The following is a 57,486-nucleotide window of genomic DNA, read 5'->3' as shown; positions in this document are numbered from 1 at the left end:
GACCGCGAACCAGAAGAACACACCGCCCAGCAAGGTCCCCTGGTCGACGCCGACGTCACCGAAGTTGCCGAGCCGGCCGCTCCCGCCGTAGGCGAGCAGCGACATCGCCAGCGCGCCGACCGCGGCGGCGACCAGCAGTTTGGCCGTCGCCGGCAGCAGCGGCAGCGCGCGCCGGGCGCATTGCTGCCCCACCGCGACACCAGACGAGGCGCCGACGATGAGCAGCGCGACCCACACCGGTCCCAGCGGCGGCGTGGGCAGCGCGGCCAGGATCGGCAGTGCGGGGATGTCGCCGCCGAAAACGGTGAACGGACTGAACGTCGCGAACCCGAGGTGGGCGCTGGATCCGACGGCCACCGCCGACGTGCCGACGATGACGTTGGGCGCGTACAACACGGACAGCACGGTGAGGCTGAACTGGCCGAAGATCGAATCGGTGATGCCGTAGAGCTCCTGCATCGTCGCCCAGTGCACGACAAGAGACCCCGCGGTCACCAGCCCGGAGAGCCCGACCAGCGCCAGCACACCGGCCACCGCGGCGCGCAGCGAATCACCGAGCCAATCGGGCAGCGCCGACGCCGCCAGCGCCCGCCTGCCCACCCGCGACCACACACCGATCCCGGCGCCGAGGGCGTGCACCACCAGGACGCTCGCGAACGCGCGCAGCGCGCTGGGCGTCTGCAGCTCGGTGATCACCGACGACGCGTCGTGGATGACCGCCAGCGCGATCGCCGCCATCAGCAGGGGGCCGCCCAGCGCCGATGCGACCACCCAGCGGACCACCAGCCACGACGACCGCGGCGAGGTGGCCCGCGCGCTGCTACGCGCGGTGCCCCAGACCATCAACAGGACCGGCAGCAGCGGCAGCACGCCCAGTTCGCGGCCACCGATCGAGATGGGCACCTGGTGCACCGCCAGCCACATGCTGGCGATGGCCCCCAACGCGCCGGTCATGTCGCTGTTGGCGATCAGCAACTGCAGCAAGGTGACCGCGGCGATGACGCCCAATGCCACCACGGACGGGCCGAATGCCACCCGGACGAGGTCGCGCGCCTGGCGAGCGCCAGCGCTGTCCTCGCGTTCTGACACCCTGTTCACTCTTGGCGCACGTGCCCGACTACGCGCGAGAGCGCACGGTTAGGCGGGCGCCGGCCCAGACGGTGACGACGGCGACTGCTGCTGCTCCTGGCCGTGGGACGACTGGCCCCCGGTGTTGACGGACTGGTCGGCCGAACCCGAACCGGCCTGCGACTCCGCGCCACTGGCGGCCGAGGAGGGCGGCGGGCTGAAACTGGGAAAGCCGGTGGGCGGCGTCGACGGCCCGTTCTGGTGTGCGCCCGGCTGCGGCTGAGCGCCGAATCCACCGGTGGACGTCGGGATCGCGGCCTGCGTCGGAGCCTGGCTCTGGCTGGACGGGTAACCGCCGTACTGAGAGCCGTACGACGACGGCTGCGGCGTCTCCTGCGGGTTGTGGGACTGATGTCCCGCGTGCGGCTGGGCACTCGGCTGACCGTAGTACGAGGGCTGCTGCCCGTACTGCCCGTACTGGCCGTATTGCCCATACTGGCCGTACTGCGCGTACGGGTCGTACTTGGGCCGCGGGGTGGGGGCGGTGATCACGCCCGAGTCGAGCAGCAACGCGCCGATGGCGGCGAGGGCCTGGAAAATGCTGCAGCCCACCAACGGCCACATCGCCCAGCCGATGCCGAATCCGGCGGGTGTGTTGACGGTTTCGGTGATGGCCAGCAGCGCGCCCAGCACCGCGACCACGGCGACGATTGCCACATAGCTTTTGGCCTTGGGCAGCAGGCTGACCGCGGCCAGCAGGGCGGCCAGCAGCGCGACGATGACCGCGGTGCCGGCGTCACCGGCGCGTCCACCGCCGGGACCGAGGTCGGCGCTGATGACGAACGTCGGCCCGAAATTCAGCAGATAGACCGCGAGGCCGAGGATCACCACGGCGACGTTCAAGGCCAGCGGAAGCTTGCTCTCGCCGTCGTCGGTCTTGGCGAACGACGGTGTGGCGCCTGCGTAGGAGCCGCCGGGTTGCGCGGGTTGATATCCGGGGCTACCGGGCGAGTAGGTCATGACTCCTCCTGTGGCTCGTGGGCGGCGCCACATTGCAGTGCGACGCTGTGCTTCCAGGCGCACCACTTCGACGAACACCTTCCCCATGTTGCGTTGCGGCGCGATCGATCAACCACGCTAGCGCACCTTCGGGTCGCCGTGCCGGAGCCACCGGCCGGTCGGCCCAGCGGCGCCGCTTGCCGAGCGCAGGTAGAACACGTTCTAATTCTGTGCATGGATTACGGCCTTGTGCTTTTCACCAGCGATCGCGGCATCACCCCGGCGGCGGCGGCGAAGCTCGCCGACGACCACGGCTTCCAGACGTTCTACGTGCCAGAGCACACCCACATCCCGGTCAAGCGCGAGGCGGCCCACCCCACCACCGGCGACGCGTCGTTGCCGGACGACCGCTACATGCGCACGCTGGACCCGTGGGTGAGCCTGGGCGCCGCATGCGCGGTCACCTCGCGGGTGCGCCTCTCGACCGCGGTGGCGCTGCCCGTCGAGCACGACCCGATCACGTTGGCGAAAAGCATTGCCACGCTTGACCACCTGTCCGGGGGCCGGGTGAGCCTGGGCGTCGGCTTCGGATGGAACACCGACGAGCTCGCCGACCACGGGGTGCCGGCGGGGCGGCGACGCACAATGTTGCGCGAGTACATCGAGGCGATGCGCGCGCTGTGGACCGAAGAGGAAGCCGCCTACGACGGCGAGTTCGTCAAGTTCGGGCCCAGCTGGGCCTGGCCGAAGCCGGTGCAGTCACACATCCCGGTGCTGGTCGGCGCCGCCGGCAACGAGAAGAACTTCAAGTGGATCGCCCGCAGCGCCGACGGCTGGATCACCACCCCGCGCGACTTCGACATCGACGAGCCGGTCAAGTTGCTGCAGGACACCTGGGCGGCCGCCGGCCGCGACGGGGCCCCGCAGATCGTCGCGCTGGACTTCAAGCCGATCCCCGAGAAGCTGGCGCGCTGGGCCGAACTCGGCGTGACAGAAGTGCTGTTCGGCCTGCCCGACCGCCCCGACGACGAGGTCGCCGCCTACGTTGAGCGGCTGGCCGGCAAGCTGGCCGCCGCCGTCTGAGCGCGAGCAGACACAAACGCCCCTCGACACGCCCTGCGGCGGGAGCTTTTGCGTCTGTTCGGCCTAGAGAGAGCAGCGATTGCCGTAGTCGAAGGAGCGCACCCGGACCGCGTGCCCGAGGGGATCGCCCTCGATCAGCAGCGCGATCAGTTCGTCGTCTTCGGTGGTCGACAGGAACCGACTGCCGTCGTCGAGCCGGCCGATGACGATGCCGGTCGGGCGACCGTCGTCGCGCCGCACCGTATAGGTCTCGACGCTGCCGCACCCGTCGGCGGCTTCGACCACCGCCTGGGTGGGCAGGCCCGCGACCTGCGACTGCAGCCGCGCGTTGCGATCCGGCGTCCATTCCACCGGGGTCGTGGAGTACACCCCGACGGAGTACTTGCTCAGGATGCCGCCGTTGGCGCCCACAAGCCCGAATTGACCTGGCATGCTTCGCATTTGAACGATCGTCTCGGCGACCGCGTGCATGGAGTAGTTGTTGCCGGCGCCGCCGAAGAACGGTAGCCCCCCGGTCAGCGTGAGCCCGCGCGGGTCGTCGGGCGCGATCCCCATGCCGTCGCAGATGTTGAACACGGGGACGGGAAAGCAGCTGTAGAGGTCGAAGGTGGCGACGTCGTCGACGCCGATGCCGGCCATGCCCAGCGCCTCGCGCACCGCCATGACGGCCGACGGCGCGTGCCCGAGATCCGGGCGCTCAAGCAGCGGCTGCTCTTCGAGGTCGGCGTGCCCGTGCAGGTACACCCAGTTCTCTTCGGGCACCCCGAGGCGCCGCGCGGCCTCGACCGACATCAGTAGCGCGGCCGCGCCCTGGTTGACCTGGTCGCGCGCGACCATCAGCCGCGGGTAGGGCTCCGCGATCATCCGGTTGGCCTCGGTCACGGTGATCAGTTCCTCGACGGTGCGCTCGACCGGCGCGGCGGCGAACGGGTTGCTGGCGGCGATCTTGGTGAAGGGCGCGAACAGCTCGCCCATCCGGCGTCGATACTCGGCGGGCCCCAGCCCGGTGCCGGCCCGCCGGGCGTTCTCCAGCAGCCCGTATTGGATCGGCGCGCTGGTCAGGCCGTGGATGACGGTGTAGCGCGAGATGAGTTTCTCGATGCCGGTGCCGCGGTCCTCCAGGTCACCGTCGACGGTCTCGGTGAAGTCCGGCTTGTCGTCCGCCTTCGCGAAGCGCCGGAGCGTCGAGGTCGCGTCCGACCCGAAGATCAGGGCCACCCGCGACCCGCCGGCGGCGATCTCCGCTGCCAGCTCGCTGATCAGATGCTGCGGCCCCTGGCCGCCCACGATCTCGAGGATCGCGCGCGCCGGCTCGGCCCCGACCCGCTTGGCCACCGAGCGCGGATAGTTGTTCGACCGCCCGAGCACGGCTGAAGCGACCGGCCCGGAGATCTCGAACTGCCTCACGCCGGCCACGGTGTCGACAGCCGCGGCCACCGACCCGGCGTCGGCTCCGCAGTCGGCCAGGGCCGCCGATGCGGCGGCGGCGGCCAACTCCACGGGCGACATCGCCCGGTAACCGGGGTCGTCGATGCGCTCGGCGGCCTGCCCGACGCCGACGACGACGGGCGTGCGCGGATCAAGATTCATAGCTCAACTATCTACCGCAGCGGAACTGCGGCCCCGCCACCGGGTCCCGGTCGAAGGCCGGCGGCCGCTACAGCGCCTTGAGAATCTCCCGCGCCAGCGCCGCCGTCTCCGACGGGGTCTTGCCCACCTTGACGCCGGCCGCCTCCAGGGCCTCCTTCTTGGCGGCGGCGGTGCCCGACGAGCCGGACACGATCGCGCCCGCGTGGCCCATCGTCTTGCCCTCGGGCGCGGTGAATCCCGCGACGTAGCCGACGACCGGCTTGGAGACGTGCGCCTTGATGTAGTCGGCGGCGCGCTCCTCGGCGTCGCCGCCGATCTCGCCGATCATCACGATGACCTTGGTGTCGGGGTCCTTCTCGAAGGCCTCGATGGCGTCGATGTGGGTGGTCCCGATCACCGGGTCGCCGCCGATGCCGATGGACGTCGAGAACCCGAAATCACGCAGCTCGTACATCATCTGGTAGGTCAGCGTGCCCGACTTGGACACCAGCCCGACGGGTCCCGAACCGGTGATGTTGGCGGGGGTGATGCCCACCAGCGCCTCGCCCGGGGTGATGATGCCGGGGCAGTTCGGGCCGATGATGCGGGTCTTGGCGCCCTTCTCCAGGTTGTAGGCCCACGCAAAGGCGGTGTCCTGCACCGGGATTCCCTCGGTGATGACCACCAGCAGCGGGATCTCGGCGTCGACGGCCTCGATGATGGCGTCCTTGGCGAACTTCGGCGGCACGAAGATGATCGACACGTCGGCGCCGGTCTCTTTCATCGCCTCGGCGACACCGCCGAACACCGGCAGCTTGACGATCCGGCCGCCCTTGTCCTCGTGCGTGACGGTGGTGCCCGCCTTGCGCGCGTTCACGCCGCCGACAATCTGGGTGCCCGCCTTGAGCATTCGCGCGGTGTGGACGGTGGCCTCGCTGCCGGTGATGCCCTGGACGATGACCTTGTTGTCCTTGTTCAGGAAGATCGACATGGTTCCAAGTCCTTTCTAGGCGCTCGCCAACTCGGCGGCCTTGTCAGCGGCCTCGTCCATCGTGGGCACCAGCGTCACCAGCGGATGGTTGGCCTCGGTCAGGATGCGACGGCCCTCCTCGACGTTGTTGCCGTCCAGGCGCACCACCAGCGGCTTATTCGCCTCGCCGCCAAGGATTTCCAGCGCCTTGACGATGCCCGTGGCCACCGCGTCGCAGGAGGTGATGCCGCCGAAGACGTTGACGAAGACGCTCTTGACCTGCTGGTCGCCCAGGACCACGTCCAGCCCGGCGGCCATCACCTCGGCCGAGGCGCCGCCGCCGATGTCCAGGAAGTTGGCCGGCTTGACTCCCCCGTGCTTCTCCCCGGCGTAGGCGACGACGTCGAGGGTCGACATCACCAGGCCCGCGCCGTTGCCGATGATGCCGACCTGGCCGTCCAGCTTGACGTAGTTGAGGTGGTGTTCCTTGGCCTTGAGCTCCAGCGGGTCGGTGGCCTCGCGGTCCTCGAACTCCGTGTGATCGGGGTGGCGGAAGTCGGCGTTGGCGTCGAGCGTGACCTTGCCGTCCAGTGCCAGGATCCGGTCGTCCGGGGTGCGCACCAGTGGGTTGACCTCCACCAGCGTCGCGTCCTCGGCGACGAACAGCTCCCACAGCTTGGAGATGGTGACCGCGGCGGCGTCGAGCACCTCGGCCGGCAGGTGGCCCTGCTCGGCGATGGAACGGGCGGTCGCGACGTCCACCCCCTTGACGGCGCTCACCGGCACCTTGGCGAGCCGCTCGGGCTTGGTGGCGGCGACCTCCTCGATCTCCATGCCGCCCTCGACCGAGCACATCGCCAGGTAGGTGCGGTTGGCGCGGTCGAGCAGGAAGGATATGTAGTACTCCTCGGCGATGTCGCTGGCCTCGGCGACCAGCAGCTTCTTCACGATGTGGCCCTTGATGTCCAGGCCGAGGATGTTCTTGGCGTGCTCGTAGGCGTCCTCGGGCGTCGCGGCGAATTTGACGCCGCCGGCCTTGCCCCGGCCCCCGACCTTGACCTGGGCTTTGACCATCACCGGGCGGCCGATCTCGTCGGCGATGGCCCGAGCACCCTCGGCGGTGTCGGTCACCCGCCCGGGCGTGCTCGGTACGTTGTGCTTGGCGAACAATTCTTTTGCTTGATACTCGAAAAGGTCCATGGGCTCACTGTCTTCGCTCGACTTGCTGCTAGGCCTGTACGTGGGTCCCTCAACGGGGACAGCCGGAATCGGCGACTCGCACGGTGGCACTGTATCCACCCGCCGAACGCGTGCTAGCGTCGCGTCCGCCGTTGTGGCGCAGCTCACGGCATATCGATACTTCGCCGAAGTGATGCGAATCACAATATCCGCCGGGTTCTCGGCCCGAGGTTGCAAGCCCCGTCGGTTAGCGGATACCTTCCTAGGGTCCAGATAACGTTATGGTCACGATACGAGGACATTTCAGCTTGTCCCAGCACCGTTTGACTCGTCCTTCTGCCGAAACAACAGGCGTGGTGAGGGTAGGTCGCGCAGCAGGCGGCCGGTGGACCGAGGCTCACCGCAACGAAGTCACCGAGATACTCCCGCTCGACGGATTCGACTTCGACGACCTGGATTTCGCCGACGAGTCCGGCGACCTCGAGGGCCTGGACTTCAGCAACGACTCCGCCTTCGACAACGGGGCCCGCGTCCTGCTCGCTCCCGAGCTCGACGACCTGCACGACGCGAGCGATCCGAGTCCGCTGCTGCTGGCGGCCCCCGCCGCCGTGCCGGTACCGGCACGGTTCGAGTCGTCCACCACCGAGCCGCACCGGCCCAACCACGCCGACATCACCGACGTCATCCCGGCGATACGCCGCGGTGGGCAGCACCGTAAGCAGCCGACCAGCGCCGCCCGTGGGCGTCTGCTCATCTCGGCGATGGCCGCGGGTGCCGCGGCCGCCGCGGCCCACACCGCGACCAGCCACGCCGACACACCCAAGACGGAGGCCGTGCTGACCGCCAACGCGTCTGCGCTTTCCGGCGGGGCGGGCGGCAACACGATCCGCGGCGCCCAGGTGGTCGCGGTCCAGCCCGCGGCGAATGCCGCGGTCCACAATGAGGAACTCGCCAAAGGCGTGGCCTTCGCCAACGACCGCGCCCAGCGCGAGGCTCGGCTACAGCAGCCGCTTTACGTCATGCCGACGAAGGGGATCTTCACCTCCAACTTCGGCTACCGCTGGGGCGTGCTGCACGCCGGCATCGACCTCGCCAACTCGATCGGCACGCCGATCTACGCGGTGTCCGACGGCGTCGTCATCGACGCCGGCCCGGCCGCCGGCTATGGCGCGCTGGTCAAGCTGCGCCACGCCGACGGCACGGTCACGCTCTACGGCCACGTCAACACGACGCTGGTCAGCGTCGGCCAGCGCGTGATGGCCGGTGACCAGATCGCCACCATGGGCAACCGCGGCAATTCCACCGGGCCCCACCTGCACTTTGAGGTGCTGCTGGGCGGCACCGAAAGGATTGACCCAGTCCCATGGCTTGCAAAGCGGGGTCTTAACGTCGGCGGCTACGCTGGCTGAGGTGACCGCGCCGAACGACCCCGCTGCACCAGCGCCGACACCCGAGGCCGGCGCACCGCCCTCCGAATCACAGACGCGGATCATCCGGCGGGCACCGACCGGGCCGATGCCCGTGGTGCCGGAGTCCCCGACCACCCAGATTCCGCGGGCTTCCGCCTCGGATCAGGGTGCCCCTTCAGCGGTACGACGAGGTTTTCCGGGCCACGAGCCGAGCGGCCGGACCGCCGTCGCCGCCGCCGCCGTCACCATCGTCAGCGGATGGGCGACGTCGGTGGTGGCCACCGACCTGATCGGGGGGTGGTGGCGGACCGACCGCCTGTTCTGCATCGCGGTCGCCTTCCTCGCGCTGGTGTTCGCGATCACCACGGTTTCCGGGGTCATTCTGCTGCTGCGGCGCCGGCCGCTCGGGCGTTACCTGATCGCGGCCGGCGCGGTGGTCGCGGTGCTGACCTACGGCGGCGTGTTCATCGCGGGCGCGCGGGTGGCGTGGATCGTCTACTTCCTGTGGCTGCTGCCGGTGGCCAGCGTGGCGCTGACGTTTCATCCCCAAACCAGACGCTGGCTGCAGGGGTACTGACTTTCTCCGCGCCGTTGTCCGCCGAACGTGTTGTGGTGGCGGGGAATCGGCGAAAATCTCGCCCTGACGTCACGTTCGGTGCGTCAGAGCTTGCTGACCGGGGCGTGGTTGTGCATCAGCTTCACCCGTCCCGCGCTGCCGAAGTCGATGAGCGACATGGCCGATTCGCCGACGCCTGACACCTCCTCGACCCGACCGAGGCCGTATTTGTCGTGGGTCACCCGGTCGCCGGGTTGCAGCACCAGCAGCGGCCGTTTGCTCGCCCCGGAGCGGGTCGGCGACGGACGCGGCGCGCCGAACCGCCCGGCGCCGCTGACCGGGGCGCTGAACGACGGGGTGGGCGCGCTGCGGCGCCAGTCGATGAGCTCCTGCGGGATCTCGCGCAGGAAGCGCGATTCGGGGTTCAGCATCGGCTGCCCCCAGGACGACCGCACGATGGCCCGGCTCACATACAGCCGCTGGCGGGCCCGCGTGATGCCGACGTAGGCCAGCCGCCGCTCTTCGGACAGCTCCGTCGGGTCGTCCAGGGACCGCATGTGGGGGAACATCCCGTCCTCCCAGCCGGTGACGAACACCACCGGAAACTCCAACCCCTTCGCCGTGTGCAGCGTCATCAGCGTGACCAGACCGGCGCCCTGCTCGGGGATCTCGTCGGCGTCCGCGACCAGGGACACCCGCTCCAAAAAGGCCGCCAGCGCGCCGGTGTCCGGCACGTCCTCGTCCTCGGGGGCGTCCAGCGACTCGTCCAGCGCGGCGGCGTTCGCCTGATCGGTGCTGAATTCGTGTGCGACGCTGACCAATTCGTTCAGGTTGTCGAGCCGGGCCAGCTCCTGCGGATCGGTGGAGGACTCCAGCTCGGCGCGGTATCCGGTGCGTTCGAGCACCAACTCGACCAGGTCGCCGAGGTCGTCGTCGAGGTGACCCCGCAGGTCGTCCAGCAGCTCGACGAACCCCGCGATCGCCTTCTCCGCGCGGGTGTTCAGCATCGGCACCTTGCCCTCGGCGGCGGCCACCAGCGCGTCGGCGAAGCTGGCGCCGGTGTTCTCGGCGTACACCGCCACACATGCCTCGGCGCGATCCCCGATGCCCCGACGCGGCGTGTTGAGGATGCGCCGCATGCTGACCGCGTCACCGGGATTGTCCAGCACCCGCAGGTAGGCGACGATGTCGCGGATCTCCTTGCGCTCGTAGAAGCGAACTCCCCCAACGACTTTGTATGGGATGCCGGCGCGGATGAACACCTCTTCCAACGACCGCGACGAGTTGTTGGTGCGGTAGAACACGGCCACGTCGTTGTAGGTGATCTCGCCGCGCTCGGCGAGCGCGTCGATCTCCTCGGCCACGAACCTGGCCTCGTCGTGCTCGTTGTCGGCGACGTAGCCGACGATCAGCTCACCGGCGCCGGCGTCGGTCCACAGCCGTTTCTCCCGGCGTCCGGTGTTCCGGGCGATCACCGAGTTGGCGGCCGACAGGATGTTCTGCGTCGAGCGGTAATTCTGTTCCAGCAGAATGGTTCTCGCGTCGGGATAGTCGCGCTCGAAGTCCTCGATGTTGCGGATGGTGGCGCCGCGGAACGCATAGATTGACTGATCGGCGTCGCCGACCACGCACAGTTCCGCCGGCGGTACGTCGTCCTCGGTCTCGGTGCCCACCAACTCCCGCACCAATACGTACTGGGCGTGGTTGGTGTCCTGGTACTCGTCGACCAGCACGTGCCGGAATCGCCGCCGGTAGTACTGCGCGATCTGCGGGAACGTCTGCAGCACTGCAACGGTCTCCCCGATCAGGTCGTCGAAGTCCAGCGCGTTGGCCGCCCGCAGCCTCCGCTGGTATTCGCCGTAGACCGACGCCACCGTGCGGCTCAACTCGTCGGACCCGTCGGACAGGCTGGCCAGGGCCTCGTCGGGGTCGATCAGCTCGTTCTTCAGGTTGGAGATGGCGTTGGCCAGCAGGCGCGGCGAGTAGCGCTTGATGTCCAGCCCCATGTCGCGCCCGATCATCTGCAGGAGCCGCCGCGAATCGTCGGCGTCGTAGATCGAGAAGTTGGAGTTGAGCCCCTCGATCAGCGACGCCTGGTTGCGCAGGATGCGCACACACGTCGAGTGGAACGTGGACACCCACATCGCGCGGGCGCGGTTACCCACCAGCCGCACCACGCGTTCGCGCATCTCCGCGGCGGCCTTGTTGGTGAAGGTGATGGCCAGGATCTGACCGACCCCGACCCCGCGCGCCGCGATCAGGTAGGCGATCCGCCGCGTCAGGACCGCCGTCTTACCCGAACCCGCCCCCGCGACGATCAGCAGCGGCGAGCCCTCGTGCACCACCGCTTGGCGCTGCTGGGGGTTGAGCCCATCGAGCAGCTCGTCGGCTTCGGTGGCGGAGTTGGCTTCGGTATTGCTGGTCACGTGCACGCTCATGTCGGTCCAAATCTACCGCCGCCGACCGACTACCTCGCTGGCCAGGCCGTCCGGCGCGCCGGAGACCGGGACGCAGCCCCGTGGGGCCGATCCGGTCGATATTTTTGCGCCGCCGCAGTCGTTAGTGGCACACTCAGTTGGTGCTCAACGTGCAGCTTCGGCTCCCTGCCCGCGTGTCGCAGCGCCGATTTTTCTATGGGTACCGGCCAGCGGTGCCCGTGGTCTAGCTGCTTTCGCAGAGCCCCGTGGTCCGCTTCCGGATTCGGGGCTCGTCTCTTTTGTGAGGCTCGATAACGGATGAGACCAGAACCCCCACATCAAGAGAACGCGGAGTTGGTTGAGATGAACACAGAGACGGCAGAGACCACCGACATCGAACAGTTGCGCCAGGAGATCGACCGGTTGGACGCCGAGATCCTCGCCGCGGTGAAGCGGCGCGCCGAGGTGTCCCAGGCGATCGGCAAGGTGCGCATGGCGTCCGGCGGCACCCGGCTGGTGCACAGCCGCGAAATGAAGGTCATCGAACGCTACAGCGAGCTCGGTCCCGAGGGTAAGGATCTGGCGATGCTGCTGCTGCGGCTGGGCCGCGGCCGCCTCGGCCACTGACGGCGCCCGCGCTGGCCTGGCGCGGCGCTGTCGGACCGCTGGCCCGACGGTGACGCCCGCAGCGCCCGGCTACGCCGCGCTTGCGACCGTCACTAGGTCGATGGTGACGGCCCGCAGCGCCCGGCTACGCCGCGCTTGCGACCGTCACTAGGCCAGATCGTGACGGCCCGCAGCGCCCGGCTACGCCGCGCTTGCGACCGTCACTAGGCCAGATCGTGACGGCCCGCAGCGCCCGGCTACGCCGCGCTTGCGACCGTCACTAGGGTCGAACTCATGACATCCGTGCACACCATCCCCGACATCACCGCCACCCCGGCGTGGGACGCCCTGCGCAGTCATCACGAACAAATCGGCCAGACCCATCTGCGCCAGTTCTTCGACGACGACCCCGATCGCGGCCGCGAGCTGACCGTCACCGTCGGCGACCTCTACATCGACTACAGCAAACACCGCGTCACCCGAGAGACGCTGCGGCTGCTGATCGACTTGGCCCGCACGGCTAACCTCGAAGAGCGCCGCGACCAGATGTTCTCCGGGGCGCACATCAACACCTCCGAGGACCGCGCCGTGTTGCACACCGCGCTGCGGCTGCCCCGCGACGCCGAGCTCGTGGTCGACGGCCAGAACGTCGTCGCGGACGTGCACGAGGTGCTGGACAGGATGGGCGACTTCACCGACCGGTTACGCAGCGGTGAATGGACCGGGGCCACCGGGAAAAGAATCAGCACGGTCGTCAACATCGGCATCGGTGGGTCGGATCTCGGGCCGGTGATGGTGTACCAGGCACTGCGCCACTACGCCGACGCGGGGATTTCGGCGCGGTTCGTCTCCAACGTCGACCCCACCGACCTGACCGCAAAGCTGGCCGACTTGGACCCGGCCACAACGCTTTTCATCGTCGCGTCGAAGACCTTCTCCACGCTGGAGACGCTGACCAACGCGACCGCCGCGCGCCGCTGGCTGACCGACGCGCTCGGCGACGCCGCGGTGGCCAAGCACTTCGTCGCGGTGTCCACCAACAAACGGCTGGTCGACGACTTCGGCATCAACACCGACAACATGTTCGGGTTCTGGGACTGGGTCGGCGGCCGTTATTCGGTTGATTCCGCGATCGGCCTGTCGGTGATGGCCGCCATCGGCAAGGAGGCCTTCGCCGACTTTCTGTCCGGATTCCACATCGTCGACCGGCATTTCAAGACGGCCCCACTGGAGTCCAACGCGCCCGTCCTGCTCGGCCTGATCGGGCTGTGGTACTCCAACTTCATGGGCGCGCAGTCGCGCGCCGTGCTGCCCTACTCCAACGACCTGTCGCGCTTCGCGGCATACCTGCAGCAGCTCACGATGGAATCCAACGGCAAGTCCACCCGGGCCGACGGCACACCCGTCACCACCGACACCGGCGAAATCTTCTGGGGCGAACCGGGAACCAACGGCCAGCACGCCTTCTACCAATTGCTGCACCAGGGCACCCGGCTGGTGCCGGCCGATTTCATCGGCTTCAGCCAACCCGTCGACGACCTCGCCACCGCCGACGGCACCGGCAGCATGCACGACCTGTTGATGAGCAACTTCTTCGCCCAGACCCAGGTGCTGGCGTTCGGCAAGACCGCCGAGGAGATCGCCGCGGAGGGCACGCCGGCCGACGTGGTGCCGCACAAGGTGATGCCCGGCAACCGGCCGTCCACCTCGATCCTGGCCGACCGGCTCACGCCGTCGGTGCTCGGCCAGCTGATCGCCCTCTACGAGCACCAGGTCTTCACCGAGGGCGTGATCTGGGGCATCGACTCCTTCGACCAGTGGGGCGTGGAGCTGGGCAAGACGCAGGCCAAGGCGCTGCTTCCGGTGATCACCGGCGACGCCTCGCCCGCGCCGCAGTCGGACAGCTCGACCGACGCGCTGGTGCGTCGCTACCGGGCCGAAAGGGGCCGCGCCGGCTGACATTTCGCGGACCCGGCGCACTCATCGGGTCGCGACGACCAGCTCGGAACCGAACCGTCGCACGAATGTACGCAGCCGTTCCACGGTCGCGGTCTGCGGATCGCTGAGGTGCAGCTGCAGCAGTTCGCGACCGGCGGCATGCAAGACCCGCGCGGTGTATTCGGGATCGTGCAGGCGGGGATTGAGGCGCAGCAGTTCACGGACGAAGAAGTCGAGCACGACGGCCTGAGATTGAGCCAGGCGCGCATACAACTCCGGCGGAGCGCCCTGCGGCGGGAACAGGAACAGCCGCCAGGTGGCCGGGCGGGCATCGACGGCGGCCAGCACCCCGTCGAACGCGAGCACAAGAGCGTCCGCGGCGGCATCCAGCCCCGAAATCGCTTCGGCGAACTGGGCTCCCGCCCGCGCCGCCTCGCGGTCGATCAGCTCGACGAACAGCCCCGCCAGGTCGCCGAACTTCTGATAGATCAACGACCGATTGATGCCGGCCTGCTGTGCGATGCGGTTCGGCGTCGCCGCGTGAAAGCCCTCCGCATCGACGATCGCGTGTGTGACGTCGAGGATCTGCTCGCGCCGCCCCTCGGCGGTCATGCGCCGCCTGGGATGGGACGGCATCGACGGCAATGACACACCCACGCTTGACAGCATAACTAACAGCTTGTGAGTATTACTCACCAACTGTTAGTTAGCGGAAGGCGGCTTGTGACCTCCAAGGCCACGTACTATCCCGAACTCGCGCGACGCGTCCGCAGCCAGCGCGATCTGCAGCCCGACCTCTACGGCGACTTCGACTTCGACCGGCCGCCGGATCGCCTGGCCACCGAGCCGGGCGTCGATTCCGCCCTGCCGCCCTGGGTCGCCGACCGCGCCACGATCCTGGACGACGACCGCGTCCTCGAATTGATCAGCACGGCAACGCTGCTCGGCGACGTCGTCGCCGATCCCTATGCGGCACTGATGAACACCCACAGCGTCACGCACCTGATCGACATGCTCAAAAGGGCCTGCCGCGACGGGGTCGAGGCCGTCCCCGACGCGCCACCCGAACTCGTCGCGTTCATCGCCGCCATGGAGGCCACGCCGGAGTGGATCGACTTCGACCTGGTACGCGAGGGCGCTCGCCAGGAGCGGATTCCCGCGGCGCTGCTGGCCCCCTTCATCACTCGCGGCGCCTTCATCGCGACCTTCACCAACACCTACGCCGCGCTGCCGATGGCGCTGACCGGCGCCCTTTCGGGCAAGCGGGCCGCCCGGCGGGTCAACGAGACGGCCAGCTTCTTCGCCGTCACCACGCTGCCCGGGGCGCTGGACCGGTACGGCCCCGGCTTCGAGGCCGCCGCCATGGTCCGGCTGATGCACTCGATGGTCCGCTACAACGCGCTGAAGAAGTCCGACAAGTGGGACACCGCCGTCTACGGCATGCCGGTGCCGCAGGTCGACCAGATGCCCGCGGGAATGATCGGTCAGTATCTGTTGGCACGCAAGGCGCGCCGGCAAGGCCGGTCGAAGTTCACCAAGCAAGAACGCGCCGTCATCGAATTCGCCCGGTACCGCTGCTTTCTGCTCGGCCTGCCCGAGGAACTGCTACCCGCGGAACCCGCCGACATCATGCACGTCATGCACGCGCGCTCCGCACTGCTGCGCCACGGATTCGACAGCATCTGCCAAAAACTCGTCCGCGGCACCATGGCGGCCTACCTGCGCCCCGACACCACCCTGTTCGACCGGTGCGCCGAAGCCGTCGAAAAGAGTTTCAGCAAGCTCACTTTCGTGCGAACCTTCTGCAACGGTGACCGCGCGATCGCCGAGGCCATGGGCGTGTCGCTCGCGCCGACGGACCTGTTATGCGTCGCCCTCACCGCGCCCTTCATCCTCGGGCGTTTCAGCGCCGTGAGCCAAGCCAGCCGCATCCCGGTGCTCCGGGAGATCACCGACGCCTATGTCATCGGGCTGCTCAAGCTCCGGCTGGCGACCTACGGCAGGCCCGAATTCACCACAGACGCGGCGCATTACACGCCGGTGCCGCATTGACCTTGTGGCGAGCGTGCGCAGTTGTACGCGCCCGCCCGGCGTGTCGCGTACAAACACGCACGCTCGCGGGCATCACGGTCGGCGGCCTCAGGCGAACCACTTGGTAAGCGAGGGCGGCAGCACCCGCATCACCTGCACCAGCGGCGCCCATGGCCACCACGGCACCGCCACCCGGCCGGGCTCGCGTTCCATGGCGGCGACGATGGCGTTGACGCCAGTCTCGTTGTCCACCATCAACATCGTGCTGTTCGACTTGGCCGTCATCTCCGACTCGATATAGCCGGGCTCGATCACCGAAACCCTGATCGGGCCCTTGGCGTATTCGGCGCGCAGGGATTCACCCAGCGAACTCAGACCGGCCTTGCTCGCGGCGTAGGCGGCCTTCACGCCCGGCACCCCCCTGTTGCCGAGAACCGATGAGATGAGCACCAAATGACCAGAACCGCTCTTGGTGAACATCTCCAGCGCGGTCTCGATCTGCACCAGCGCGGCAACCAGGTTGGTTTCCAGGGTCGCCTTGTTGGCCCACAGCTTGCCGGAGCCCAGCTTCGCGCCCTTGCCGATGCCGGCGTTGACGACGACGCGGTCGATGCCCCCGAGTTCGTCGCTGAGTTCGGCGAACACTTTCGGCACCTGTTCGTGGTCGTTCACGTCCAGCGCGGCCACGGCGATCTTGATGCCTGGATACTGTTGCGACAGTTCGGCTTTGAGCTCGTCCAGCCGGTCGGTGCGCCGGGCGCACAGCGCAAGGTCGCGGCCCTTGGCGGCGAAAACGCGCGCCATCCCGGCGCCCAGGCCGGAACTGGCTCCCGTGATGAGGATCTTCTGGCGAGTCACCCGAGCAGCATATCGGCTACTTCAGCAGCCTTGACATCCGACGGTCGGCCAGCACCTTGCCGCCGGTCTGGCACGTCGGACAGTACTGAAAAGACTTGTCCGCGAAAGACACCTCGCGCACGGTGTCCCCGCACACCGGGCAGGGCAGCCCCGTGCGGGCGTGCACCCGCAGGCCGGAGCGCTTCTCCCCCTTGAGCATCGCGGCGCCCTGCCCGACGGAACGGCTCACCGCGTCGGTCAGGACCGAGATCATCGCATCGTGCAGGGCGGTGAGCTGTTCGTCGGTCAGCTTGCCCGCGGTGGCGAACGGCGAGATCTTCGCGACGTGCAGGATCTCGTCGCTGTAGGCGTTGCCGATGCCCGCGATCACCTTCTGGTCGGTGATGACGGTCTTGATCCGGCCGGTGTTGCCGGCCAGCAGTCCGGCCAGGTCTTGGGGGCCGAGCTCCAGCGCGTCGGGACCCAGGGCGGCGATGCCCGGGACGAGCTGCGGGTCGTCGACGAGCCAGACCGCAAGCCGCTTCTGGGTGCCCGCCTCGGTGAGGTCGAAGCCGGGCGCGTCGCCTGGGGTGCCCAGGTGCACGCGCAGGGCGATCGGGCCCTTGCCGGGGCGCAGCGGCGCCGCGGCCAGCTTGTCGGACCAGCGCAACCAACCCGCGCGCGACAGGTGGGCGATCAGGTACAGCTGCCCGGCTTGCAGCCCGAGGTACTTGCCCCAGCGGTGGGCACCCGTCACCGCCCGGCCGTGCAGCGCGCTGATCGGCGGGTAGAACGTCTTCAGCACGGACAGCGCGGCGACGTCGACCCGTCCGACGGTCGATCCGACGGCGTGGCGGCGCAAATGGTCGACCAGCGCTTCGATCTCGGGCAGTTCGGGCACGCCCTTCAGTCTGCCGGTCTGAGCAAATAGGTGTCCATGATCCAGCCGTGCCGCGCGCGAGCCTCGGCCCGCAGCGCCGTGATGCGCGTCCCGACCTCCCCGACCGCCCCCGCCACCAGCAGCTCGTCGCCGGTGCCCAGGTAGGCGCCCCACCAGATGCGGGTGCCGGGCGGGCACACCTGAAACGAGCAGTCACCGTCGAGCATCACGACCGCGGGGCCGGTCAAACCGTGCTCGCGGAGCCGTCGGCCGGTGGTGATCAGGACGGGTTCGCCGACCTCGTTGAGCGGGATGCGGTGCCGGGCCGTCAGCGCCTGCACCGCGGTGATTCCGGGAATGACGTCGAAGGTGAACGCGACTTCGGCCGCCACGGCGCCCAGGATGCGCAGGGTGCTGTCGTACAGCGACGGGTCACCCCACGCGAGGAACGCACCCACCCCGTCGGGGCCCAGCTCCGCGGAAATTGCCGCGGCCCAGACCCGCGCCCGCGCCGCATGCCAGTCCGACACGGCCCCCCGGTAGTCGGTCCCGGTCGAGCGCGGGGGATCCGGCAGCTCGACGAAGCGATACCCGGGCTCCCGGATGAACCGGGCGCAGACCGCCCGCCGCAGGCCCACCAGGTCGCTCTTCGCCGCGCCCTTGTCCACCGCGAAGAACACCTCGGTGGCGTTGAGCGCCTCGATCGCCTGGACCGTCAGGTAGTCCGGGTTGCCCGCGCCGATCCCGATCACGTGAATGTGCCGACCCACGACGCCAGTCAACCGAATCGAAACCTGAAGGGCCTAGTCGGCTCCCCAAGTACCCAGTACCATGGGTACCGTCTGAAGCACCCGATGAAGGGACGCCAGCGCTATGACGACCGTGGTGAAGCCAAGTGGCCCGAGCCGTGAGGAGTTCTCGGACCGTTTGCTGAAAGGCTCGGTCAAGAAGTCCTACGAGCCCGTCGTCGACATCGACTGGGACGCCCCGCTGGACCCGGACAAGTTTTATCTGCCGCCGCGGCTGGTGTCGCTGTACAACACGCCGATGTGGGACGAGATGACCCGCGAGCAGCAGATCGACCTGTCCCGCCAGGAACTGGTCAACACGTTGTCGGCCGGGATCTGGTTCGAGAACATGCTCAACCAGTCGCTGTTGCGGACGATCCTGCACGAGGACCCCACCAGCCGCTCGACGCATTACAAGCTGACCGAGCTGGGCGACGAGACCCGGCACATGGTCATGTTCGGCAAGGCCATCGAGCGCATCGGCGCAAAACCGGTGCGGCCCAGGCTGTTTCACCGGTGGATCATCAACGCCCTGCCGCTGGCGTTCCAGCGCGGCTCGATGCTGTGGGTGGCGGCCCTCATCGGTGAGGAGATCTTCGACTCGCTGCAGCGCCAGATGATGGACGACCCCGAATTGCAGCCGATCATCCAGCGCCTCATGCGGATTCACGTCACCGAGGAGGCCCGCCACATCCAGTTCGCGCGGGACGGCGCGCGCAAGCGGGTGGCCGAGATGCCGCGGCTCAACCGGTGGTTCATGGCCAACATCAACGGCCTGGGCGGATACTTCTTCAACTATCTGTTCAGCAACCCGATCCCCTACGCGCGGGTGGGGCTGGACGCCAAGCGGGCCCGCAAGATCGCGCGCACCAGCGCGCACCGCCGCGAGATGCAGGTTGCCGGCTTCGCTCCGCTGGCGGCGTTTCTGACCGAAGTGGGCCTGCTGGGTCCCCTGGCCCGCCGCGGCTGGAAGCGCAGCAGGTTTTTGTGACCCACGACGTCATCGTCGTCGGCGCGGGGCCCGGCGGACGGTGCGCGCGGGCCGCGTTGCTGGGCGCGGGCGTCGCCGACGTCGTGACGCTCGGCCGCGACGTCCTCGGCGCACGGTTCAACGACGGCACCGACACCTGGCTGCTGACGACCGCCGATGCCGAGACGACCCGCGCGCGGGTCGTCGTCGCCGCCTACCGGCCGGTGCAGGTGCCGTGGCTCCCCGACATCCCGGGACGCGACGAGTTCCCGGGCGAATCGTTCCACGCGGCGCAATGGCCGACCGATTTCCGCCCGGGCGGTAAGCGCGTCGCGATCCTCGGCGCCGACGCCACCGCCGGTCATCACCTACCGGGGCTGACGGCATCGGCGGCCTCGGTCACCGTGTTCGCGCACCCGCCGCGTCGGATCGTTCCCGAGTTGCCGCTTCCGGCCACGCGCGCCAAACGCTGGTTGGGCCGGCGCATCCGGCCGACCGCGAGGGCCGAGCCGCTACCTGCGCTCGCCGGATCGGCCGTCACCGCCGTCACCGCCTCGGGCATCCGGACCGCAGACGGGGTCGACCACGGCGCCGACACCATCGTCTACGCCACCGGGTTCGCGGTCCCCGCGGCCACACCGGACACGGTGCTGGTCGGCGCCGGCGGGGTGACGGCCCGGCAGGTGTGGGCCGACGGCGCGGAGCCCTACTTCGGGGTGGCCGTGCACGGCCTGCCCAACTACTTCTTCGTCGACGGCCCCGACGTCGAGGCGCAGGCCCGCTACGTCGCCGAGTGCGTCGGCCTGCTGATACACGGCTCCGGCAGGCGCATCGAAGTGCGGCGCAGCAGCTACCAGGTGTTCAACGAACGCGCCTACCTGCGCCCCGCCCAGCCGCAACCGGTGGCATCGGCCTTCGATATCACCTCCGGCGGCAGCGATGCGACCTACGAGGGCTCGGCGACGCTGACGATAGCCGGGGCCGAGCACCCGGTGCGGGTGCGTCTCGCGGGCCATTTGGACCCGATCGACGGCCGCTACCACTGGCAGGGAACGGTCTTCGGTGCGGCCGGGCTGATGGAGACGAGAACCGCGATGCTGACGGTCGGCGAGCGCAGCGCGTCGGCGCGCATCGTCGAGCTGACCCCGTGGGGCACCCATACGGTCGCCGGTGTCGGCGACCCGCCATACGCGTTGCGCTGACGAGGATTCGGCACCGCTTGTTGTACGCGGCGCTTAACAGGTTTGCCGATGACAACGTATGGGTAAGCGCCTTATTCTAATTTTCATCGCACAGGGGAGGTTGGCCACGCGCCGCGCGTGTGAGCTGCGGCAGGCGAGCGAACGAGAACGGCATGTTCTGCGGGGTAACGGTCGGTACGTGGGGCGAGCGCGATATCGGCGTGCCTCCGATGCGCGTCGCCACATCTTGTTTGCGCCGCCGAGGGGGCGGGTTCTCCGGCGATTAGCCGGGTGGGAATTCCAGGAGCGGGGATATGGCAGCGGAAGCTCGCATTACGGGGTCGCGTCCGTCGTCTTTCGAGTTCGGATTTCGTGCGCCTGAATCGCTATTGAGACACGCGCACCCGTGTGGCTATGTTTCGCAGGTCGAGGTCGGCGAGGATGAAACCCTTGAGGGAAAGGGGTGCCTGCGGTGAGCGCGGTAGCTGAGTCCCCGAGTTCGCTTGCTGTGGCGACACGAACCGACGAGTCGGTCGTCTTCCTCACGGTCGAGGGCGAGCTCGATGCCAGCAGCTCCGCGGCGCTTCGAGACATGATCATGAAGGCCACGCTCGACCAGCCGTCCGCCGTGATCGTCAACGTCTCCAAACTTCAAGTGCCCGCCGAGTCGACATGGTCGAGCTTTGTCGGCGTGCGCTGGCAGGTTCACACCCGGCCCGACGTTCCGATCGTGCTCGTCTGCGCAGACCGTGCCGCCCGAGAGCTGATCACCCACAGCGGGCTCGCCCGCTTCATGCCGGTGTACGCGTCCGAGAAGGGGGCGGTGAAGGCGCTCGGCCGGCTCACCAGCCGCACCGTGCGGCATGCCGATGCTGAACTGCCGGCGAACCTGACCAGCCTGCGCGAGTCCCGCCGGCTCGTCCGCGAGTGGCTCACCGCCTGGTCGCAGTCCGCGCTCATCCCGGTCGCGCTGGTGGTCGTCAACGTGTTCGTCGAGAACGTGCTCGAACACACCGGAAGCGTGCCGATGATGCGGGTCGAGACCGATGGCACGACCGCGATCATCGCGGTGTCCGACGGCAGCAGCACACCGGCCCTGCGCCTACCGTCGCCGGACAAGGGCATCGACGTTTCCGGGCTGGCGATCGTCGATGCGTTGTCGCGGGCCTGGGGCAGCACCCCGACGCCGTCCGGCAAGACGGTGTGGGCGGTCATCGGGCCCGAGAACCAGCTTTAGCCGGACTGGCGATCCCGCGTGAGCGCCTTGCCCGGGGACCCTCGCCCGGGTAGAAGTAGAACACGTTCTAATCTGGTGTGACGGCCCCTCCGGAAAGGCAGATGACGTGCGGTTCACCTACGCAGAGGCGATGACGGACTTTCGCTACTACATCCCGCTGGCCAAGGCGGCCGAGGCGGCCGGCTACCACGCCATGACGATCGCCGACAGCATCGCCTACCCCTTCGAATCCGATTCGAAGTACCCCTACACCCCGGACGGAAATCGCGAGTTCCTCGACGGCAAGGAGTTCATCGAAACCTTCGTGCTGACGTCGGCGTTGGGCGCGGTGACCTCGACGCTGCGGTTCAACTTCTTCGTCCTCAAGCTGCCCATCCGGCCACCGGCGCTGGTGGCCAAGCAGATCGGTTCGCTCGCGGCCATGACCGACAACCGGGTGGGATTCGGCGTCGGCACCAGTCCGTGGCCCGAGGACTACGAGCTGCTGGGCGTCCCTTTCGCCAAGCGCGGCAAGCGGATGGACGAATGCATCGAGATCATCCAGGGCCTCACCACCGGTGACTACTTCGAATTCCACGGCGAGTTCTACGACATCCCGAAAACCAAGATGACCCCGGCGCCTACCAAGCCGATCCCCATCCTGATCGGCGGGCACGCCGATGCCGCGCTGCGACGCGCGGCACGCCTGGACGGCTGGATGCACGGCGGCGGGGACCCGGAGGAGCTCGACGGGCTGCTCGCCAAGCTCCAGCGATTCCGCGAAGAAGAGGGCAGAACCGGCCCGTTCGAGATTCACGTGATCTCGGTCGACGGCTTCACGGTGGACGGCGTCAAGCGCCTCGAGGACAAGGGCGTCACCGATGTGATCGTCGGCTTCCGCATCCCCTACATCACCGGCAAGGACACCGAGCCGCTGGACAACAAGATCCGCAATCTGGAGATGTTCGCGGAGAACGTCATCGCGAAGGTCTGACCCGCGGCGATCGCCAGCGCGGCGAAGCCGGGCGCAGCGGGTCGTCGCATCGTTCAAGCCGGTCGCAAGCCGGGCGGAGTGGGCCGCCGCCATTGACGGTCGTCACAGCGGGTCCCACTTGGGCGGCCGCTTCTCCATGTGCGCCCTGGCCGCCTCGGCCGGATTGTTGGTGAAACCGCTGAGGATCTGGGTGCGGTTCTCCAGTTCGATGGCGTGCCGCAGGCTCGGCGCGTCGAGCGCCGCGTTGAGCCCAATCTTGGTCTGCCACACGCCATATGCGTTGTTCTCTGCGATCGAGCGGGCCAGCTTGACCGCGGCCGGCATCAGGTCGTCGGCCGGCACCACCTCGTGCACCAGCTTGATCCGGTAGGCCTCGGCGGCGTCGATGATGCGGCCGGTGAGCATGAGTTCGCGGGCGACGCCCGCGCCGACGATCTTGGGCAGCAGGTAGCTGGTGCCCATGTCCATCGACGAGAAGCCGGCCTTGATGAACACCGAACCGAACCGGGCCTGTTCGGACGCGACGCGGATGTCGCTGACGAGCGTGAACGCCAGCCCGCCGCCGACGGCGACGCCGTTGACCGCCGCGATCACAGGGATCGGCAACTCGTAGATCCGGGTGAACAGATCGGCCAGGCGAACCTGGGAGTCGTAGTTGACCTTGAACGGCGGGCTGGTCGATTTGGGCTTGGTCCAGGCTTGGCCCGTGCCGCTCAGATCGGCCCCGGCGCAAAATCCCCGGCCGGCGCCGGTCAGGATCGCGACCCGATACTGCCCGTCGCCGAGCGTGTCCAGGGTGTCCTCCACGCCGTCGATCAGCGAGCCGTCGATCGCGTTCAGGCGCTCCGGCCGGTTCAGCGTGATGCGGGCGATGTCGTCGTCGAGAGCTTCGAATTCCACTGCGGCCATGCTCAAACCGTAGGGGACGTGGGTTTTTACCGGGAGGGCATACCGTGGTTCTGCCGCCTAACGAAGGAGAGACGATGCCACGAGCCGAGGGGGACACCTGGGACCTGGCGACCAGCGTCGGGGCCACCGCCACCATGGTCGCCGCCGCGCGGGCCGCCGCGACGCGCAGCCCGCAGCCGGTCGTCACCGACGAGTACGCTGAGCCGCTCGTCCGCGCCGTCGGCCTGGATGTGTTCAGCAAGTTGGCCGGCGGCGAACTCGATTCCGAGGACCTCGAGAAGGACGTCGGGTTTCCCCGGATGGTCGACACGTTCGCGGCCCGCGCCCGGTTCTACGACGACTACTTCGCCGCGGCCGGCAGGGAGGGGGTGCGCCAGGTGGTGATTGTGGCATCCGGCCTGGACGCCCGCCCGTATCGACTGGCATGGCCGGCCGGGACGACGGTGTATGAGATCGATCAGCCCGAGGTGATCGCGTTCAAGACCGCGACGCTGTCGGCGGTCGGCGCGGCCCCGACCGCCGAACTCCGCACGATCGGCATCGATCTTCGCGAGGATTGGCCGGCGGCACTGCAGGAGGCCGGCTTCGACCCCGCCCAGCCCACGGCGTGGCTGGCCGAGGGCGTGCTCATCGGCTGGCTCCCGCCCGATGCCGAGGTGCGCCTGCTGGATTCCATCACCCCGCTGTCGAGCGAGGGCAGCCGCTTCGCCGCCGACTTCGGCTCGCTCCACGACGGTTCGGAGCGGTCGCGGGAAGAGGCGCGGCGCACGGCCGAAGGCTGGCGGCGCCACGGGCTCGACATGGACATCGCCGCCCTGACCTACCCGGGCGAGCACACCGACGTCGCCGCGCACCTGGATGCCGACGGCTGGGACACCACCACGTTCTCGCTCTCCGACCTGTTCGCCGCGGCCGGCCTGCCGCGACTCGAAGAGGCCGCGCAGCAGAGCCCGGCGGCCACGATCACCTTCGTGCGCGCGATCAGGGCCTGACGCTCGGCGGGCTTTTCAGGACCGTTTGGCCAGCCACTCGGCCTGCATCACGAGCAGGGCCATGACCTCCAATTGCGGTGTGTCGGGGTCCAGTTCGCGGTAGCGCTGGTAGACGTTGACCACGACCCGCTCGGCGTCCAGCCAGCTCGCGTACTCCCCGAGGTCGATGGTGTCGGCGGCCTCGGCCCACGACAGACCTTTGCGATGGGCCGCCTCGGCGTGTGCGGCGACGTGCACGAGATAGCCACGGACCGCGCGGATCCCGTCCGGGTCGGTGACCGGTCCGTGGCCGGGCACCACCACCGGCGCGTCCAGAGCGATCATCACGTCGCAAGCCCTGATCCAGTTGGCGATCGGTCCGGCCCACACGATCGGGGTGCAGCCGATGAAGAGCAGGTCGCCGCCGAACAACACCCCCGCGTCGGGCACGTGCACCACCGAGTCCGCGGCGGTGTGCGCCGGCCCCAGGTTGAGCATGTCGACCCGCCGTCCGCCGACGTCGATCGTCAGCTCGTACTCGAACGTCTGGTCGGCGTTGCGCACCGTGATGCCGCCGAAGTCGAAGTGCCCGAAGCGATCCCGCGCGTACGGCGTGGCGACGGGGCCGAGGTTGGCGGTCTGGACCATGGCGAGCATCTCGGGCGCCATCCCGTGCGCGATCTCGTCGGCGGTGCCCCGGGCGGCGAGGATGCGCACCGAGGCGTCGAGCAGTTGGTTGCCGTGGGTGTGGTCGCCGTTGGAGTGGGTGATCAGGGCGTCGGTGATGGGAGCGCCGTCGGTGATGGGCCGCATCGCGGCGAGCATCTCGCGGGTCAGCGGCAGGTCGAACAGCGTGTCGACGAGCAGCGACGCGCCGTCGCCGGCCACCAGTCCGGCGTTGCTCCACCCGTAGCCCCCGTCGGGTAGCGTCCACGCCCACACCCGGTCGGCGACCTCGTGCAGCCCGCGGGTGTAGGGCACCTTGGCCGGCGCGCGGTTGACGCGGACCGGGGCGGGTGCGGCGTCCGGATTGGGTCGGGCGGCCAGCGGGTGCGGCGCGCCGCTGGCGCGGACTGTCTGCCGGGTCTCCCCCAGGCCGTCGACCCGCAGGGTGACGACGTCCCCGTCGCGCAGCCAACCCGGAAAGGATTCCAGCGCAGCGGGATTCAGGTGCTCGATGAGCGTGCAGGTCGGAACGGTGCCGGAGCCGATGACGTCGCCGGGGATCAGCGTCACTCCGCGCGAGACGTAGGAGATGACTTCGCCGAAGGTCCAGTCCATCTGGGCGGTCGACCCGGATCCGATCACGGCGTCGTTGACCAGGGCGGTCACCTGCAGATCGAGCTTGCCGTCCCGGCGGTGCGGCTCCAGCTCGTCGGGCGTGACCAGATACGGGCCCAGCGTCACCCCGCTGTCCTTGCCCTTGCCCTGCCCGATCGCGAGCTGGCCCTCCAGCTGCTGCAGGTCCCGCGCGGACCAGTCGTTGAAGATCGTGTAGCCGATGACGGCGCGTTCGGCCTCCTCGACGGTCAGGTCCCTGCCGGTCGTGCCGATCACCGCCGCGATCTCCAATTCGAAGTCCTGCCAGGCGCTTCCGGGCGCGGTCGGCGCGTCGTCGTACGGACCCAGCACCGTTGCCGGGCAGGCGAAATAGAAGGCGGGGATGCGATACCAGGTGTCGGCGAGCACCCGGCCGGAACCAAAGGCGGCCTGGCAGTTGCGCATGTGGTCCAGGAAGCACAGCGAGTCCCGGATCGACGGCGGCCGCGGTATCGGCGCCAGCAACCGCACCTCGTCGAGCCGCGCCACCACCGACGGCGCCCGCAACGCCTCCTCGCCGGCCCGGCGCAGCCCGTCGGCGCCGCGACCGATCAGGTCGAGCAATGTCACGCCCGGCGGTGTCGCATGGATTTCATCGCCGGACAGGACGCCGGCGCGTTCGCCGTCACCGTCGTGAAAGGTCACCCACTTCACTCGCGCACCACCTCACTTGGATTCTTGTCCGGCCGCAGCCCGCGCCAACTCGATTGGCGCAAACGGTCATCCGGGGTCCACTCGCTGTAGCGCACCTCCCCGACGAGGACCGGCTCGACGTAGGTCACACCCCGCGCCTCGGCCCTGGGCAACGGAGGGTCGAACGGCGATCGGTCGGTGTGCAGCGGCGCCAACGTCTTTTTCAGCTTCGCCAGGTCGCGCTCGGTGAAGCCGGTGCCGACCCGTCCCGCGAAGCGCAGCCCGCCTGGTGTCGGGATGCCCATCAGCAGCGAGCCGATCCCGCTGGTGCGGCCGCCTTCCCCGGCCTTCCAGCCGCCGATGACGACCTCCTGGGTGTTCCAGTTCTTGTCCTTGATCCAGGAGGCCGAACGTCGGCCCGGCTGATAGGTTGCGTCACGCTTCTTCGCGACCACGCCCTCCCAGCCGTGCTTGCGTGAGTGCTCCAGCGCCTCGGCGCCGTCGCCGGGCAGCAGGTCCGGAACGATCACATTGCCCGCGGCGGCAAGGGTTTCCAGCAGCTTGCGCCGGTCGGAGTAGCGCGCCCGCAGCAGCGAGCGGCCGTCGAGGTAGAGCAGGTCGAACGCCCAGTACTCGACGCGGGCCCCGCGGCCCCGGTTCTGCATCTCGTGGAAACTGGGCACCCCGTGCTCGTCCAGAATGACGGCCTCGCCGTCCAGCACGACGTGATGATCGGCCAGATCGGCTGCCAGCGAACGCAATTGGGGATACTCCTTGGTGACTTCGCGGCCGCGCCGGGACCGTACCCGCAGGTCGCCGTGATCGGCCTCGACCAGGATCCGGTAGCCGTCCCACTTGCCTTCGAATGCCCACTGCCCGGCCTTGAGGCCGGCCACCGAGCCCTCCGAGGCGAGCATCGGGGTGAGGGAGTCGAAGTCGAAAACCTGCTGATCCTTCATCCGGTGCGCCAGCCACTGGTCGCCGTTGGTCTGAATCAGCGCGTAGCGCCCGGAGATCCGGTTGCCGTGCAGGTTGACGATCACCTCGTCATCGAGAAACTTCTCGGCGTCGTAGGTGCCGGAGTCCCAGATGACGACCTTGCCGGCGCCGTATTCGCCCTTGGGGATGTTGCCCTCGAACGAGCCGTATTCCAGCGGGTGATCCTCGGTGTGCACCGCCAGGTGGTTGACCGACGTGGTTTCGGGCAGGTTCTTGGGCACCGCCCACGACACCAGCACGCCGTCGCGCTCCAGCCGAAAGTCGTAATGCAGCCGGCGGGCGTGGTGCTCCTGGATGACGAACGTATTGCCTTGGCCGATAACCGGTTTCGAGGCGGGCACCGGCTCGGGAGTCTTCGAGGCATCCCGCATGCTGCGGTACTTGCTGAGCCGGTCCCGGACGGGCACGTCCGCATCCAGCGCCGCCAGCAGGTCGCCGTCGCGCGCGACGCGGTCGAGCACCTCGTCGTACCGCAGGTGGCGCAGTCCGGGGTCTTCGAGCTCCTCCCAGGTGCGGGGCGCCGCGACGGTCGGCTGTTCGCGCCCGCGCAATGAGTACGGCGCGATGGTGGTCTTCGAGCCGTTGTTCTGGCTCCAGTCGACAAACACCTTGCCCGCGCGCAGGCTCTTGGTCATCGTCGCGGTGACCAACTTGGGCATGGTCGATTCCAGTTGCTGGGCAACCCGTTTGGCCAACACCGTGGCGCCCTTGCTGCTGGCCGGGTTGTCCAGCGGCGCATACAGGTGCAGCCCCTTGCTGCCGCTGGTGAGCGGGAAAAGGGTCAGGCCGATGTCGGTCATGATTTCCCGCACGGCGTGGGCCACTTCGCACAGCTGGGTCATCGTCACGCCCTCGCCCGGATCGAGGTCGAACACCAATCGCGTTGCCGGGCCGGGCTTGAGTCCCCCGCGAGCGGGAGGTGCCCCCACTTCGGCCCTGCTGCGGGTCCACTCGGCGACGAACCGCCACTGCGGCACGTGCACCTCCAGCGCGGCCTGCTGCGCGATCCAGGCCAGCGCGTCAGGGCTGTCGATGATCGGATAGGTGGTCGTCCCGGACCGGTGGGTGACGCTGGCCCGCGGCAGCCAGTCGGGCGCCGAGGAGGCCAGTTGCTTCTCGAAGAACGACTCCTGTTCGACGCCGTTGGGCCAGCGCTTGCGGGTGGCCGCGCGTCCGGCGATGTGCGGCAGCATCACCTCGGCGATGCCGGTGTAGTAGTCGAAGACGTCCCCTTTTGTGGTGCCCGTCGCTGGATACAGCACCTTGTCGGCGTTGGTCAGCTTGACCCGCGCAGGTGCCGTTGCAGCCATAACGTCAACCTAGTTGTTTTCGGGCGCGCGCCGGTACCAGGAAGTACGGTGTCGTCGTGGTCCGGCTGAGCAGCGCCACCGTTGGGCGGCTGCCGATCGCGACACCGAGCTATGACCGTGACGGCGTCGGGGTCGGCATCGCGCACTTCGGGGTCGGTGGGTTCCACCGCGCCCACCAGGCCGCCTACCTCGACAGCCTGCTCGAGCGCGGGCTGGCGCGGGATTGGGGCATCTGCGGCATCGGGGTGATGCCCGCCGACCGTCGGATGCGCGACGTGCTGCGCGCCCAGGACGGCCTGTACACGCTCATCCTGGAACATCCGGACGGCAGCCGGGACGCGCGGGTGATCGGCTCGATCGTGGACTACCGCTACGCACCCGACGATGTCGCGGCGACGATCGAGCTGCTGGCGGCGCCGGCGACGCGCATCGTCTCGATGACCATCACCGAGGGCGGCTACCAGGTCATGGACCCGTCGTCGGTTTTCGGGCTGATCGCCGAGGCCCTCGCGAGGCGCCGGGACCGCGGCATTGCCGCGCCGACGATCGTCTCGTGCGACAACATCGAGCACAACGGCGACATCGCGCGCCGAGCCGTCATCGCGCACGCCGAGCTGCTGGGTCCCGGCCTGGCCGACTGGGTCGCGGGGCACGCCCGGTTCCCGTGCTCGATGGTGGACCGGATCACGCCGGTCACCACCGCCGACATGGTGGCCGCGGTGGAACGCGACCTCGGGGTTGCCGACGAGTGGCCGGTGGTGGCCGAGGCGTTCGCCTCCTGGGTGCTCGAGGACGACTTCGCCGACGGCAGGCCACCGCTGGAAGCGGCGGGCGTGCTGATGGTGGACGACGTGACCCCGTACGAGGCGATGAAGCTGCGGCTGCTCAACGCCGGACACCAGTGCCTGTGCTACTTCGCCGCGTTGTGCGGGTACCGCATGGTGCACGACGCGGCGCGCGACCCGCTGCTGGCCGAATTCCTGTTGGCCTATTTCGATTCCGAGGCCGTACCGACGTTGCGCGCCGTCCCCGGCATCGACCTGCGGGCCTACACCCGCGGACTCATCGAGCGCTTCGCCAACCCCGGGGTGCGCGACACCGTGGCGCGCTTGTGCGCCTACTCCTCGGACCGCATCCCGAAATGGCTGCTTCCCGTGATCCGCGACAACCTCCGCACCGGGGGGCCCGTCCGGCTGGCGTCGGCGACCGTCGCGAGCTGGGCACGCTACGCCGAGGCGGTCGACGAGCGCGGCGAAACCATCGAGGTCGTCGACAACCTGGCCGATGCGCTCGTGCCGCTCGCGCGGGCGCACCGGGCGCATCCGACCGCCTTCATCGAGACTGCGGAGCTGTTCGGCGATCTCGCGCGGCAGCCCCGCTTCGTCGAGGCCTATCGCTGGGCGCTGGACTCGTTGCACACCTGCGGGGCCAGGGCGACCCTCGACACGCTGCTGCACGGACGGGACTGACCCGTGACCCGCGCGCTGGTGATCGGCGAGGCGTTGATCGACGTCATCGACCATGTCGAGCACATCGGCGGAAGCCCCCTCAACGTCGCCGTGGGGCTCGCCAGGCTGGGCCGCGGTGTCGACTTCTTGACCCACATCGGCGACGACGAACGCGGCCGCCGCATCGCCGACTACGTCAAAGCCTCTGGGGCACAACTGGTCGCGGGAAGCATATCGGCCGAGCGGACGCCGACCGCGGTCGCGAAGATCGGCGCGGACGGCTCCGTGTCCTACGCCTTCGACCTGGATTGGCGGCTTTCCGGCACTCCCGAGGTCGCGCCCCCGTTGCTCATGCACACCGGATCGATCGCGGCCGTGCGCGAGCCGGGATGCCTGGCGGCCGCGGCGCTGCTGGACACGTACCGGCCTTCGGCCACCGTCAGTTTCGACCCCAACGTGCGCCCGTCGCTCATCGACGATCGCGAGGCGGCGCTGGACCGCATCGCCCGCCTCGTCGAGCGCAGCGACATCGTCAAGGCCAGCGACGAGGACCTGAGCTGGATCGATCCCGACCACGAACCCGAGTGGACGGCCCGGTCCTGGCTGGCGTCGGGGCCCGCGCTAGTCGTCGTGACGATGGGCGACCGGGGTGCCGTGGCGTTCTGCTCGGCCGGCCGGGTGCGGGTGGCCGCCAGGCCGGTTCCGGTGGTGGACACCGTCGGCGCCGGCGACGCGTTCATGGTCGGCCTGCTCGACGGGCTCTGGGGATCGCTGGGGGCGGGCCGGCGCGCCGCCCTGAGGGCGATCGGGCTCGATGCGCTGACGGCGGCGCTGGAAGCCGCCGGCCTGGTGTCGGCGCTGACCGTCGGCCGCGCCGGCGCCGACCTGCCCGACCGGGCCGCCCTGCAAGCCCACTTCACCTAGGCACCAAGTTAGCTGTGCCGGAATCTCGCGCCGCGCGGACCGCTGCGCTGTTTTGCTGGGGACGGTATGGGCATACTGAGTGCATGCGCTCCATCTGGAAGGGTTCGATCGCGTTCGGGCTGGTGAACGTCCCGGTCAAGGTGTACAGCGCCACCGAGGACCACGACATCAAGTTTCACCAGGTGCACGCCAAGGACAACGGCCGCATCCGCTACCAACGCATCTGCGAGAAAGACGGCGAGGTCGTCGAATACCGCGATATCGCCCGGGCCTACGAGTCCGACGACGGGCAGTCGGTGATCATCACGGATGACGACATCGCGACCCTGCCCGAAGAACGCAGCCGCGAGATCGAGGTGCTCGAGTTCGTTCCGGCCAGCGAGGTCGACCCGATGCTGTTCGACCGCAGCTACTTCCTCGAGCCCGATTCCAAATCGTCCAAATCCTATGTGCTGCTGGCCAAGACGCTCGCCGATAGCGATCGGATGGCGATCGTCCACTTCACGCTGCGCAACAAGACGCGACTGGCGGCGTTGCGCGTCAAGGACTTTGGCAAGCGCGACGTCATGGTGGTGCACACCTTGTTGTGGCCCGACGAGATCCGCGACCCCGACTTTCCCGTGCTGGACAAGGAGGTCGACATCAAGCCCGCCGAGCTCAAGATGGCCGGGCAGGTGGTGGAGTCGATGGCCGAGGACTTCAACCCCGACCGCTACCACGACACCTATCAGGAGCAGCTGCAGGAGCTGATCGAGGCGAAACTCGAAGGCGGCGAAGCGTTTACCACCGAAGAGCAGCCCAAAGAACTGGACGAGACCGAAGACGTCTCCGACCTACTGGCCAAGCTGGAGGCCAGCGTGAAGGCGCGCTCCGGCGACGGCAAGGCGCCCGCCAAGAAGACCGCCGCGAAAAAGGCACCGGCGAAGAAGCCGCCCGCGAAGAAGAGCGCCGCGAAGAAGGCGCCGGCCAAGAAGGCCGCCTCGAGGTCCTGAGTCGGCTCTCAGCGCCGCCGGGTCGACACGAAGCGGAAGGCCGCGGCCACCAGGTTGATCACCGCGACGATGATGATCAGGGTCAGCGCCGCGCCCCAGATCCGCAGGAAACCCGCGTGCTCCGGGTTGGTGAGCTCGGTGTAGATCAGCAGCGGCAGCGAGGCCATGTTGCCGTGGAACATGTCGAGGTTGATCGAGCGGCTGTAGCCCACCAGCACCAGGACCGGGGCCGTTTCGCCGATGACGCGCGCGACCGACAACAAGACTCCGGAGACGATGCCGGGCATCGCGATCGGGATGACGATCCGCACGATCGTCTTCCATTTGGTGACGCCGAGCGCGTAGCTGGCCTCGCGCAGGTCGTCGGGCACCAGCCTGAGCATCTCCTCGGTGGACCGCACCACCACCGGCAACATCAGCAACACCAAGGCCAACGACACGGCGAAGGCGCTCTGCTGGAAACCCAGCGTGGCGATCCACAGGCTGAAGATGAACAGCGCCGCCACGATCGAGGGCACGCCGGCGAGCACGTCGACCATGAAGGTCGTCAGCCGAACCAGCCGGCCCGAGCCGTACTCGACGAGGAACACCGCGGTCATCAGCCCGAGCGGCACCGACAGCAGGCCCGCGACCCCGGCCTGCACCAGCGTCCCGTACAGCGCGTGGTACACGCCGCCGGCAAACTCCTCCGGCAGCACGCCGCGCAGCGAGTGCGTCCACCAACCCGAGCGGGTGACGGCGTACCAGCCCCGCGCGATCACCACCCCGAGCACCCAGACCAGCGGCACCAGGGCCGCGACGAACGAGGCGACGAAAAACGTCGTCGCGGCGTTGTTGGTGATCCGCCGCCTCAGGCTCAGGGGGCTGAACACGTCCGGTTTGACCGGCAGGTCAAGCGCTTCGATGCTCATGCGCGCCACTCTCCCCCGCAAGCGGGTGGGGCCCCCGCGGTGCTGGGGAGTGCCCCCACCTCATCGCTGCGTCCCCCGCAAGCGGGTGGGGTCCCCGCGGAGCTGGGGAGTGCCCCCACTGCATCGTCGCCGGCGCGGCTCATCCGTTCACCTTCCCGCCCGCGATCGCGCGAGCGGTCGCGTTGACGATGAACGTCAGGACGAACAGCGCAAAACCAGCCGCGATGTAGGCCCCGGTGGGCAACGGCTCGCTGAACTCGGCTGCGGCGGAAGCGATCTTGGAGGCGAACGTGTACCCGCCGTCGAACAGTGACCAGCTGCCCGCGCGGGCGGCCGATCGCAGGATGATCAACACCGCCACCGTTTCGCCCAGCGCGCGGCCCAACCCGAGCATCGACGCCGCGATGACACCGCTGCGGCCGAACGGCAGCACGGTCATCCGGATGACCTCCCACTTCGTGGCGCCCAGGGCCTGCGCCGCTTCCATCTGCATGGGTGGGGTCTGCCGGAACACTTCCCGCGATACCGAGGTGATGATCGGGAGGATCATCACCGACAGCACGATGCCGGCCGTGAAAATCGTGCCACCGCCGGCCAGGGAAACGTTGCCCTGCTTGAACAGGAAAATCCAGCCGAAGTTGCGGTTCAGGAATTCCGCGATGGGTTCGAGTTTGGGCGCCAGCACGAAGATTCCCCACAACCCGAAAATGATCGAGGGCACGGCGGCCAGCAGGTCAACCATCGCGCCGAACGGCCGCGCGAGCCTTCTCGGCGCGTATTGCGTGAGGAACACCGCGATCCCGACCGCGACCGGCACCGCGATCACCAATGCGCTTATCGAACTCAGCACCGTGACCATGAACAGGTCGCGGATACCGAACGCCAGGTGGTCCGCCTTGGTGGTATTGAATTCGGCGCTGGTGAAGAAATTCGCGTGGTTGGCACGCAACGACGGCACGGCGCGAATCAACAGGAAGATCGCGATCAGCGCGATCGCGATCACGATCGTCAAACCGGCCGCGGCGGCGACCAACTTGAACAGTTGGTCGCCCCGCTGCACCTTGTGCGGATCGCTCGCCTTCAGCACGGGGGGAGCCCCCGTCGACGGACTGGCGATCGTTCCGCGGGTCATGACGTCCCGAATCACGCGATCGCGTTGACCGCGGTCGACAGCTTCGACTTGAACGAGTCCGGAATCGGGATGTAGCCGTTGTCGGCCAGGCCGTTTTGGCCGGCGCCGATGGTGCTCTGCAGGAACGCCTTCACGGCGGTGCCGACCTGGGAGTCGGGATACTTCGAGCAGACGATCTCGTAGGTCGCCAGCACGATCGGGTAGGAGCCCGCCTGCGTCGGCTTGTAGAAAGAGTTGGTGTCGAGCACCAGGTCGTTGCCCTGCCCCTTGACGGTGGCGCCGGAGATCGTCTTGCCGACCGAGTCGGCGCTGATGGCGACCGCGTCGGGGCCGGCCGAGGTGACGATCTTGGCCATGTTCAGGTTCTGGGCCTTGGCGAACGACCATTCGTTGTAGGTGATCGAGCCCTCGGTGGCCTTGATGGCGGCCGAGGTGCCGTCGTTGCCCTTGGCGCCCTCGCCGACGCCGCCGTTGAACGTCTTCCCGGCGCCCTTGCCCCACGCCCCGTTGGAGGCCGCGTCGAGGTAGTGCTGGAAGTTGTCGGTGGTGCCGGACTGGTCGTTACGGAAGACCACGTGGATCGGCTCGGCCGGCAGGGTGGTTCCCGGGTTCAGGCCCGCGATCGCCGGGTCGTTCCAGGTGGTGATGGCGCCGTTGAAGATCTTCGCCGCGGTGGGGCCGTCCAGATTCAGCGAGCTCACGCCCTTGACGTTGTAGGTGATCGCGATCGGGCCGAACACCACCGGCAGGTTCCACGCCGGCGAGCCGCAGCGCTGCTGGGCCGCGGTGTACTCGTTGGGCGCCAACGGCGAGTCCGACCCGCCGAAATCGGTTTGGTTGCCGTTGAATTCGCTGATTCCGGCACCGGAACCATTCGCCGTGTAGTTCAGGGTCTGGCCCGGGCAGGCCTGTTCGAACGCGTTGACGAAGCGGGTCATCGCGTTGGCCTGGGCCGTGGAGCCGCTGGCCTTCAACGTCTTCTTCCCGCCGCAACTCACCTGGCCCGCCGAGGCGCCCCCCGACGCGCTCGTGGAGGCACCTCCACCGCTTGATTTGTTGTTGTCATTGCCACACCCGGACACCACCAGCGCGGCGCTAGCCAGCACACCCATCGCGGCGCCAAATCGGTTGAGTTTCAATTCGCTTCCTTAACAGTAGGGATGAAACACCGCCGCCGCCGGGAGGCTGCGGCGCGACAACCAGCCATCACTCGCAGCCCTGTAGCTAACAGTAACAAGGTTAACGTTCGGAGAATTCTGTCCGGCATTCGTGACCGGGTGAACAGGGGTGCAACTGGCCCCGTCGAGGCCATTGCATCACGGCGCCCGTGTGACAAACTAGAACCTGTTTCAGAAATGCCGTCATGGAGTCGGCGGGGTTTGCTACCGTGTCGCCGACGACACGAACAGAGAGGCCGCAATGATCCTTGACAGGTTCCGGCTGGACGACAAAGTCGCCGTCATCACCGGCGGCGGACGCGGCCTCGGTGCGGCCATCGCGCTGGCTTTCGCCGAGGCAGGCGCCGATGTTCTCATCGCGTCCCGCACGCAATCTCAACTGGACGCCGTCGCCGAACAGGTCCGTGCCACCGGCCGCCGCGCCCACGCCGTCGCCGCCGACCTGGCCCACCCGGACGCCACCGCGGAGTTGGCCGGTCAGGCCGTCGAGGCGTTCGGGAAACTAGACATCGTCGTCAACAACGTCGGCGGGACCATGCCCAACACCCTGCTGACCACCTCGACCAAGGACCTCAAGGAGGCGTTCACCTTCAACGTGGCAACCGCCCACGCGCTCACCATCGCGGCGGTGCCGTTGATGCTGGAGCACTCCGGCGGCGGCAGCATCATCAACATCACGTCCACCATGGGCCGGCTGGCCGGGCGTGGGTTCGCCGCCTACGGCACCGCCAAAGCCGCGCTGTCCCACTACACCCGGCTCGCCGCCTTGGACCTGTGCCCACGCATCCGGGTCAACGCCATCGCGCCGGGGTCGATCCTGACGTCGGCGCTGGACGTGGTGGCCTCGAACGAGGAGCTGCGCGCGCCGATGGAGAAGGTGACGCCTATGCGCCGCCTCGGCGATCCCATCGACATCGCCGCCGCCGCAGTCTATTTGGCGTCCCCCGCCGGTAGCTTCCTGACCGGCAAGACTCTCGAGGTCGACGGCGGCCTCACCTACCCCAACCTCGACATCCCCGTCCCGGACCTGTGAACCGCGACGCGCGAGCAGACGCAAAAGCCCTCCCACGCGCGGCGTGTCGGGAGCTTTTGCGTCTGCTCGCGGTCTGACCGAAAGGGAGCCCGCCATGGCCATACCCGTCGTCCAGTTGGGCACCGGCAACGTCGGCGTCCACGCGCTCAAGGCGCTGATCACCAACCCGGAGTTCGAGCTCACCGGCGTGTGGGTGTCCTCGGACGCCAAGGCCGGCAAGGACGCGGCGGAGCTGGCCGGGCTCCCGGATCCGACGGGTGTGCTGGCCAGCACCGACCTGGACGCGGTGCTGGCCACCGGCCCCCGGTGCGCGGTCTACAACGCGATGGCCGACAACCGCCTGCCCGAGGCGCTGGAGGACTATCGGCGCGTCCTGGCGGCCGGTATCAACATCGTCGGCAGCGGCCCGGTCTTTCTCCAGTACCCGTGGAACGTGGTCCCCGAAGAGCTGATCGCGCCGTTGGAAGATGCCGCGCGCGAAGGCAATTCCAGCCTGTACGTCAACGGCATCGACCCGGGTTTCGCCAACGACCTGCTGCCGCTCGCGCTGGCCGGCACCTGTCAGAACATCCAGCAGATCCGATGCATGGAGATCGTCGACTACGCGACCTACGACAGTGCCGTGGTCATGTTCGACGTGATGGGGTTCGGTAAGCCGCTCGACGAAATCCCTATGCTGCTGCAGACCGGCGTGCTCAGCCTGGCGTGGGGATCGGTGATCCGGCAACTGGCCGCCGGCCTGGGCATCGAGCTCGACAACGTCGCCGAGGAGTACATCCGCGAGCCGGCGCCCGAGGACTTCGACATCGCGTCGGGTCATATCCCCAAGGGCACCGCCGCGGCCCTGCGGTTCGAGGTGTTCGGCATGGTCGACGGCGACCCCGTCGTCGTCCTGGAACACGTCACCCGGTTGCGCGAGGATCTGTGCCCCGACTGGCCGCAGCCCGCCCAGCCGGGCGGTTCCTACCGCATCGAGATCACCGGCGAACCGTCGTACGCCATGGATATCTGCCTGAGCAGCCGCCTGGGCGACCACAATCACGCCGGGCTGGTCGCCACCGCGATGCGGGTGGTCAACGCGATTCCCGCGGTGGTCGCCGCGCCGCCGGGCATCGTGACGACCCTCGACCTGCCGTTGGTCACCGGCCGGGGGCTGTACCTCCCGAGTTGATTTCCCACCCGCCCCTCCGGGTGTTTCACACCCAACGCCCTTAACCTTTTGTCCCACAGCAACGCGGTCGGCGGAGCCTCGACGACGACGCCGCGGACGCCCCGCTGACCTCGGCGGACATCCGGTTCGACTAACCTAACTTTTTTATTCGGGAACAGGGATCGAGGGTCGGCAGGTTGGCGCAGGGCACCCAAGCCTCGCTGAGGTCGAGCTGGTACCTGCTCGGGCCGGCGTTCGTCGCCGCGATCGCGTACGTCGACCCCGGCAACGTCGCCGCCAATGTCAGCGCCGGAACACAGTTCGGTTACCTGCTGCTGTGGGTCATCGTCGTCGCCAACGTGGTCGCGGGCCTGGTGCAGTACCTGTCGGCGAAGCTCGGGCTGGTGCTGGGACGGTCGCTGCCCGCGGCCATCGGCAAGGGGATGAGCCGCCCGCTGCGGCTGACCTTCTGGGCGCAGGCCGAAATCACCGCCATGGCAACCGATGTGGCCGAAGTGATCGGCGGGGCCATCGCCCTGCACATCCTGTTCGGCCTGCCGCTGCCGCTCGGCGGGATCATCACCGGGGCGGTGTCGTTGCTGCTGCTGATGATCAGAGACCGTCGCGGACAGCTGCTCTTCGAGCGGGTGATCACCGGCTTGCTGCTCGTCATCGCCATCGGGTTCGCGGCCAGTTTCTTCGTCGCCACGCCGCCACCCGACGCCGTGCTGAGTGGATTGGTGCCGCGTTTCCGGGGCACCGAAAGCGTGCTGCTCGCCGCGGCCATCCTCGGTGCCACCGTGATGCCGCACGCGGTCTACCTGCACTCCGGCCTCGTCCTGGACCGGCACGGGCATCCCGAACCCGGCCGTGACCGCCGCTGGCTGCTGCGCGTCACCCGCGTGGACGTGGTGCTGGCGATGGCCGTCGCCGGCACCGTGAATGCGGCGATGCTGCTGGTCGCGGCGATCAACTTGCAAGGCCGCCAGGAGACCGCGTCGATCGAGGGCGCCTACACCGCGGTTCACGCCACCCTGGGGCCGCTGATCGCGGTGTTGTTCGCGGTCGGGTTGCTGGCGTCCGGCCTGGCGTCGTCGTCGGTGGGCGCCTACGCCGGCGCCATGATCATGCAGGGATTGCTGCACCGGTCGATTCCCATGCTCGTGCGCCGGCTGCTGACGCTGTGCCCGGCGGTGGCGATCCTGGCGCTCGGTTTCGACCCGACCCGTGCGCTGGTGTTGTCGCAGGTCGTGCTCTCGTTCGGCATCCCGTTCGCGGTGCTTCCGCTGGTCAGGCTGACCAGCAACCGCGAATTGATGGGCAGCGACGCCAACCATCGCGTCACGACGGTGATCGGCTGGGCGGTCGCCGTGACGGTCAGCCTGCTCAACCTGGCGCTGATCTGGCTGACCGCCGCCGGTTAGCACGCATCGCCGCTACAAGTACCGCTGCACCCCGCCATGCCCATGGCACGTCCCACTCGAGTGCGGATGCTCGCTGAACGACCAGCTTCCGTCCGCACATTGGGCGGTGGCGTCGGGCGGCTGCGGGCCGCCGTGTTGCGGATACGGCACGCAATCACCGGATGCGGCGGTATGACAACCGCCGCCGGGTGACGAGTGAGCCGGTGTGGCGGAGCCGATGGCGGCCAGCACGATGGCCGCGGCGACGAAAGCTGCACGGGACAACACGCTCCCGAACCTCCTGATTGGTCAAGCTACTGCTCGGTGAAGGTCCCGATGCGCCGCTGGCAGCGTGTTCACCGGCGACGTTGATCACATTCGGATTCGTGAAAATTCGTCGATCGAGGGGGCGAATCGCAAGGAAGTCGCAAGAACTTCGCGAAGACCCGGCAAGCGGTGTGCGCGAACCTACGGTTGCCGGTCGCCGCGGCGGCCGACGCAAAAAGTTTTCGAAAAAGTTGTCCGACTCGCACCGGGTCCGCGCTCCTACCTGTGAAAGCGGCCCAACCCGGGCCACGCCCCGCACCGAAAGAAGCACCTCATGAGCACCTTGCACGACATGGACCGGACCGCCCTGGCGCCCCGCGGCGACGAGCCCACCTCGGCATACGCATGGGCGTCGAGCCCGCTCGGTGACCCGACCGATCCCCGCGCGGGGCTCCCGCACGGCCACCACTTCCCGCCCGGCCCGATCACGCCCGCCGCCAAGCCGCCCATCGACAAGATGTGGGTGGCCGCGGGCCTGGTCGGCACGATCGGTGCGGGCGTCGCGCTCGGCATCGCCCTCTTCGGCGGCTCGCCCCAACCACAGTCCGTCGCCGTGACCCCGGGCGCCGCCGGCGCCCCGGCCGCCTCCACATTCGCGCCATTGGCACCGGTTCCGGCCGCCGCGGTCGCTCCTCCGGTCGCACCCCCGGCCGACGCCGCCCCGCAGGACGCCGCTCCGGTGGTCGCGCTGCCCGACCCCGCGCCGCAGGTCCAGGCGCCCGCCGCGGTGGTCGCGCCCCCGCCGGACAACCCGGCGCCCGCGGCCGACCCCGGCACACCGCCGCCCGCCGCGCCACACGGCCCGGTCGTGGTCGTGAACGTCCCCCCGCCGCCGGCCGTGTGGGTGCCGGGGCCTCCGCCGCAGCTACCGCCCCCGCCTTCGCTGCCGCCGCTGCCTTCGCCTCCGCAGCTGCCGCCGCTGCCGTCGCCGCCGAAGCTGCCCGCGCCCCCGGCGCCGCCGGTGCTGTGCCTGCCCCCGCACCACCTGGTGCAGGGGGTCTGCAAGTGAGGCCGCGGGGCTGGGCGAGGCTGACCGTGATCCTGACCTCCCATGCGCCCACCACCGAGCTGGAATTTCTCGTGCTATTTGACCGCTGCACGCGCACACTTATTCGCAGCGCCGGTTTTGGGAAGCGCACCGACGCCTCATCGGCCGGGAAAGCGACGTGACGAGCGCACTATCCAACTGGGACATCGTCAGCGACGGCGAGTTGGCCCGCGCGGCCGCGGCGGGCGACCGACGCGCGTTTGCCATGATCTACGACCGTTACGCCGACCGCCTGCACGACTTCTGCATCGGCATGGTGCGCGACCGTGACGCCGCCGCCGACTGCGTGCAGGACGTCTTTTGCGCCGCTGCCACCCAGCTGCCGCGCCTGCGGGAGCCCGACAGGCTGCGCCCGTGGTTGTATGCCATTGCCCGCAATGAGGCGCTGCGCTGCATCAAAAACCGCCGTCGCGAGCAGGTTTCGGACGAACTCCCCGAGGCGGCGTCGCACGACGCGGGTCCGGACACGCTGGCCGCGCGCAACGAGCTGGCCAACCTCATCGCCGAGGCCGCCGGCGGCCTCGGCGACCGCGACCGCATGGTGCTCGAGCTGGCCTATCGCCACGGCCTGGACGGACCCGAGCTCGCCAACGCGTTGGAGGTCAGCCCCGGCACCGCCAACAAGATGGTGTCGCGGCTGCGCAGCACCATAGAGACTTCGCTGGGCGCGTTGCTGGTCGCCCGTCGGGCCCAACACACCGCGGACAAGTGCGCCGAGCTGGGCGCCATCCTGGCGGGCTGGGACGGACGCTTCAGCGTGCTGATGCGCAAGCGCATCACCCGCCACATCGAATCGTGCTCCGTGTGCGACGAGGAACGGCGCCGCCTGGTCAACCCGGTCGCGCTGCTGGGTGCGGCGCCGGTGATCATCCCCGCGCCGGCCTGGCTGCGGGATCAGACCCTGGGCCGGGTTCAACTGACCTCCGCCGACTTCGACCTCGGCGCGGACGGCACCCGAGGCGACCGCGCCGGGTCCGACGACAGCGCCTTCCCCCCGACGGTGGCCTCGGGGTCCGTCGTCCCGGACCGGGACGACGGGGACTACCTCGAGACCGCGCAACAAGGCCGAGTTCGGCGGGTCGTCCCGTGGATCGCGCTGTTCGCCGCCGCCTTCTTCGCGTCGCTGGGGTTGATGTACATCTTTCTGTACCACCACAAGACGGCCATCACGCCGACCGAGCTGAGCCGCACCGCACCCGCGCCCATGAAGCCGGCGTCACCGCCGGCCGCCAACCACATCGCACCGGCTCCCCCAGCGAATCTCCCTGCGCCGCCCGTTAATTCGCCCGCACCCGTCGTGCCGCCGGCAGCCGGCGTCCCCGCGCCGATCGCGCCGGCGCCGCCTCCGCTCGCGCCGCCGCCGGCCCCCCCGCCGCCCCTGGCGCCGGCACCACCCGTCGTCGTGCCGCCACCACCCGTCGTCGTGCTGCCTCCGCCCGTGCTACTCCCGCCGCCGGTGGTGGTGCCGTCCCCGCCGTCGGGAGTGCATCCGTCACCGCCCTCGGGAGTGCAACCGTCACCGCCTGGGCATCCGCCGCCCCCACCACCGAAACCGCCGCTGCCTTCCGGGACGCCGATACCGAGCCGGGTCCCCTACCCTCCGCCCCGGCCAAACCCACCGCCGCCCCCGGTATCGAGTGCGCCCGCCCCGATCATCCGGTGACCGGCACGTAGCGCGCGGCTCCCCCCGTGCGGCAGGATGAGGAGCGTCATCGTCGGTGGAAGGGCCCGTGGGAGTTAGCTTGCGTCACGACCTCAGCGCCGAGACGGTGCCGGACTAGATGCCGGCCCGCCGGCACCCCTATTTCGCATACGGGTCGAATCTGTGTGTCACGCAGATGGCGATGCGCTGCCCCGGGGCGGCGGATCCCCGGCCGGCGGTGCTGGCGGACCACGACTGGCTGATCAACCAGCGCGGCGTGGCAACCGTCGAGCCATTCGCCGGCGCCCAGGTGCACGGGGTGCTCTGGCAAATCTCCGACGACGATCTGGCGACGCTCGACGGCGCCGAGGGCGTGCCGGTGCGCTACCGGCGCGACCGGCTGACCGTCCATACGGGTCAGGGCCCGTCGCCGGCATGGGTCTACATCGACCACCGCGTGGATCCGGGCCCGCCCCGACCGGGATACCTGCCCCGGATCATCGACGGCGCCGTGCATCACGGGCTGCCGCAACGCTGGGTCGACTTTCTGCGCCGGTGGGATCCCGCCCGCTGGCCCCGTCCGCTGACCGCGAAAACCGCATCCCCGCAGTCGCTTTCCGAAGTGTTGCGCGATCCGGGAGTGATCGAGGAAAGCCGGCTGCGATCGCGTTTCGGTTTTCTCGCCATCCACGGTGGCGGTCTCGAAGAGATGACCGACGTGATCGCCGAACGGGCCGCCGAGGCGGCCGGGGCGTCGGTGTACGTGCTGCGCCACCCCGACCGCTACCCGCACCACCTCCCGTCGGCGCTCTATGACCCCGCCGAGTCGCCGCGGCTTGCCGAGTTTCTCGACCACGTCGACGTCGCTGTCTCGCTGCACGGCTACGGGCGCATCGGGCGCGGCACCCAGCTGCTCGCCGGGGGACGCAACCGCGCGCTGGCGGCCCACCTGGCCCGCCACGTCCGGCTGACCGGGTATCAGGTCGTCACCGACATCGACGACATCCCGCCGGAACTGCGGGGCCTGCATCCCCGCAACCCGGTCAACCGGGTACGCGACGGCGGGACGCAGCTGGAGCTGTCGGCCCGGGTCAGGGGGCTCAGTCCGCGCAGCCCGCTGCCCGGCGACGACGGCTTGTCGCCGGTCACCACCGCCCTGGTGCGCGGGCTGGCGGCCGCGGCCCGGTCCTGGTAAGTAGTTGGATCCGTCGAACGGAGGTTGTTGGTGGACAAGGATTTTCGATTCGGGTTGAGCATGCGCTTCTACAAGTCGCGCGCCGCACTGGTCGACAAGGTGAAGCGAGCGGAAGATCTCGGATACGACATCCTTTGCGTGCCAGACCATCTCGGCGCGGCCGCACCGTCGCCGACGCTGACCGCGGTCGCGATGGTGACAAGCAGGATCAAACTCAGCATGTACGTGCTCAACGCCGCGTTCTACAAGCCGGCCTTGCTCAGCCGCGACCTTCAGGCCCTGGACCTGCTCAGCGACGGCCGCCTCGAGATCGGGCTCGGCACTGGCTATGTCAAAGAGGAATTCGAGGCCGCCGAGCTGCCGTACCCCAGCGCCGGGGCCCGGGTCGACTACCTCGCGCACATGACGACCTACCTGAAGGAGCACCACCCGACCACGCCGATCCTCATCGCGGGCAACGGGGATCGGGTGCTGACCATCGCCGCTCGGCACGCCGACATCATCGGGCTGACCGGCGCCCGGGTCCGAGACGTCGAAGACCCGCTGGCCGAACGCATCGGGTTCGTCCGCGCCGCGGCCGGCGACCGGTTCGAGCCGCTGGAGCTGAACATGGTGATCACGGCGATGCCGCGCGAAGGCGAGACCGAACCCGACTTGAGAATGACCCGCCAGTACGCACCCGACCTCTCCGATGAGCAGTTGCTGTCGATGCCGTCGGTGCTCAGCGGGTCACCGCGCGAGATGGCCGACACGTTGTCCGGGCTCCGGGATAAGTACGGGCTGACCAGCTTCACCGTGCAGGACAACAACCTGGACGCCTTCGCGAAGGTCATCGCCGAGCTGCGCTGATTCGGGCTGTCAGCCCGCGCGACGATGCGTGTCACCGCGCGGTGTCACGACCTCCAGCAAGTCGTCGGACCGCGCCATGACACGGGTTCCGAACCTGCGGCTGGTGTGCTCGATGGTCTTGCGCAGCCACTCGGCTTCATCCTGGGACGCCAGTTCGAGGCGCATCCGCCGCACGCGCAGCGGGATCATCCGCAACGAAATCTTCTCCCCACCAACGGGATCGAAATCGGCCAGATACAGCAGCCTGAGGTCGCCGCGGAACGGTTCGTGCCCGCCGATGCCCTCGTAGTCGTCAATGACGTCACCGCAGCCATACAGGATCGGACTGCCGCGGTATATCTCGATCGGCCTGGGATGGTGCGAGGAATGTCCGTGCACGATGTCGATGCCGGCATCGATCAGCCGGTGCGCGAACGCGATTTCGCTTGGTGCCAGCGCGTAGCCCCAGTTGGAGCCCCAATGCACCGAGACGATCGCGACATCGCCGTCGCGCCTGCGCGCCAGCACCTCCGCGGCCACCTCATCGGCGACGTCCCGCAGCGACGGATCCCGGACCAGCCACACCCCGGGCCGGTCGTGGCGTGCGGCCCAGGATTCAGGGACGCCGGCCGACTTCATCGCCACCGAGCCGATCAGCGCCCGGTGTTCACCGTGAGCGTTGACCACCGCGTGGCGGCGTGCGGTGGCCAAGTCGATGCCCGCACCCACGCCCTGTATGCCCGCCGCGGTGAGCGCCGCCAGCGTGTCGGTCAACCCTTGATAGCCGAAGTCGAGGATGTGGTTGTTGGCCAGGGCGCACACGTCCGGCCGCAACACAGTCAGGGCCGGTGTGTTATCCGGGTGCATTCGGTAACAAACCGTTTTGTGCTCGGCGAATTCTCCGGCGGCGGTGATCGTCGTCTCGAGGTTGATCAGTCGGACGTCGGGCGCGGCGTCGTCGAGCAGCGCCAGCACCTCGCCCCAGGGCCACCGCCAATCCACCGGGCGCGGGATCGGCCCGTTCGTGCGCTCGGCCAGCAGGACGTATCCGCGCGCATCACGCAGATGCGGTTCACGTAACTCCGGGTCGCCCGGATGAGGCAGGATCTGATCGACGCCGCGCCCCAGCATGACGTCACCGCCCAGGAGCACCGTCACCGCACCGGAATTTCGCGGGGGACGCGACGACGCATCCGCCTCCATCGCGCCGACCCTAACCGGTCGGCGATCGCCGGTCAGGAGGCGTTGGTCCCGACCGGGAGTGGTCTTAAGGCCCTTCGGCGGACGGGCACGTCGCGCCACACTCGGGGCATGACGAAACTGGGCGACAGCGCTGATGGCAGGCGTCCGTTGGCCCGGCGGCTCGCATCGTTACGCGGCAGCATGAGGGTGTTCGATGATCGCGCCGACGCCGGCCGGCACCTGGCCGAACGCCTGAGCTCCTTGCGCGGCAAGGACATTGTGGTGCTGGGCCTGCCGCGTGGCGGGGTGCCGGTCGCCTTCGAGGTCGCCAAGGCACTGCGGGCGCCGCTGGATGTTTTGGTGGTGCGCAAGTTGGGCGTGCCGTTTCAGCCCGAACTCGCGTTCGGCGCCATCGGCGAGGACGGGGTGCGGGTGACCAACGACTCCGTGGTGGCCGAAGCCGACCTGTCCGAGGAGGAGATGGCGCGGGTCGAAGCGGAGCAGCGCGCCGAGCTGGCGCGTCGCTCGGAACGCTTCCGCCGTGGCCACGACCGCATCCCCATTGCGGGACGGATCGCGGTGATCGTCGACGACGGAGTGGCGACCGGCGCCACCGCCAGGGCCGCCTGCGAGGTGGCGCGCGCGCAGGGCGCAAGCAGGGTGATGCTGGCGGTTCCCATCGGCGGGCGCGATATCTTCGCCAGATTCGACGGATACGCGGACGAGGTCGTCTGCCTCGAGACGCCCGCGTTTTTCTTCGCCGTCGGCCAGGGCTATTGCAACTTCACCCAGACCTCCGACGACGAAGTGATCGCGCTGCTTGACCGTGCGCGGGCGGGGTTTCGCGAAACCGAGGGCGCCGGCACACCTGCCGATCCGCCGCTTCGTGACGAGGAGGTCCGGGTGAGCGCCGGGCCGACGTTGCTGGCCGGACATCTGACGATCCCGGAACGACCGGTCGGTGTGGTGGTATTCGCTCACGGTAGTGGGAGCAGTCGCCATAGCCCCCGCAACCGCCACGTGGCCGAGGTTTTGAACGCGGCGGGCCTTGCCACCCTGCTGTTCGACCTGCTCACCCCGGACGAGGAACGCAACCGCGCCAACGTTTTTGACATCGAGCTGCTGGCGCGGCGGCTCGTGGACGTCACCGGATGGCTGGCCAGCCAGCCCGATACCGCGGCCCTGCCGGTCGGCTACTTCGGTGCCAGCACCGGGGCCGGTGCGGCACTGGTCGCGGCCGCCGATCCTCGCGCGGGGGTCGCGGCGGTGGTGTCCCGCGGCGGCAGGCCCGACCTGGCAGGCGCGGCGCTGACCAAAGTTGTGGCACCGACATTGTTGATCGTGGGCGGTCACGACGACGTGGTACTGGGATTGAATCGACAGGCCCAGGCCATGATGCGGGTCGAGTGCCAGCTGACCATCGTTCCCGGCGCCACCCACCTCTTCGAAGAGCCGGGAACGCTCGAGCGAGTCGCGGTGTTGGCCCGCGACTGGTTCATCGATCACCTAACCCGCGCGGCCGTGGGCGCACAACCGTAACGCGGAGCACGAAAAGCCATGGAGCAAAGGTGCTATGGGAATGGAACCCGGTTGCCTGGTACGGACAGCGCCGTCCTCTGCGCGTCACCGCGACGCCGCACTCGCGCCTCCACAACCGGGCCTGCCGAAGCGATGCGCCGGAAGGGCCCCTTTGGCGACCGGGGAAGGCGCCGAGAACGATCACCGAGATAGCAAGGCCGGTAAGGGAGAACAATGGTCGTCGATCCAGAGTGCGCTCGCTGCAAGCAACCCATCGGGCCGGGATGGCTGTACCTGATCGCGCATCGCCGCGGCCAATCGCAGGTGGCCGAAGACGACGCGGTCCTCATCCACCTGCCCGATGAATGCCCACGGCTCGGGGAGCATGTTCCCCGCAGCTAGCCGAATTTCGCGGCGATGGGTCAACTCCGTTGAAGAGCAACGTAATCAAGGCGCGATCGGAGAGTCAGTACATCACGATGCCGACCACGGCTAAACGCCGGCATCCGGCCATACGGCGGAAGCTCGATCGCACGAACCGGATCTCACCCAGCAACCACCGCACCGGAGAAGAAAACCAAGACATGACCTTCGGCCCTCGCGAACAGCGGCCCGACCGCACGACACTGCACATCATGACCGCACACGACGACACCGCCCAAACCTGGCGCGACGTGGCCGACCAGCTCACCGCCGAGCAGATCGCCCAGCTCGAGGGCCTGGAACGCGACGAACCGCAGACGTTGCTCGAAATGGCGCGACAGTGGGCGGCCAAGAACATGACAACTGGGATGCCATTCGGCGATGTCGCGCCGCCCGACGGAGCGGTGCGGACGTTCGACTGGCAGCTTGACAGCACTTGGTTCCGCGACTTCGAGGGCACCGCGCGCCGCGGCGGGCCGGCCCGCGTTCAAATCTGCGGCCGACAGCAGGCCGACGGCTCCACGCGGCGGTGGATCGCCGTGCATACCCGCCACCTGGCGGCGCTGGATCCACCGTCGGCCCGCGAGCTGGCGGCCGCGCTGAGCGAAGCGGCCGACGAGATGGAGCGGCTCAGTGGCCGACACAACCCGGGGAGCAACTCATGAGCACCCACTACGGCACCGGCCCGGCGCCCGGCGAGTACAGCGGGGAGGACGACAACCAGCTGCAGCCCGAGGACACCTTGATCGACCGCGGCATGGACGACATCCTCGACGAGGGCTATTCGCCGCCCGAGCGACCGTATGGACGCGGCGCCTTCGGCCCGTCCGAAACCATGGACCAGCTGCTCGCCGAGGAAGAGCCGGATCCGGCATCGCGAATCGACGTCTTGCTCGATGAGACCGAGCAGCAGTGCTCCGACGAATCCGAGCGCGAAACCGAGTTTCCCGAGCGCGGTGAAGTGGGCCGCGCGCGAGCAGGCCGACTTGTGGCCCCGGACCTGGGATTTGGCGAAGACTCCGAGGCGGAGTTGGTCGCTGAGGACGTCGGGATCAGCGGGGGCGCAGCATCTGCGGAGGAGGCCGCGGTGCACATCATCGACGACGAGGTTCCCTTCCTCGAAGACGAGGAATAGCTAACCTGTTGGTCCGCCAGGCAACGCATTAGTCCCCGCGGGCGACGATCACCGGGATACGGGCAGCGTGTGCCACGGCATTGCTCACCGATCCGAGCGACATTCCGGCGAATCCGCCCCGGCCATGACTGCCGACCACGACAAGTTGGGCAGACTCGGATTCCTCGAGGAGATGGCGGGCCGGGCGGTCGAGCACCAGCCGGCGGTGAACGGTGACGTCGGGATAGCGTTCCTGCCATCCGGCCAGGCGTTCTGACAGGATTTCCGCTGCCCTCGATTGCAGGGCCGACCATTCCTTGCTCAGCACACCCGAGGTGTCCGAGTCCGTCCAGGCGTGGACGGCCACGAGGTCCACACCGCGAAAAGAGGCCTCGTCGAAGGCAATTGCGGTGGCCAGGTCCGACGCCCTGGACCCGTCGACTCCGACCAACACCGGTAACTGCGAGGACCCCAGCGGGATGGGGGCCTCCGCGTGGATCACGGCGACCGGGCAGTGGGCATGTTGGATCAATCCGGTGCTGACCGAGCCGAGCAAGATCCGCTCCGGCGCGTCTTGTCCGCGGCACCCGACCACCACCATGTACGCCTCTTCAGACAGTTCGATCAGGGTGGGGACGGGTGCCGCGCACACCAGTTTGCTGTCGATCTCAGGTCGATTGTTCTCCGGCGCACCGTCTTCGGCGGCTCGAATCGCATCGGCGATGACCCTGCGAGCCCGTTCCTTGTGCTCCCGGGAGAGGGCAGCCGGAAGGGGGACGCCGGGCCGGATGACGAGTGGGCTTGTGACATGGACGACGGTCAGTCCGACCCCGTGCATGGTTGCTTGGTGTGCGGCCCACTTTGCGGCGGTCGTCGACGACGGGGATCCGTCGACTCCGACTATGACACCCGAGTGTGTGCTGCGACCAGGCATTGGATCGTCACCAATTTGGTCGGTAGGGCCCGCCCAGCGACGCCATGTCGTCAATGAAAGAACGTTGTGGTGCAAGCGAATTGAACTGCATGATCGGCCAGAAGGCGCTATCGGCCGACGCCGCCTCCCCTCCGTGGACCGAAACCGACAGCTTCTCGATGTCATCGTCGACTGGACGAGCTTGCTCAGCGATGTCAGCGTCGGCGGCTTGCGAAGTCGGCTCGGTCACGGCACAGATCCCATCAGTTCGGCTTGAGCGTCGGATGCGTTGCCTTCACCGGCGGCTGTTGCGCCCGGTCGCAGTCACAGTCGTTACTCATTCTGCTCGCCAACAAGGCGCCCCAAGCTAGGTCAACGACCTCGATGAGCGCGGCATCCAAGTCGGAGGTCGGATAATTCTCGGCGATCGCCACGAGCGCATCGGCCAACTCCAGGGGGGCCACGCTGTGCCGTTTGGCCGTCTGCACAATGTCGGCGAACGCCTCGTCGAGGCTGCAGTGGCGCAGGGCAACCAGCACGCCTTCGGCGGCGCTAAGACTGCGCTGGCCGCTGCGGCGAGGATCCCTGCGGTGATCGGTGTCTACCTGCGGCTTCACCGTACGATCCCTTCTGCGGTGGTTGCGGAGCTGACCAGTACTGAGCAGTGGCTACGGTTAAATGTGCCGTGGTCACAACTTCGTGGCCATGCAGGTGATTTTTCGACGGCGTGCGGCCGACCGGTAGGGACCGAAGTCCCATCCCCGGTGGTCGTTCGTCGCCGCCGAGCTTTCCCGCCTGCTCAATGACGCCGGGAAGCGGCGCGGCGGTGTGCGGTGGACAGGCGGCGTCCCTTTGCCAGGAACGCGCGGAGCCGGTCGAGTGGCCAGGTGTTGATCACCTCGCCGGGCGATACCCAGCCGCGCTGGGCCACGGCGACACCGTAACGGATGTAGTCCAGGTGCGGGACCGCGTGGGCGTCGGTATCGATCGCGAAGACAACGCCATACTCGCGGGCACGACGCACGAGTTCGTCGTTGAGATCCAGCCGGTCGGGAAAAGCGTTGATTTCCAGGGCGGTATGGGTGCGTGCGGCCGCCGCGAACACCGCATCGACATCGAAGTCGATCGGCGGACGCCGGGCCACAACGCGGGTGGTCGGATGGCCGATGATGTTGACGTAAGGGTGTTCGATCGCGGCGACCAGGCGCCGGGTCATCTCCTCGGGGCTCTGGTCGAAATCGGAGTGCACCGAGGCAACCAGGACGTCGAAGCCGGCCAAGAAGTCGTCGTCCCAGTCCACCGAACCGTCGGCGGCTATGTTGAGTTCCGAGCCGTGCAACAACTCGATGCCATGTCGACGGGACAGCTCGGGCAGCTTACCGCGTTGTTGGAGCGCCTTTTCGGGCGTCATCCGTTGCATCGCCAGCTGGGTGGCGTGGTCGGTGATGGCGCAGTAGCGATAACCGCGCCGGGAGGCGGCCCCGACCATGTCGTCCAGGCTGGCGATGCCGTCGGTGAGATTGGTGTGCACGTGCAGGTCGCCGACGATGTCGTCCACCTCCACCAGGTCGGGAAGATGGCCCGCCAGCGCGGTTTCGACTTCGCCGCGATCTTCGCGCAAAACCGGAGGGATCCAGGGCAGCCCGAGCTTGCCGTAGATGTCGGCTTCGTCCTTCGACGCCAAGAGCTTGTTGGTGTCGGCCCGAAACAGCCCGTACTCGGACAATTTGAGCCCGGCCCGGACAGCCAATTCTCGGATGCGGATGTTGTGGGCTTTCGACCCGGTGAAATATTGCAGCGCCGCGCCCCAGACCTTCTCAGGCACCACCCGCAGGTCCACCTGGATGCCCTTCGTAGTCACCACCGAAGACTTCGTCGGACCGTGGGCCAGCACGCGATCGACCAACGGCATCGCGCAGAAGTCGTCCATGACCGATGCCGGGTCCTCGTCGGCGGCCACCAACAGGTCGATGTCGCCGACCGTGTCGCGCATCCGCCGCAAGGATCCCGCGTAGTCGACCCGGCTGACGTGGGGCAGCGCGGCAAGGCGCGCGACCAGATCCTCGGCGATGTCCAGAGCGATCGCCAGCGGCATGCGCCCGCCGACCTCCTGCATCTGGCGGATCGCGCGCGCCAGGTTGCGTTCGCTGGTCTCGCCCCAGCCCTTCAGGTTGCGCAGCTGCTCATCGTGCAACGCGTTGAGTAGCTCGGGCATCGACGAAATGCCCAGCTCTACATACACCTGATGAGCCCGCTTGGGCCCCAGCCCGGGGATTCCCAGCAGCGTGCGCAGCCCGGCCGGCAACTGCGCGTGTAGCTCCTCGAGGGCGGAGATGCGGCCTGTCTGCCTCAGCTCGAGCAGCTTTTCGGCGGTGTGCGCACCGACCGCCGGGATCGCCATCAAACCTTTGCGGTCAAGAGTGTCCAGATCGATGGGGTGGCCCGCGACCGAGCGGGCCGCCTTCTCGTACGCGCGTACCCGATAGGGGTCGCCTCCGGAGATGGCGATCAGATCGGCCAATTCCTGCAGGGCCTCGGCCGCAACGTCATTCGAACGCATGAAACATCCCGCCAAACCAAGCCGTGCACCTGTTGTCGACTAGATACAGGATGAAGCGCAGCACGGCTGCTGGTCAGCAGGCTAAAGACCCTATTGTTGGGACTCCTGACCACGGAACCGGAGGACCTCCGACTCCCCCAGTTCGCGCTCGCAGCGGTAGCCTCAAGAATTCGATCGGCCCGATCCGGAGGACTGTTCAGCATGCAGATGTGGATCCAAATTGACGGCCACGACGAAGATGACGAATATCCGGACGGCGCCACCTATGAAGTGCTCACGGGCGGCGTCTTAAAGGTCAGCAGCGGCAAGGATATTCACCTCTACAGTCCGGCGTACTGGCAAGAGGTCACGATCGACACCCGCGCCGCGGGCGAGCGAGCCGAACCAGCCCAACAGGTTGACGAAGATCTCAGATGGCAGTGATCGCCACGGCGCCACGTTAAGCGCGGCGAACATTCCGGCGCAATGAGCAACGGTGAGGTCGCGATCGGTCCGGGCAGCGAGGCCGCGACCGTCGAGAGCAAAGGCCTCAGGGGCGGCGCGCTCGGCCTTCTCTCGAGCGTCGTGGTCGGCTTGGCGTCCATGGCACCGGCCTACAGCCTTGCCGCGACATCGGGTCTCATCGTAGCGAACGGCGGTGGGCTGCTCGCCGGCGTCAAAGCCCCTGCGATCGTTCTCATTTCATTCATCCCGATGTACTTGGTCGCCGTCGCCTACCGGGAATTGAACAGGGCCGAACCGGACTGTGGCACCACGTTCACGTGGGCATCGCGGGCATTTGGACCCATCGCCGGATGGCTCGGCGGTTGGGGGATCATAGCCGCGCAAGTAATTGCGATGGCGAACCTGGCCGAGGTCTCCGCGTCGTACTCGTTCAGGTTCGCCAGCAACCTCGGCTGGCATTCGGTCGCGGATCTGGCCAACAACAAGTTCTGGTCGACGGTGATAGGCGTCTTCTGGACTGTCGTGATGACCTATGTTTGCTATCGCGGCATCGAGGTCTCGGCCGGGCTGCTGTACGCTCTGCTATCCACTCAAATCGTGGTGCTGAGTGTCTTTTCGGTGGTTGCGCTGGTCAAGTCGTATACCCATAACGCCCAGGCCTTTTCGCTGCATCCGTCGCTGTCCTGGTTCTGGCCGGGCGGTCTTGATGTCGAGAAGACCATCGCCCCAGCGGTTCTCATGGCGATCTTCATGTATTGGGGCTTCGACACCGCTGTGGCATGCAACGAGGAGTCCGACGACCCCAGCCGCACGCCGGGCCGGGCCGCCATCATCTCGACTTTCCTGCTGCTGGCGACCTACGCCCTGGTGACCGTGTCGGCCGTCGCGTTCGCCGGTGTCGGGACGCGGGGTATCGGGCTGGGCAACCCGCACAACTCGAAAGACATCTTCGCATCCATCGGTTCCGAATTGTTCGGCAAAGGCGTCCTCGGGACGACTGCACCGCTGTTGCTGGCGGCGTCGATCCTCACGTCCGCCCTCGCGTCGACACAGACGACGATCTTGCAGACCGCGCGCACCACCTTGTCGATGGGGCTGTACAAAGCGCTACCTGACTCCTTCGCGAAGACTCACTCTCGCTACCTCACGCCGACCACGTCCACAATCGCGGTCGGCGTGGTGTCCATCCTTTGCTACATCCTCTTCACGCTCATCAGCGAGAACCTGCTTGCCGCGCTGGTCGGATCGGTTGGGTTGATGATCGCGTTCTATTACGGGCTTACCGGGTTTGCGTGCGCCTGGTACTACCGCAACACCCTTACCGGATCGGTGCGGGACTTTGTGATGCGCGGCGTCGTTCCGTTGCTGGGTGGCATGGGCCTGCTGATTGTGCTGATCTACGGGCTAATCCAGTATGCCAAGCCCGGGTGGCTGACCGACGACGACGGCAACAACATCACCATCCTCGGGTTCGGCGCCGTCGCGGCGATCGGCATCGGCGCACTGGTGCTCGGATTGATTCTGATGGTGGTCTGGTGGGCGATAGCGCCGGGATTCTTCCGGGGCCGCACCATGACGCGCGTCCGCACCGGAGCGGATGCCGGTGGGGACGTCGTTCGACCGGCAGGCCCATGACGACGAGGCTCGCCGTAGCCGGCCCCGGAGGCCGCGCGTCACGCGGTTATCGCCGCGCCCGCTACACTCATACCCGCAGATCACCACGACCGGACCTCGAGCCCGCAACCGCACCACGACCCGCGCCCAAGGCCTCGACCAGCTAGGTTTAGTCAGGTACTCAAAGGCGTCCCTCGCCCTCGTAGCTCAGGGGATAGAGCACGGCTCTCCTAAAGCCGGTGTCGCAGGTTCGAATCCTGCCGGGGGCACCCTGTCATGTCTCGGGACATCGTTGACAGGTGTCCCGAGACATGGTTTACACCTCTGGCCTGTTTTCGGGGCTGTTTCCGCATTTGACGCCGCGTGGTTGGTAGTCGCGGGTGGGATCAAGTGTGAGTTTGCGGATGAGCCGGCCGGTGTGGCGGTGCAGCACGCGGATGTCGAGGTCGTTGATCAGCACGGTGACGTGGGTGCCGCGCAGGTGTTTGGACACGCCGATGTGGTGCAGGCGGCTGTTGTAGCGCAGGGTGATGACGCCGGCGGCGTCGATCCGGTCGTGGCGGATCCGGTAGTGCGGTGGGATGAGGTAGCCGGTGGGGAAGGCTTTGGGTCGAGCGTCAAAGGCCTGGTGGGGTGTGCGCCGGTGGACCGCCCGGTGTGGGCGGATGGTGTTGTAGTAGGCGCTGAATTCGTTGAGCTGGGTTTGCAGTTCGGTGATCGATCGGGCCGGTGGTTGGGCGGCGAGGCGTTTTTTGAGGGTTTGGTGGAACCGCTCGATTTTGCCGCAGGTCTGGGGGTGATAGGGGCGGGAGTTGATGTAGGTGATGCCCAGCTCGCCGAGGGTGATTTGCAGGGCGGTGCGCCCGCCGCGTCGGGGTGTGGCGGTGAAGATGGCGCCGTTGTCGGTCAGTACCGCGGCGGGGGTGCCCCACTTGGTGAAGGCGGCCAGGAAGGTGTCGACCACGTCCGGGCCGGTCATGGTGGGGGCGGCGATGCTGGCCAGGGCCAGACGGGAATGGTCGTCGAGGAGGTTGAGGATTTCGGCGTCGGTGTCATCGGCGAGGTGCCAGTGGGTGACGTCGGCTTGCCACAGCTCGTTGGGTTGGTCGGCGGCGAAGCGTTTCCAGGCCGAGCGGGGCCGTTTGTGGGGTTGGGGGGTGACGAATCCGCGTTTGTGCAGGATGCGCCAAATGGTTGATACGGCAGGCACTTCGGTGAGGGTGGGGTCGCGGGTGAGGTGTTCGGCGATGGTGGCCGCGCCGGCGTCATAGCCCCGTTTGGACAGCGATTTGCGCAGCCGCACGATGCGGTCTTCGACCTCGGCGCTGATGGCATGTCGATGGTGATGCGGGCGCCGCGAGCGCGGCTCGAAGGCCGCCGGCCCGTCGGCGTGGTAGCGGGTGACCAGCTGGTGTACCCAGTAGCGGGAGAGCTCGTAGTCGCGGGCGACCTCGCTTTTGCTGCGTCCTTCGAGCACGACGGCGGTGATGACCAGCTGCGCCTTCGACATGGTCGACCTCCCACAACAGCAGAGGTGTCAACTATGTCGCGAGACATCTGTCAACTATGTCGTGGAATCAGACACTGCCGGGGGCACCCTTGCCGGGGGCACCCCTGTCACCCCAATATACGCAGTTCAAAGCACATTTCTGACCAACGTCGCCAACAGCTGGCTATCTGGTGGCTATCGTAGCCTCGCAGGTCCAGCGAAACCACGTTTGCCGGGCGTACAACTGACAGTTGGATACCCTCAGGAGAATGTCCGGTCAGCAGGTCGAATACTGCCCGGCGCAATTAGATGCCTCTGCCGCTGGCTTGCACGGCCATCACCCGGCGGTCACCCAGCGGAACATGGCGATAACACCGGCGGCGGCCGCAAGGAAGATGGCCCCGCCGACGGCGGCAAAAACGACATCAAGGGCAGCAACAAGCACAACAAGGGCAAGATGCTTCCCGCCACCACGGAGAGCGGCCGGCTTTACGGATAGCTCTTCGCTGTTCGCAGTGTCCGAGGAGGCTGGCCGCATCGACTCACACTCTTTGCGATCTTCACGGGTCGGCAACGAAAAGTAAAATGTCCTTGCTTTGATCAAGGACCCGATCTCCCACCCGGCACCAAGAATCAATGCGAGTCCAGCTATGAGGCGAAACTTCCACCCACCGGTTGTGGTCGCAAAACCCCATCCTATCGCTACGACAAAAACTGCAAATAGCCACATGAACCCGTATTTTAAAATTGACCACATTGACTGACGTATTGTTTGTGGGGATTTCCACTTTAGCTCGTAAAGGCAGTATGTCGAGGAAAATTCGGTCCACTGCGACTGGCCCTGAAGAAACTTCCATGCCGCCGCGCGGATTTTGTTGTATCGAAGTAAGTTATTGTACGCCAACATTGTGCGCACGAAGAACCGAAAAAGCAACGGGAACACGAGGACGAGGACCATTACCGAGATCGGTGATAATGCCGGGATCCCTTCGATCATGTGAGGGGGCTGCGTGCCCGTCGTTCCGCCGGCACCCTTAAACAACTCGCCAGCACCCAGCACGCCCAGTAATGCGGTTAGCAGCCCCGACGCAAGCGTGAGGTTGGAGTACATGGTCGAGAAGTTCTGACTGACTTCCCGACCTGCATCTTGGTAGGTAACGGTGGCTAACTGGCGTTGGTCTTCCGACATAGCAACCTCACTTGCTCTGGCGACTTTGCCCGCGAACTATGTGGAGTGGAGTCCACGCATAGACCAGTTGACTCCAATAAGGATTTGGCCTCCGCGATGGTATAGCCGCGTGTCCACGTGCCGAGGCCCGTAATGAAACCGTCACCTCTTCGTCGCTTATTCTTTGCCGCGTTCACATCGGACCAACCCCGAAGACTTAGCAGCAGCCTTCCATCATTTGTCAGCCGTGCTCGCAAATCTCGGAGGATGCTGCAACGTAGCGCGGGGTCAGGGATGAACTCAATCACATGAGTTACCGTAATGATCCGATATTTTCGCTTAGTTTCCGCTAAATCAGTTATCACTCGCACATTTGGGTAATCCTCGACCCACTTGCTGTAAAAATCGGTCCGGGCTTCGATGCTGGCTCGTGTCTCCAACGCATCAACTATCCAATTTCTGCGGACCAGAGCATCGGCCTCGGCAAGCAGTCCAGCGCCAAACACAAGTGCTATCCCGGGCTTAGCGAAGACACCCAAAGAATCGCACCATCGGAATAAAGGTGAGGGATGTTTAAAGCGCCTTGCGCTCAAGTGTTGGCGAGGTTCGTATTTGCCGTTTGACGTCAAAGTCAGCGCCGCCCCCATAATCGCTAACAAGATGCCCGGCACCGACTGCCTTTAGCACAGCTGCCTCGGTGGCCAGGCCCGGCAGATCCTCCACAGTTAACGTGAGTGGTACGTAGTCACCTGTACGCGTGAAGAAATCTAGCCGAACAACGGCTGCAAGACGGGCATTTTGTGGGTGGCGCGTGTTGTCGACTTCCCATAACTCCCCTATTTCGCCATGACGAAGCGATTGGACAGTTTCAGGGGCGAACTGACAGGAGCGATAGCCCCACGGTATCCATGTCGTTCCAGACGCCAAGGTGCGCGTCAAGTGCCTGTATGGGCCCTCGGAGCAGTAGGCGAAGATAATCCTGCGCTCAGCCACGCCCCAACGTTACGACATTGCACC

The 57,486-nt window shown here is 67.8% G+C and carries 50 protein-coding genes, 1 tRNA gene and 2 pseudogenes (1 of these 53 cut by a window edge); 28 read left to right on the top strand and 25 right to left on the bottom strand.

Translation table 11 applies throughout. The annotated features are described in order from the left end of the window. Both A5705_RS19730 and A5705_RS19725 read right to left on the bottom strand, forming a co-directional pair. Window positions 1-1,098, bottom strand: partial view of a DUF6350 family protein gene (locus A5705_RS19730; RefSeq protein ID WP_082956573.1) — the 5' portion only. It extends 246 nt beyond the left edge of the window; 1,098 of the gene's 1,344 nt are visible here — the first part of the coding sequence; its start codon is at window positions 1,096-1,098; the stop codon falls past the left edge of the window. Window positions 1,099-1,137: 39 nt separating this feature from the next. Continuing rightward, window positions 1,138-2,088, bottom strand: a complete 951-nt coding sequence (locus tag A5705_RS19725; RefSeq protein ID WP_067877752.1) for a DUF5336 domain-containing protein — start codon at window positions 2,086-2,088, stop codon at window positions 1,138-1,140. A 213-nt stretch (window positions 2,089-2,301) separates the two neighbouring features. On the opposite strand from A5705_RS19725, the gene A5705_RS19720 reads away from it, so the two are divergent. Then, entirely contained in the window at window positions 2,302-3,150 is an 849-nt protein-coding gene (locus A5705_RS19720; protein WP_067877756.1) for an LLM class F420-dependent oxidoreductase, read from the top strand. Window positions 3,151-3,213: 63 nt separating this feature from the next. Here A5705_RS19720 and A5705_RS19715 read toward each other — a convergent pair whose 3' ends face one another. From A5705_RS19715 to sucC, 3 genes are all read right to left on the bottom strand, one after another. Next, window positions 3,214-4,740 carry an acetyl-CoA acetyltransferase gene (locus tag A5705_RS19715; RefSeq protein WP_068279433.1) on the bottom strand — a complete coding sequence of 509 codons (1,527 nt, stop codon included), beginning with the start codon at window positions 4,738-4,740 and terminating at the stop codon, window positions 3,214-3,216. Window positions 4,741-4,807: 67 nt separating this feature from the next. Further along, a complete protein-coding gene (gene sucD / locus A5705_RS19710) occupies window positions 4,808-5,710 on the bottom strand; it encodes a succinate--CoA ligase subunit alpha (RefSeq protein ID WP_067877762.1) in 903 nt (300 codons plus the stop codon). Window positions 5,711-5,725: 15 nt separating this feature from the next. Then, complete coding sequence (sucC, locus tag A5705_RS19705) at window positions 5,726-6,889, bottom strand: ADP-forming succinate--CoA ligase subunit beta (RefSeq protein WP_067877765.1); 1,164 nt, start codon at window positions 6,887-6,889, stop codon at window positions 5,726-5,728. Window positions 6,890-7,224: 335 nt separating this feature from the next. Between sucC and A5705_RS19700 the strand changes: the two genes are divergently transcribed. After that, entirely contained in the window at window positions 7,225-8,277 is a 1,053-nt protein-coding gene (locus A5705_RS19700) for a M23 family metallopeptidase (protein ID WP_231964288.1), read from the top strand. Window position 8,278: 1 nt separating this feature from the next. Beyond that, entirely contained in the window at window positions 8,279-8,854 is a 576-nt protein-coding gene (locus A5705_RS28225) for a hypothetical protein (RefSeq protein ID WP_068279430.1), read from the top strand. An 83-nt stretch (window positions 8,855-8,937) separates the two neighbouring features. Here the strand turns inward: A5705_RS28225 and pcrA are convergent, their stop codons facing one another. Then, the gene (gene pcrA, locus A5705_RS19690; protein WP_068279427.1) at window positions 8,938-11,271 is read right to left on the bottom strand and encodes a DNA helicase PcrA; all 2,334 of its coding nucleotides are present in this window, start codon (window positions 11,269-11,271) and stop codon (window positions 8,938-8,940) included. A gap of 297 nt (window positions 11,272-11,568) precedes the next feature. On the opposite strand from pcrA, the gene A5705_RS19685 reads away from it, so the two are divergent. After that, the gene (locus A5705_RS19685) at window positions 11,569-11,877 is read left to right on the top strand and encodes a chorismate mutase (protein WP_082956571.1); all 309 of its coding nucleotides are present in this window, start codon (window positions 11,569-11,571) and stop codon (window positions 11,875-11,877) included. A 273-nt stretch (window positions 11,878-12,150) separates the two neighbouring features. Beyond that, window positions 12,151-13,815, top strand: a complete 1,665-nt coding sequence (gene pgi / locus A5705_RS19680) for a glucose-6-phosphate isomerase (protein WP_068279424.1) — start codon at window positions 12,151-12,153, stop codon at window positions 13,813-13,815. 21 nt (window positions 13,816-13,836) lie between these two features. Here the strand turns inward: pgi and A5705_RS19675 are convergent, their stop codons facing one another. After that, on the bottom strand, window positions 13,837-14,406 hold the full coding sequence (locus tag A5705_RS19675) for a TetR/AcrR family transcriptional regulator (protein ID WP_156763167.1): 570 nt from the start codon (window positions 14,404-14,406) through the stop codon (window positions 13,837-13,839). 111 nt (window positions 14,407-14,517) lie between these two features. Here A5705_RS19675 and A5705_RS19670 point away from each other — a divergent pair, with 111 nt between their 5' ends. Next, window positions 14,518-15,846, top strand: coding sequence for an oxygenase MpaB family protein (locus tag A5705_RS19670; RefSeq protein ID WP_068279421.1), 1,329 nt, complete (start codon window positions 14,518-14,520; stop codon window positions 15,844-15,846). A gap of 87 nt (window positions 15,847-15,933) precedes the next feature. On the opposite strand, the gene A5705_RS19665 is transcribed toward A5705_RS19670, so the two are convergent. From A5705_RS19665 to cobF, 4 genes and pseudogenes are all read right to left on the bottom strand, one after another. Then, window positions 15,934-16,683, bottom strand: a complete 750-nt coding sequence (locus A5705_RS19665; protein ID WP_067877788.1) for an SDR family oxidoreductase — start codon at window positions 16,681-16,683, stop codon at window positions 15,934-15,936. Between the two features lie 16 nt (window positions 16,684-16,699). After that, window positions 16,700-17,158, bottom strand: coding sequence for a zinc finger domain-containing protein (locus A5705_RS28690; protein WP_231964291.1), 459 nt, complete (start codon window positions 17,156-17,158; stop codon window positions 16,700-16,702). A gap of 162 nt (window positions 17,159-17,320) precedes the next feature. Beyond that, window positions 17,321-17,563 (bottom strand): annotated as a pseudogene (locus tag A5705_RS28685) (DNA-formamidopyrimidine glycosylase family protein); the annotation flags it as partial. Window positions 17,564-17,568: 5 nt separating this feature from the next. After that, window positions 17,569-18,312 (bottom strand): precorrin-6A synthase (deacetylating), encoded by a 744-nt coding sequence (cobF, locus tag A5705_RS19655; RefSeq protein ID WP_067877794.1) that lies wholly within the window; start codon window positions 18,310-18,312, stop codon window positions 17,569-17,571. A 103-nt stretch (window positions 18,313-18,415) separates the two neighbouring features. Here cobF and A5705_RS19650 point away from each other — a divergent pair, with 103 nt between their 5' ends. From A5705_RS19650 to A5705_RS19635, 4 genes are all read left to right on the top strand, one after another. After that, complete coding sequence (locus tag A5705_RS19650; RefSeq protein WP_067877797.1) at window positions 18,416-19,321, top strand: diiron oxygenase; 906 nt, start codon at window positions 18,416-18,418, stop codon at window positions 19,319-19,321. A gap of 209 nt (window positions 19,322-19,530) precedes the next feature. After that, window positions 19,531-20,502 carry a DUF4873 domain-containing protein gene (locus A5705_RS19645; RefSeq protein ID WP_231982515.1) on the top strand — a complete coding sequence of 324 codons (972 nt, stop codon included), beginning with the start codon at window positions 19,531-19,533 and terminating at the stop codon, window positions 20,500-20,502. Window positions 20,503-20,944: 442 nt separating this feature from the next. Further along, complete coding sequence (locus A5705_RS19640) at window positions 20,945-21,718, top strand: STAS domain-containing protein (protein ID WP_231964289.1); 774 nt, start codon at window positions 20,945-20,947, stop codon at window positions 21,716-21,718. 106 nt (window positions 21,719-21,824) lie between these two features. Then, entirely contained in the window at window positions 21,825-22,691 is an 867-nt protein-coding gene (locus A5705_RS19635; protein ID WP_068279413.1) for an LLM class flavin-dependent oxidoreductase, read from the top strand. 102 nt (window positions 22,692-22,793) lie between these two features. Here A5705_RS19635 and A5705_RS19630 read toward each other — a convergent pair whose 3' ends face one another. Beyond that, complete coding sequence (locus A5705_RS19630) at window positions 22,794-23,600, bottom strand: enoyl-CoA hydratase/isomerase family protein (protein ID WP_068279409.1); 807 nt, start codon at window positions 23,598-23,600, stop codon at window positions 22,794-22,796. Window positions 23,601-23,674: 74 nt separating this feature from the next. On the opposite strand from A5705_RS19630, the gene A5705_RS19625 reads away from it, so the two are divergent. Further along, a complete protein-coding gene (locus A5705_RS19625) occupies window positions 23,675-24,592 on the top strand; it encodes an SAM-dependent methyltransferase (RefSeq protein WP_068279406.1) in 918 nt (305 codons plus the stop codon). A 15-nt stretch (window positions 24,593-24,607) separates the two neighbouring features. On the opposite strand, the gene A5705_RS19620 is transcribed toward A5705_RS19625, so the two are convergent. Together A5705_RS19620 and A5705_RS19615 are read right to left on the bottom strand one after the other, a co-directional pair. Continuing rightward, window positions 24,608-26,545 carry a fumarylacetoacetate hydrolase family protein gene (locus tag A5705_RS19620; protein ID WP_068279403.1) on the bottom strand — a complete coding sequence of 646 codons (1,938 nt, stop codon included), beginning with the start codon at window positions 26,543-26,545 and terminating at the stop codon, window positions 24,608-24,610. Continuing rightward, entirely contained in the window at window positions 26,542-28,833 is a 2,292-nt protein-coding gene (locus tag A5705_RS19615; RefSeq protein ID WP_067877817.1) for an ATP-dependent DNA ligase, read from the bottom strand. The genes A5705_RS19620 and A5705_RS19615 overlap by 4 nt, the downstream gene beginning before the upstream one ends. A 56-nt stretch (window positions 28,834-28,889) precedes the next feature. On the opposite strand from A5705_RS19615, the gene A5705_RS19610 reads away from it, so the two are divergent. From A5705_RS19610 to A5705_RS19600, 3 genes are all read left to right on the top strand, one after another. Beyond that, window positions 28,890-30,302, top strand: coding sequence for a mannitol dehydrogenase family protein (locus A5705_RS19610; protein WP_068279400.1), 1,413 nt, complete (start codon window positions 28,890-28,892; stop codon window positions 30,300-30,302). A gap of 3 nt (window positions 30,303-30,305) precedes the next feature. Continuing rightward, complete coding sequence (locus A5705_RS19605) at window positions 30,306-31,205, top strand: carbohydrate kinase (RefSeq protein ID WP_068279397.1); 900 nt, start codon at window positions 30,306-30,308, stop codon at window positions 31,203-31,205. A gap of 83 nt (window positions 31,206-31,288) precedes the next feature. Next, the gene (locus A5705_RS19600) at window positions 31,289-32,197 is read left to right on the top strand and encodes a Ku protein (protein ID WP_067877827.1); all 909 of its coding nucleotides are present in this window, start codon (window positions 31,289-31,291) and stop codon (window positions 32,195-32,197) included. Between the two features lie 8 nt (window positions 32,198-32,205). On the opposite strand, the gene pstA is transcribed toward A5705_RS19600, so the two are convergent. From pstA to pstS, 3 genes are all read right to left on the bottom strand, one after another. Beyond that, window positions 32,206-33,108 (bottom strand): phosphate ABC transporter permease PstA, encoded by a 903-nt coding sequence (gene pstA / locus A5705_RS19595; RefSeq protein WP_067877830.1) that lies wholly within the window; start codon window positions 33,106-33,108, stop codon window positions 32,206-32,208. Between the two features lie 139 nt (window positions 33,109-33,247). After that, window positions 33,248-34,240 carry a phosphate ABC transporter permease subunit PstC gene (gene pstC / locus A5705_RS19590; protein WP_082956581.1) on the bottom strand — a complete coding sequence of 331 codons (993 nt, stop codon included), beginning with the start codon at window positions 34,238-34,240 and terminating at the stop codon, window positions 33,248-33,250. Between the two features lie 11 nt (window positions 34,241-34,251). Continuing rightward, window positions 34,252-35,379, bottom strand: coding sequence for a phosphate ABC transporter substrate-binding protein PstS (gene pstS / locus A5705_RS19585; protein WP_067877833.1), 1,128 nt, complete (start codon window positions 35,377-35,379; stop codon window positions 34,252-34,254). A 280-nt stretch (window positions 35,380-35,659) separates the two neighbouring features. Here pstS and A5705_RS19580 point away from each other — a divergent pair, with 280 nt between their 5' ends. From A5705_RS19580 to A5705_RS19570, 3 genes are all read left to right on the top strand, one after another. Then, window positions 35,660-36,451 carry an SDR family oxidoreductase gene (locus A5705_RS19580; RefSeq protein WP_067877836.1) on the top strand — a complete coding sequence of 264 codons (792 nt, stop codon included), beginning with the start codon at window positions 35,660-35,662 and terminating at the stop codon, window positions 36,449-36,451. Window positions 36,452-36,545: 94 nt separating this feature from the next. Next, window positions 36,546-37,622 (top strand): diacylglycerol kinase, encoded by a 1,077-nt coding sequence (locus tag A5705_RS19575; protein WP_068279394.1) that lies wholly within the window; start codon window positions 36,546-36,548, stop codon window positions 37,620-37,622. Between the two features lie 146 nt (window positions 37,623-37,768). After that, on the top strand, window positions 37,769-39,025 hold the full coding sequence (locus A5705_RS19570; protein ID WP_231964293.1) for an Nramp family divalent metal transporter: 1,257 nt from the start codon (window positions 37,769-37,771) through the stop codon (window positions 39,023-39,025). Between the two features lie 12 nt (window positions 39,026-39,037). On the opposite strand, the gene A5705_RS29045 is transcribed toward A5705_RS19570, so the two are convergent. Beyond that, entirely contained in the window at window positions 39,038-39,256 is a 219-nt protein-coding gene (locus A5705_RS29045) for a DUF3761 domain-containing protein (RefSeq protein WP_304528560.1), read from the bottom strand. 349 nt (window positions 39,257-39,605) lie between these two features. On the opposite strand from A5705_RS29045, the gene A5705_RS19565 reads away from it, so the two are divergent. The 4 genes from A5705_RS19565 (at window position 39,606) to A5705_RS19550 (ending at window position 44,065) form a co-directional block, all read left to right on the top strand. After that, window positions 39,606-40,340, top strand: coding sequence for a hypothetical protein (locus A5705_RS19565; protein WP_067877845.1), 735 nt, complete (start codon window positions 39,606-39,608; stop codon window positions 40,338-40,340). A gap of 157 nt (window positions 40,341-40,497) precedes the next feature. Next, entirely contained in the window at window positions 40,498-42,042 is a 1,545-nt protein-coding gene (locus tag A5705_RS29040; protein WP_068279391.1) for an RNA polymerase sigma factor, read from the top strand. Between the two features lie 118 nt (window positions 42,043-42,160). Then, window positions 42,161-43,216 carry a poly-gamma-glutamate hydrolase family protein gene (locus A5705_RS19555; RefSeq protein WP_068279388.1) on the top strand — a complete coding sequence of 352 codons (1,056 nt, stop codon included), beginning with the start codon at window positions 42,161-42,163 and terminating at the stop codon, window positions 43,214-43,216. 24 nt (window positions 43,217-43,240) lie between these two features. Further along, window positions 43,241-44,065 carry an LLM class F420-dependent oxidoreductase gene (locus A5705_RS19550; protein ID WP_082956568.1) on the top strand — a complete coding sequence of 275 codons (825 nt, stop codon included), beginning with the start codon at window positions 43,241-43,243 and terminating at the stop codon, window positions 44,063-44,065. A gap of 9 nt (window positions 44,066-44,074) precedes the next feature. On the opposite strand, the gene A5705_RS19545 is transcribed toward A5705_RS19550, so the two are convergent. Next, complete coding sequence (locus A5705_RS19545) at window positions 44,075-45,247, bottom strand: CapA family protein (protein WP_068279382.1); 1,173 nt, start codon at window positions 45,245-45,247, stop codon at window positions 44,075-44,077. Between the two features lie 180 nt (window positions 45,248-45,427). Here A5705_RS19545 and A5705_RS19540 point away from each other — a divergent pair, with 180 nt between their 5' ends. From A5705_RS19540 to A5705_RS19530, 4 genes are all read left to right on the top strand, one after another. Then, a complete protein-coding gene (locus A5705_RS19540) occupies window positions 45,428-46,765 on the top strand; it encodes a phosphoribosyltransferase family protein (protein WP_067874796.1) in 1,338 nt (445 codons plus the stop codon). 213 nt (window positions 46,766-46,978) lie between these two features. After that, the gene (locus A5705_RS28220) at window positions 46,979-47,146 is read left to right on the top strand and encodes a hypothetical protein (protein WP_197516899.1); all 168 of its coding nucleotides are present in this window, start codon (window positions 46,979-46,981) and stop codon (window positions 47,144-47,146) included. Window positions 47,147-47,379: 233 nt separating this feature from the next. Further along, the gene (locus A5705_RS19535; RefSeq protein WP_156738271.1) at window positions 47,380-47,832 is read left to right on the top strand and encodes a hypothetical protein; all 453 of its coding nucleotides are present in this window, start codon (window positions 47,380-47,382) and stop codon (window positions 47,830-47,832) included. Beyond that, on the top strand, window positions 47,829-48,302 hold the full coding sequence (locus tag A5705_RS19530) for a DUF5709 domain-containing protein (RefSeq protein ID WP_067874802.1): 474 nt from the start codon (window positions 47,829-47,831) through the stop codon (window positions 48,300-48,302). Before A5705_RS19535 ends, A5705_RS19530 begins: the two co-directional genes overlap by 4 nt. 28 nt (window positions 48,303-48,330) lie before the next feature. Here the strand turns inward: A5705_RS19530 and A5705_RS19525 are convergent, their stop codons facing one another. From A5705_RS19525 to polX, 4 genes are all read right to left on the bottom strand, one after another. Next, window positions 48,331-49,215, bottom strand: coding sequence for a universal stress protein (locus tag A5705_RS19525; RefSeq protein ID WP_068279379.1), 885 nt, complete (start codon window positions 49,213-49,215; stop codon window positions 48,331-48,333). A gap of 7 nt (window positions 49,216-49,222) precedes the next feature. After that, window positions 49,223-49,444, bottom strand: a complete 222-nt coding sequence (locus A5705_RS19520) for a hypothetical protein (RefSeq protein ID WP_068279376.1) — start codon at window positions 49,442-49,444, stop codon at window positions 49,223-49,225. 13 nt (window positions 49,445-49,457) lie between these two features. Then, complete coding sequence (locus A5705_RS19515; RefSeq protein ID WP_068279373.1) at window positions 49,458-49,811, bottom strand: ANTAR domain-containing protein; 354 nt, start codon at window positions 49,809-49,811, stop codon at window positions 49,458-49,460. Window positions 49,812-49,993: 182 nt separating this feature from the next. Further along, a complete protein-coding gene (polX, locus tag A5705_RS19510) occupies window positions 49,994-51,754 on the bottom strand; it encodes a DNA polymerase/3'-5' exonuclease PolX (protein WP_068279370.1) in 1,761 nt (586 codons plus the stop codon). A 201-nt stretch (window positions 51,755-51,955) separates the two neighbouring features. Between polX and A5705_RS19505 the strand changes: the two genes are divergently transcribed. From A5705_RS19505 to A5705_RS19495, 3 genes and pseudogenes are all read left to right on the top strand, one after another. Continuing rightward, window positions 51,956-52,177, top strand: coding sequence for a hypothetical protein (locus A5705_RS19505; protein WP_067874813.1), 222 nt, complete (start codon window positions 51,956-51,958; stop codon window positions 52,175-52,177). Window positions 52,178-52,219: 42 nt separating this feature from the next. Beyond that, window positions 52,220-53,779: pseudogene (locus A5705_RS19500) on the top strand (APC family permease); the annotation flags it as partial. Between the two features lie 229 nt (window positions 53,780-54,008). Continuing rightward, window positions 54,009-54,081, top strand: a tRNA-Arg gene (locus A5705_RS19495). Between the two features lie 47 nt (window positions 54,082-54,128). Here A5705_RS19495 and A5705_RS19490 read toward each other — a convergent pair. After that, entirely contained in the window at window positions 54,129-55,322 is a 1,194-nt protein-coding gene (locus A5705_RS19490) for an IS481 family transposase (protein ID WP_068279364.1), read from the bottom strand. A gap of 316 nt (window positions 55,323-55,638) precedes the next feature. Next, entirely contained in the window at window positions 55,639-56,490 is an 852-nt protein-coding gene (locus A5705_RS19485; protein WP_068279361.1) for a hypothetical protein, read from the bottom strand. Window positions 56,491-57,486: the final 996 nt, after the last annotated feature.

Source organism: Mycobacterium sp. E787 (assembly GCF_001668725.1).
Classification (GTDB): Bacteria; Actinomycetota; Actinomycetes; order Mycobacteriales; family Mycobacteriaceae; genus Mycobacterium.
The sequence above is the reverse complement of the archived record's forward strand: the minus strand, read 5'-3'. Positions and strand labels throughout refer to the sequence as shown.

Excerpts from the sequence above, each read along its gene's own strand:
- A5705_RS19615 (WP_067877817.1), bottom strand. The coding sequence starts at position 28,833 with ATGGCTGCAACGGCACCTGCGCGGGTCAAGCTGACCAACGCCGACAAG.
- A5705_RS19555 (WP_068279388.1), top strand. The coding sequence starts at position 42,161 with ATGCCGGCCCGCCGGCACCCCTATTTCGCATACGGGTCGAATCTGTGT.
- A5705_RS19485 (WP_068279361.1), bottom strand. The coding sequence starts at position 56,490 with ATGTCGGAAGACCAACGCCAGTTAGCCACCGTTACCTACCAAGATGCA.
- pstC (WP_082956581.1), bottom strand. The coding sequence starts at position 34,240 with ATGACCCGCGGAACGATCGCCAGTCCGTCGACGGGGGCTCCCCCCGTG.
- A5705_RS19715 (WP_068279433.1), bottom strand. The coding sequence starts at position 4,740 with ATGAATCTTGATCCGCGCACGCCCGTCGTCGTCGGCGTCGGGCAGGCC.
- sucC (WP_067877765.1), bottom strand. The coding sequence starts at position 6,889 with ATGGACCTTTTCGAGTATCAAGCAAAAGAATTGTTCGCCAAGCACAAC.
- pcrA (WP_068279427.1), bottom strand. The coding sequence starts at position 11,271 with ATGAGCGTGCACGTGACCAGCAATACCGAAGCCAACTCCGCCACCGAA.
- A5705_RS19725 (WP_067877752.1), bottom strand. The coding sequence starts at position 2,088 with ATGACCTACTCGCCCGGTAGCCCCGGATATCAACCCGCGCAACCCGGC.
- A5705_RS19650 (WP_067877797.1), top strand. The coding sequence starts at position 18,416 with ATGACGACCGTGGTGAAGCCAAGTGGCCCGAGCCGTGAGGAGTTCTCG.
- A5705_RS19630 (WP_068279409.1), bottom strand. The coding sequence starts at position 23,600 with ATGGCCGCAGTGGAATTCGAAGCTCTCGACGACGACATCGCCCGCATC.
- A5705_RS19675 (WP_156763167.1), bottom strand. The coding sequence starts at position 14,406 with ATGACCGCCGAGGGGCGGCGCGAGCAGATCCTCGACGTCACACACGCG.
- A5705_RS19625 (WP_068279406.1), top strand. The coding sequence starts at position 23,675 with ATGCCACGAGCCGAGGGGGACACCTGGGACCTGGCGACCAGCGTCGGG.
- sucD (WP_067877762.1), bottom strand. The coding sequence starts at position 5,710 with ATGTCGATCTTCCTGAACAAGGACAACAAGGTCATCGTCCAGGGCATC.
- A5705_RS19685 (WP_082956571.1), top strand. The coding sequence starts at position 11,569 with ATGAGACCAGAACCCCCACATCAAGAGAACGCGGAGTTGGTTGAGATG.
- A5705_RS19720 (WP_067877756.1), top strand. The coding sequence starts at position 2,302 with ATGGATTACGGCCTTGTGCTTTTCACCAGCGATCGCGGCATCACCCCG.
- A5705_RS19540 (WP_067874796.1), top strand. The coding sequence starts at position 45,428 with ATGAGGGTGTTCGATGATCGCGCCGACGCCGGCCGGCACCTGGCCGAA.
- A5705_RS19490 (WP_068279364.1), bottom strand. The coding sequence starts at position 55,322 with ATGTCGAAGGCGCAGCTGGTCATCACCGCCGTCGTGCTCGAAGGACGC.
- A5705_RS19600 (WP_067877827.1), top strand. The coding sequence starts at position 31,289 with ATGCGCTCCATCTGGAAGGGTTCGATCGCGTTCGGGCTGGTGAACGTC.
- A5705_RS19525 (WP_068279379.1), bottom strand. The coding sequence starts at position 49,215 with ATGCCTGGTCGCAGCACACACTCGGGTGTCATAGTCGGAGTCGACGGA.
- A5705_RS19580 (WP_067877836.1), top strand. The coding sequence starts at position 35,660 with ATGATCCTTGACAGGTTCCGGCTGGACGACAAAGTCGCCGTCATCACC.
- A5705_RS19505 (WP_067874813.1), top strand. The coding sequence starts at position 51,956 with ATGCAGATGTGGATCCAAATTGACGGCCACGACGAAGATGACGAATAT.
- pstA (WP_067877830.1), bottom strand. The coding sequence starts at position 33,108 with ATGAGCATCGAAGCGCTTGACCTGCCGGTCAAACCGGACGTGTTCAGC.
- A5705_RS28220 (WP_197516899.1), top strand. The coding sequence starts at position 46,979 with ATGGTCGTCGATCCAGAGTGCGCTCGCTGCAAGCAACCCATCGGGCCG.
- A5705_RS19565 (WP_067877845.1), top strand. The coding sequence starts at position 39,606 with ATGAGCACCTTGCACGACATGGACCGGACCGCCCTGGCGCCCCGCGGC.
- A5705_RS19575 (WP_068279394.1), top strand. The coding sequence starts at position 36,546 with ATGGCCATACCCGTCGTCCAGTTGGGCACCGGCAACGTCGGCGTCCAC.
- A5705_RS19530 (WP_067874802.1), top strand. The coding sequence starts at position 47,829 with ATGAGCACCCACTACGGCACCGGCCCGGCGCCCGGCGAGTACAGCGGG.
- A5705_RS19545 (WP_068279382.1), bottom strand. The coding sequence starts at position 45,247 with ATGGAGGCGGATGCGTCGTCGCGTCCCCCGCGAAATTCCGGTGCGGTG.
- polX (WP_068279370.1), bottom strand. The coding sequence starts at position 51,754 with ATGCGTTCGAATGACGTTGCGGCCGAGGCCCTGCAGGAATTGGCCGAT.
- A5705_RS19535 (WP_156738271.1), top strand. The coding sequence starts at position 47,380 with ATGACCGCACACGACGACACCGCCCAAACCTGGCGCGACGTGGCCGAC.
- pgi (WP_068279424.1), top strand. The coding sequence starts at position 12,151 with ATGACATCCGTGCACACCATCCCCGACATCACCGCCACCCCGGCGTGG.